Genomic DNA, 57671 nt, shown 5'->3' with positions numbered 1-57671 from the left:
TGACGTGGTTAAATCAAGTGCAGTGCTTCTATCAAAGTTTGTGCTTGGTTGACAGTGACGTTCTCCGAAATCCCCCACTGCGGCAAGCGGCAAAACGTTAGCAGTAATGGTATGAAAGACATTAACGACATATTATATAGTGAAAAATGGGAATTAGTTCTTGCTGAAATTAAGAACAATAGAAACCTTATTCACAAACTTGACAAAGTTGACTTAGCTACAAATAGATACTATTATCAGCTAAATGAAAATCAAAAAGGTGAATATGGAAAACGACTTGGAAAACTTCCTGACCTGATAAAACTTATTGACTATTGTAAAGCAAACGGAATGGTTGGAGAGACAATACCCCAGGCAACAGCCTTTCAACAATTCGACCAAATAAAACATTTACTTTTAAACGGTCACAATATTGACGAAGAAGATTTTGGAGAAACAACTGGGCTTTTGATTGCAGCAGCACTCAACGATATTAATCTTGTCCAATTTTTTTTAAATAATGGAGCGTTTGTTTCGTACTTTAACCAAGACAATTATGAAGCAATAGACCTAACTTCTTCAAATGAAATTATTGAATTATTAGCGGCTCATGGCGGAAGAACGAAAGAACAAAGACGACAAGATTATTATGAGTATTGTGATGCAAGAGAGAAACTGAACATACTTAGAGAAATTAATCTATCATTTATGAAAGCAGCAGAGAAAGGGGACATAATTAAAATGGAAGAAGCTTTGAAGAAAAGTTCAATGGATTTTATGACTTTGAATTTTGCTTATCCAATTAATGGTTGGACTGCTTTACATTATGCTGCAAAAAATAATGACAAAAAAACTTTTGATTTTTTTAGTAAGCAAAGGTATAGACACGACAAAGAAAAATATTGACGGCTTGATTGCAAAAGAATTAGCAAAATCATTAGGACACAATGAAATTTGAAATAACAACGACAGACAGAACCACTACTGCTAACAGCCGTTTTGCAAAAGCGGGGGTTTCGTGCTTCTATGAAAGTGAAGTGCTAAATTCAAGCTTTGTGCATCTAGTGAAGTTTAGTGCTGAAAATCCCCGCCTTCGCAAAGCGGCAAAACGTTATAGCCAATGCCACGAACGACCGTACAAAAATTGAAAAGTTATGAACGAAAGACCGAAAATTAAATTAGAACTTACGACAACCGACAAGACATTTGAAATCCTTGGTTGGATTTCTATTCTTGCAATTTGGATTTTGACAATTACAAACTATACAAACTTGCCCGACAGAATTCCTATTCATTACAATGGTGCAGGACAAGCAGACGGTTTTGGCGGAAAAGATAACATTTTGACTTTGCCATTAATTGCGACAGTTCTTTTTGTAGGGCTGACAATCCTAAACAAATATCCACACGTTTTTAATTATCCGACCAACATAACCACAGACAACGCACTACGACAATATACAAATGCGACAAAAATGATAAGATATTTAAAGTTCATTATTGTTGTAATCTTCGGACTAATTTCGTTACAGACAATCAGAAATGCAAACGGACAAACAAGCGGACTTGGTGTTTGGTTTTTACCATTGACATTAGGACTGATTTTTATACCGATGACCTACTTTTTAATAAAATCATTTAAGACGACAAAGCAATGACGACAAAAGGCACTGGCTATAACAAGGTATTGCCAAAAGCGGGGCTGAACGGCTTCGATTGGACTTATGTGCAAGGTTCAGCTTTTGTTCTTCGATTAAACTTTTGTGCTAAAAGTCCCCGCCTTCGGCAATACCCTGCCCGTTATGGGCAAGTTTATTAAAAGACAACCAAACGAAAACCGACAGACAAGAGAACCACCAAGGGACAACTTTGATAGTTCTTAAAAATTATTTTGTAAAATTGATAAACAAAAGTGGAGACCAGAAACCACTTAAAAAACGGGGCGAAACCGAAAAGCCAGACGAGTAGGAAAACTAAATAAAGGCAAAATTATGAATTGGTATTTAAAATGTTTAAAACAGTACGCTGATTTTAGCGGAAGAGCAAGAAGAAAAGAATATTGGATGTTTGTTCTATTCAATATGATTTTCGCAATTGTCGCAATGATTATTGACAATGTTGTCGGAACTGCAAGTCCAGAATTGGGTTATGGAGTGTTTTATGGTTTGTATGTTCTTGCAGTATTTATTCCAGGATTAGCGGTTGCAGTTAGACGATTACACGATGTTGGAAAAAGTGGATGGATGTTCTTTATTGTCCTAATACCGTTAGTCGGAGCAATTTGGTTATTAGTTTTAATGGTGACAGACAGTCAACAAGGAACTAACAAATGGGGCGAAAATCCAAAAGAGATTACAGCATAAAATAATGAAAACCAGCCCATAACAGCGTGTATGTGACAATAGCGGGTGAAGTGGTAAATCGAAGGTCTGTGCTTCTAAGAAACTTTGTGCTAAACGGACAGGAAAGTGCTTCTAATCCGCTACTGCACATACACGCAAACCGTTATATGCCATTTTAGAACGACCTAACAATAATGACAGAATTAGAAAAATACATACAGACCTATTTTGGTGTTAACAAAGACGACTTGACTAAGATAAGTTCGTTTTCAAACCTGTGACTTTAAAAAAAGGGCGACTATTTTCTCAAAAAGGGCAGACATTCGGACAGACTTGGTTTCGTTCAGACAGGTATCTTAAGAGAATTTGTGTTTATTGACAACAAGGAAGTAACTAAATGGATTTCAACAAAAGGCTATTTTGTAGTTGATTTATTAAGTTTTATGTTTGAGCAACCAGCTCGTTGGAATATTCAGGCTTTAACCGATTGTGAACTCTATGTTATTGACAAAAATGACCATCAAAAAAATTGCACAAATTATTCCATATTGGTCTGAGTTAGAAAAATTTTTCATAGGTAAATGCTTTACAGTTTTAGAAGACAGGGTTTTGCAACACATTTCAATGACAGCAGAGGAAAGATACAATCAACTTTTCAATTTCAATAAAGAATTGTTTAACCAAGTGCCATTACAATATTTAGCTTCAATGCTTGGTATGGCGCCTGAAACATTAAGCAGACTAAGAAAAAAAAAACGGCTGGCAGAACTTCTTGATTTTTATCAAGAGTAAGGCTTGATTTTGTGCATACTTTGCATCGTTAAATACTAACATCAATGTCCACAAAATCAAATTTACTAACCGTAATTGGCTTCATAATTTCAGTGAGTTCATTTGCACAAAGCAATTCACACATGAAAAGTATCCATGACCACGCACCAGTAAAGTGCAGCAAGACCATCACTATCAACGCAAGTAGTGAAAAAAGTTTGGGCAGTATTGACCAATATTGACAATTGGGCAACTTGGCAGGCTGATATCAGTAAATCAAAATTGAATGGAGAATTAAAACCAGAAACTACATTTGATTGGAAAACTGGTGGAGCAAAAATTCATTCAACTTCTTCACACCGTTGAGCCGTATAAAAACTTCGGCTGGACAGGAAAATCTTTTGGTATGTTTGCTATTCACAACTGGACATTAGCAGAAACTAACTGGACAAACCAAAGTTTCAGTTGACGAAAGTATGGAAGGCTTCCTGCAAAACTTTTTGAAAAAGTCATTTAATAAGAACTTAGAAAAAGGTATGCAAAAGTGGCTTGATCTTTAAAACAAGAATGTGAAAAAGAAACGCGACAGAAAGAAAACGGCATATAACAAGGGTTTTGCGTCAGGCGGGGTGACGTGCAAACTTGGAGCTTTGTGCTTCTATTTAAGTTCAATGCTGGTTGACAGTTTTTCGCTCTGAAACCCGCCCGAACGCAAAGCCCGAAAACGTTATATGCCATTTTAGAACGACCTAACAATAATGACAGAATTAGAAAAATACATACAGACCTATTTTGGTGTTAACAAAGACGACTTGACTAAGATAAGTTCGTTTTTCAAACCTGTGACTTTAAAAAAGGGCGACTATTTTCTCAAAAAGGGCAGACATTCGGACAGACTTGGTTTCGTTCAGACAGGTATCTTAAGAGAATTTGTGTTTATTGGACAACAAGGAAGTAACTAAATGGATTTCAACAAAAGGCTATTTTGTAGTTGATTTATTAAGTTTTATGTTTGAGCAACCAGCTCGTTGGAATATTCAGGCTTTAACCGATTGTGAACTCTATGTTATTGACAAAATGACCATCAAAAATTGCACAAATTATTCCATATTGGTCTGAGTTAGAAAAATTTTCATCAGGTAAATGCTTTACAGTTTTAGAAGACAGGGTTTTGCAACACATTTCAATGACAGCAGAGGAAAGATACAATCAACTTTTCAATTTCAATAAAGAATTGTTTAACCAAGTGCCATTACAATATTTAGCTTCAATGCTTGGTATGGCGCCTGAAACATTAAGCAGACTAAGAAAAAAAAAAACGGCTGGCAGAACTTCTTGATTTTTATCAAGAGTAAGGCTTGATTTTGTGCATACCTTTGCATCGTTAAATACTAACATCATTGAACCACAAAATCAAATTTACTAACCGTAATTGGCTTCATAATTTCAGTGAGTTCATTTGCACAAAGCAATTCAAAATGAAAAGTATCAATGACAACGCACCAGTAAAGTGCAGCAAGACAATCACTATCAACGCAAGTAGTGAAAAGTTTGGGCAGTATTGACCAATATTGACAATTGGGCAACTTGGCAGGCTGATATCAGTAAATCAAAATTGAATGGAGAATTAAAACCAGAAACTACATTTGATTGGAAAACTGGTGGAGCAAAAAATTCATTCAACTCTTCACACCGTTGAGCCGTATAAAAACTTCGGCTGGACAGGAAAATCTTTTGGTATGTTTGCTATTCACAACTGGACATTAGCAGAAACTAACGGACAAACCAAAGTTTCAGTTGACGAAAGTATGGAAGGCTTCCTTGCAAAACTTTTGAAAAAGTCATTTAATAAGAACTTAGAAAAAGGTATGCAAAAGTGGCTTGATCTTTTAAAACAAGAATGTGAAAAGAAACGCGACAGAAAGAAAAACGGCATATAACAAGGGTTTTGCGTCAGGCGGGGTGACGTGCAAAACTTGGAGCTTAGGCTTCTATTTAAGTTCAATGCTGGTTGACAGTTTTTCGCTCTGAAACCCGCCCGAACGCAAAGCCCGAAAACGTTAGCAGTAATGGTAGGACGCACCAGCCGACAACAATAGACAATGAGGAAAACGACATTTAAAATATCAAAAATGGACTGCCCATCCGAAGAACAAATGATACGGATGAAACTTGCCGACTTGACAAACATCAACTCGTTAGAATTTGACATTGCAAACAGACAACTGACCGTTTTTCACACAGGCAATCACGACCAAATTTTTCAGCGACTTGATAACTTAAAACTTGACACTTCACTTATTGACAGCGTTTCGGCAGACAATTACACAGCAACGACAGACAACACTAACCGAGAAAGAAAATTGCTTTGGCAAGTTTTAGCTATCAACTTTTTCTTTTTTGCTCTTGAAGTGACAACAGGTTTTATTTCAAACTCAATGGGACTTGTGGCGGACAGCTTGGATATGCTTGCCGATAGCATAGTTTACGGACTTGCACTTTTTGCAGTTGGTGGGACAATGACACGAAAAAAGAACATCGCAAAATCAGCAGGTTATTTTCAGTTGACACTTGCCGTTTTCGGTTTCATTGAAGTAATCAGACGATTTGTAGGCAGTGAAACAATTCCTGCATTTCAGACAATGATAATTATTTCAATTCTTGCACTTATCGGCAACGGACTTTGTTTGTATTTACTGCAAAAAAGTAAAAGCAAAGACGCACATATGCAAGCAAGTATGATTTTTACATCCAATGACGTAATTGTAAATCTTGGAGTAATTATAGCAGGCGGACTTGTTTACTTGACAAACTCAAAATATCCTGACCTTATCGTTGGGACAATTGTATTTTTCATTGTTGGACAAGGAGCATTTAAAATTTTAAAACTATCAAAATGACGGACGAACAAAGAACCACTACTGCTAACAGCGGTTTGGCAAAAGGCGGGGTTTCGTGCTTCGTAGAAACATTTTTGCAAGGTTCAACATTTGTGCTTCGAATGAACATTTGCGCTAAAAATCCCGCCCTTCGCCAAGCCGCAAACCGTTATCGGCAACCCTAACCGACCACCGTGCAGACATCAACCGACCGACCAAAACCCGACAACACACCGACCGACATTTCCGACACGACAACCGACACTTTTGTATTTTTATTTTTCCCAACGCACAAAAAAAATGAAGTTTTAAGCCAACGCACATTGGCACATTTGCAAACCGCACCAAGCCCACCCACCACCCAAAGTTTGCAAAAGAGCCAATCCCAACGCAACTTTTACGGACATTCTAAATTTCTTCAAAATTCAAATTGTAAATTTGGCGAATGAAAATCTTGATTGTAGAAGATGAAAAAGAACTTGCACAGGACATTGTAAAATACTTGTCGGGACAAAACTATGTGTGTGAAGTTGCTGAAAACTACAATCAAGCAACTGATAAAATTGCTGTTTATCAATACGACTGTATTTTATTGGATTTAATGCTTCCTGACGGAAACGGACTTGCTTTGTTAGAACAGTTAAAACGAGAAAACAAGCAAGACGGAGTAATTATTATTTCCGCAAAAAATTCTATTGAGGACAAAGTAAAAGGTTTACAAATTGGTGCGGACGATTATTTGGCAAAGCCTTTTCATCATTCGGAACTTTCGGCAAGAATACATTCTCTTATTCGCAGGAAACAATTCAACAGTTCAAACATTGTTCAACAAAACGAAATAACGATTGACTTGTTAGGCAAGACCGTAAAAGTGAATGACATTGAAATTTCATTGACAAAAAAGGAAATTGATTTATTGCTTTTTTTCATCGGAAACAAAAATCGTGTTATTTCAAAAAGTGCATTGGCAGAGCATTTGTCGGGCGACATTGCCGATATGTTTGACAATCACGATTTCGTTTATGCTCACGTTAAAAACCTGAAAAAGAAATTGACAGAAGCGGGTTACAACAACTACATAAAAACAATTTACGGAACAGGTTACAAATGGGAAATATGAGCAAGCTGTTACACAAACCATTCAAAGCATTTACGATTTATGCCTTAATTATTTTAGCGTGTAGCATACCTGTTTATTATTTGGTAGTAGATTTTATTTGGCTTGATGAATTGGACGAACACAACCAAATTGTTAAGGAACGAATTGAAAACAGTTTTAATAATACTCAAATAGAAGAAAGCGAATTGAATAGTTTGATTAAAAATTGGGACAAGTTACAACCCAGCACCATACTAACACCAATCGATTTATCCGTTCCAAAGCCTGACAGCACCTATACTATTACAAAACAAAACAGATATGTTGAACATAACGAGATTGACCGTTTTAGGGTGCTTTCATCTTACATCAACATTAACGGAAAACTATATCATTTACAAATTGAAACCAATGTAGAAGAAACAGACGAAACAATGTTTGCGATTGCGGTTGTAACACTTTTATTTTTTGCATTGTTGGTTATCGGTTTTATACTTCTAAACAGACAGATAGCCAAACAAATTTGGCGACCTTTCCGCAACACACTTGAAAAATTAAAATCGTTTGATTTGACTACACAGCAAACCGTTTCATTTGACAAGACAGATATTGAAGAATTTGCGGAACTCAATCAGTCGTTGCAAAAATTGATTGATAAAAACATTTCTGTTTACAGCCAACAAAAAACATTTATTGAAAATGCTTCTCACGAATTACAAACACCTTTGGCAGTTCTAAAATCAAAGTTGAATTTGTTGTTGCAAAACAAAAACATTACAAGCGAACAAGCGGAATTATTGACTGCGATTGATTTACCGCTTTCCCGAATGACAAGAATAAATAAAAACTTGTTGCTGTTGGCAAAAATTGAAAACAACCAATTTGCAGAAATTGAGACCATTGAATTGACCGAAATAATAAACGAAACGCTTGAATTGTTGATTGATTACACCACAACAAAACAAATTACCATTGATAAAAACCTTTCCGAAAAACTAACCCTTACTTGCAACAAAACTTTGCTTGAAATTCTTGTCAATAATTTGCTTATCAATGCTATTATTCACAACACCGAACAAGGAAAAATACAAATCAGTTTTTCGGACAAAACACTAACCGTTTCCAACACAGGAAAAACACCATTGAACAACGAAAAACTATTTGAACGCTTTGCTGTTTCATCTTCACAAACCACCAACAGCGGTTTAGGTTTAGCAATCGTAAAAGAAATTTGCAACCGCTATCAATGGAAAATAAATTACGCTTTTGAAAACAATTTTCATTCGTTTGCTGTAAAATTCTAATTTTCTTCTAATTCGGTTTTCACCTTTGCCCTTGTAAATTTTAAAATACAAAAGCAATGAAGAAATCAGCAATCTTGTTAGGTGCAATGTTCGCAGTATCATTCGCCAACGCACAAAAAGTTTCGGACAAAGAAGTTCCGACAGTTGTAAAAAACACTTTGCAAAAAAGTTATCCTAACGCAAAAGAAATTAAGTGGGAAAAAGAAAAAGCCAACTACGAAGCGGAATTTGAAGTTAATGAAACGGATTATTCACTTTTGATTGACGTTTCGGGAAACATTCTTGAAACAGAAGTGGAAATCAAAATTGATGAACTTCCTGCAAAAGCGAAAGAGTATGTTTCTAAAAACTATGCAGGGCAAAAAATCAAAGAAACTGCAAAAATTACCGACAGCAAAGGCGTTGTTACTTACGAAGCAGAAATCAAAGGCAAAGACCTGATTTTTGACAGCAACGGAAATTTCATTAAAGAAGTAAAAGAGTAATGACTAATAATTTTTTAAGAGCAACGCTTTTAATCAAAGCGTTGCTCTTACTTTCAATCAGCGTTTCTTTTGCTCAAACATCATCGGTTACACTTTCGGGCATTGTAAAAGACAAGAAAGACAAATCGGCTTTGCCGTTTGTAAATATTGTTTTGAAAACAGAAAAAGACAGTGCATTTGTAACAGGAACGGTTACAGATGATGAGGGAAGATTTACGCTTGCGGGCATTAAACCCAACAATTATTTTTTGGAAATTTCTTACATCGGTTACGTTACAAAAAAGCAAACACTTTTTGTTGGTAATCTTTCAGAATTTCTGAATGTGGCAACTATTGAATTGGAAGAGGAAACACAAACACTGAACGAAGTTGTGGTTACTGCAAAAGTTGATAATGTAAGTGGAAAAATGGATAAAAAAACGTATTCCGTTGAAGACAATATTAGTCAAGGCGGAGGCTCTGTTTTGCAAACAATGCAAAACCTGCCCGGTGTTACGGTGCAGGATAATAAAGTGCAACTTCGTGGCAACGATAAAGTAACTATACTGATTGACGGCAAACAAACGGCAATGACAGGTTTCGGCAATCAAACAGGTTTAGACAACATTCCTGCATCTTCTATTGAACGCATTGAAATCATAAATAATCCGTCCTCAAAATACGATGCTAACGGCAACGCAGGAATTATCAATATCATAATGAAGAAAAACAAACAAGAGGGATTTAACGGAAAGGTTAGTTTTACAACAGGTTTAGGGGCTTTGTGGGTGCGTAAAGAAAATTTGCCTACGATAAGACCGCAATACACTTTTACGCCAAAAGTCAATCCGTCCATTTCTTTCAATTACAGAAAAGGAAAAGTAAATGCGTTTTTTCAAGCCGATAATTTATACAAACACACACTTGACAAAAACGAATTTGTAACCCGAACTTACGATGACGGAACTATTATCAGACAACAATTAAAGCGAAACCGCAACACCAATTATTTCACTTCAAAAGCGGGAATTGATTGGTATATTAATGAAAAAAATACATTAACCGTTTCGGGTTTATTCGGAAGCGAAAAAATAATTGACAGAGGCGACCAACCTTTTTTCAATTCGGATTTATCAACCCGACTTCGTTTGTGGCAGTTTTTGGAAGACGAATTGAAAACAACGGCAATGGCTTCGGCAATGTATCAGCACAAATTCAAGCAAGCAGGACATTTGTTGAATGTTGGTTTCAATTATACATTTCACAGAGAAGATGAAAAATATTTTTACGATAATTATTTGCCGACTTCAACAGGAACGGACGCTTTTAAATTGTTGTCAGACGAACAGGTTTATGATTTCAATGTTGATTACATCAAACCTTTGAAATACGGGCGAATTGAAACAGGCGTGAAATTCCGATACAGAAACATTCCAACGAATATGGATTTTCAAGCAGGTGCAAATTCGGTGTTAGACACCAATGCAGGCGGCTGGGCAACTTACAACGAAGTTATTCCTGCATTATACGGAAACTACGTTTTTGAAAATGAAAAGTGGGAAGCCGAATTAGGTTTGCGAGTAGAATATGTAAAAATAGATTACAAAGTAAATCCAAATCACAACACTTACACAAGTGACGGATATGATTACATACAACCGTTTCCAAATTTTCGTTTGGCTTACAAAATCAATGACAGAAATAAATTGTCATTGTTTTACAACCGCAGAGTGGACAGACCAAACGAAGTGGACATTCGCATTTTCCCGAAATACGATGATGCAGAAATTATTAAAGTCGGCAACCCTGCATTGCGACCACAGTTTACAAACTCATTTGAATTAGGTTACAAAACAAGTTGGAAAAGCGGTTATTTTTATTCGGCAGCCTATTATCGTTTTGCAAATGCAACAATCACACGAATTTCAACCATTGTGCCTAATAGCAATTTGATTTACGCCATATTTCAAAATGCAGGTAAAAGCCACAATACAGGTTTGGAAATTGTGTTGAATCAAGACATAGCAAAATGGTATTCGTTCAACATCAACGCAAATGCTTATTACAATCAAATTGATGCTTTCACGGTTGAAAATTTGTATCCTGTTCCGCATACTTTTTCGGCAAACAAGCAAACCATTTTTTCGGGCAACGTAAAACTGAACAACAATTTTCATCTGCCGAAAAACTTTGAATTGCAAGTAACGGCAGTTTATTTAGCACCCGACATTATTCCGCAAGGAAAAATCGGACAGCGTTTTTCGTTGGATTTAGGACTTAAAAAATCTATACAAAAAGGAAAAGGCGAATTGTTTTTAAACGCCAACGACCTGTTAAATACAATGGTTATCAAAAAAGAAATTCAAGGCAACGGATTTTCTTATACAAGTGCCGACTATTACGAAACACAAGTAATCCGTTTGGGTTACAGCTATAAATTTTAAAACTATGTGGTGGATTTACGCAATACTATCAGCTTTGTTTGCTTCGCTTACAGCGATATTCGGGAAATTAGGCGTGGCAAATATCAATTCAAACCTTGCAACAGGCATAAGAACAGTTGTAATTTTGGTAATGATTTGGACAATTATTTTGACGAGAGGCGAAGCGAAAGGAATTAACACGTTGTCAAAACAAAACATCATTTTTCTTGTTATTTCGGGCATTGCGACAGGTTTGTCGTGGTTGTTTTATTTCAAAGCATTGCAGTTAGGAAACGTATCACAAGTTGCACCCATTGACAAACTAAGCGTAGCTTTGACAATCATTTTGGCAATGATTTTTTTAGGCGAAACATTGACATTGAAAACCGCCATTGGTGCAGGTTTGATTATTGCAGGAACTTTGGTAATGATTGTAAAATAACCATCACACAGGCAAGCACATTTGCAAGTCGCACAAAGCCGACACTCAAACCCAAACTTGCAAAAGAGCTTGCCCTTTCCCGACTGATTAAAACTTCATTTTTTTTCTTCCCCTCTTTTTGAAAAAATAAAAATACACCGACCGCACAACCGACACGACAACTCACGGCAGACACCCGACCACGACAGACAGAAGGGCAGCCGATAACAAGGGTTTGGCGAAATGCGGGGTGAAGTGCTTCGTATGAACATTTGTGCTAAATTTGAACTTTGGTGCTTCGATTGAAGTGTAGTGCTAAAAATCCCGCACTTCGCCAAGCCCCAAAACGTTGTGCGTCAGTGTAATAAGACAGCCGACCCGCAAATGGCACATTTGGTTTTTGCCGACACACAGCCCAACGCTCAAAAAAACAAAAGAGCCATTTTTTGCCAACGCTCGGACAAACCAACCGACAAAAAAAGTAAATTTGACGATTGAATAATTTGAAAGAAGATAAATGAAATTATACGAAACATTGGAGAGGCAACTCAAAAAAGAACCCAACTTCGTGACGGACAACGGAGAACTGAAAAAATGGGTAGTCATTGACCGAGCAAGAAACTTTGATGAAGAACTGATAGAACTACTTTTACAAAACGAGGTTCTGAAAGAAAAGTTTTTTGTTAAAGTAAAAGATGTCTTAGTCTTTAAACAAGAATTGTTTATCAGCTTTTTAGAACAGAAAAACTACCTGAACGACAGCTATACGAAATACAAAAACAAAGTTGGATTAACCATTGACGGCAAATACCTGAAACAACGCAACGAAGTGGCTTTGGTGTGGCCATTTAAGGACTGCATATTGGAAGGCGGACAAAGCCGTGAAGAAGACACACGAGAAGAAATATTCTTCAATGAAATTTTAGCACAAGACGAAATTACCCAACTCTTAGAGCCAAAAGTTTTGACCAATGCAAAACGCATTGACAAAAACGGAGAACACCCTTTTTACGGATTTGAACGGGATGCCGAAATAAACAAGAAAAGAGGATTACCCGAAGACACCATAACCGACAACCTGATTATAAAAGGTAACAACCTTTTAGCTTTGCATTCTTTGAAAAAAGAATTTGCAGGAAGAGTAAAGCTGATTTACATAGACCCGCCTTATAATACAGGTGGTGATTCATTTAACTATAACGATAAATTTAATCATTCAACTTGGTTAACTTTTATGAAAAATCGGTTACAAGTTGCAAAGGATTTATTATCAGAAAATGGTAGTATATTAGTTCAAGCTGACTGGAATGAAATACACTACTTGAAGGTATTGTTAGATTCAATTTTTGAAAGACAAAATTTTAGGAATGAAATAATTTGGGCTTATCACGGACCTGGTTCGCCTAAAATGAAACAATATAACAGAAAGCACGATAATATTTTATGGTACTCTAAATCCGATACAAATTGGATTTTTAATGGTGACGATGTTAGAATGACTTCTGAAGTTCACGTTGGTGGTTTTAATAATGAAATGAGTGCTGATGTGAGTAGCGATTATACCGAAAAAGGGAAAATACCGGAAGACTGGTGGGAAACGGGCAGAGATAAAGAAGAATTTGTTGAGGAAATGTCAAATTTATTTGACGAGTATCAAAAAATAAAAAATAAAGATTGGTGGAAAATGGCTGTTGCAGCTAGAATTAGAGTTGACGGAAAAAAAAGAACAGGATATTTGACTGAAAAGCCATACAAATTGATTGAGCGAATTATAAAAGCACACTCTAATAAAAATGATGTTATTTTAGATTTTTTTGCAGGTAGTGGTACAACAGGTTTTGTTTCAAATTATCTAGAAAGACAATTTATTTTAATTGAGCAACTTGAAAATACTCATTCAATAATAAAAGACAGGTTTAATCAAATAGATTATAGTTACTTTGAACTCAAGGAATATAACAATACTTTTATAAATCTAATACAAGAAGCAAAAAACACCGAAACACTTCTGCAAATTTGGGAACAGATGAAAGCCAAAAGTTTCTTGAATTACAATGTGGACATAAAGAAGCAAGAAGAGCATATAGAAGAATTTAAAGCCCTGAGCCTTGCCCAACAGAAACAACACCTTTGTGAAATATTAGACAAAAACCAACTGTATGTCAATCTTTCTTCGCTTAATGATGCCGACTTTGCCTGCACCGAAGAAGAAAAGAAAGTAACCCAAGATTTTTACCAAATTAAGAAGTAAGCAAATGCTTCCTAAAAAATCAAATAGTGAAATATTGCTTTATCTATCAGAAGATGGGCAATTGAAGATTCAGGTACGTTTGGAGAATGAAACCGTGTGGCTAACCCAAGCCGATATGGTGGAGTTGTTTCAGTCTTCAAAATCCAATATCAGCGAGCATATCAAGCATATTTTTGAGGAAGGAGAATTACAACCCGATTCATCTGTTCGGAAATTCCGAACAGTTCGATTGGAAGGAAATCGTCAGGTAGAACGTGAAATAGAACACTACAATTTAGATGTAATCATTTCCGTGGGCTACCGGGTAAAATCACTACGCGGTACGCAGTTTCGTATTTGGGCAACCGAACGCCTTCGGGAATACCTCATCAAAGGCTTTACGATGAACGATGACCTGCTCAAACAAGGCGGTGGCTATTTTGAAGAATTGCTCGACCGTATTAGGGACATTCGGTCATCTGAAAAACTTTTTTACCGAAAAGTACTTGAGATTTATGCTACAAGCATTGATTATGATGCTCGTGCAAGCATTACACAACAATTTTTCCAAACAGTGCAAAACAAACTTCATTGGGCAGCACACGGTCATACAGCAGCCGAAATTATTTTTCAAAGAGCCAATGCAGCATTGCCTTTTATGGGCTTGACAACGTTCAAAGGCAAAAAACCTACTAAACAAGAAATAGGAGTAGCCAAAAACTATCTTTCAGAAGAAGAATTAGCAGTTTTAAATAGATTAGTTTCCGCTTATTTAGACATAGCAGAAATCAATGCTATGCAGCGAAAACCAATGTATATGAAAGATTGGATTGAAGTTTTAGATGGATTTATTCAAATGAGCCGACAAGATGTATTGACCAATGCAGGCAAAATTTCGGCAGAGTTGGCTCAACGCAAAGCATTAGCAGAATACGAAACGTATAAGAGTAAATCTGAAAATGAGTTATCGGAAGTCGAAAAGCAATTTATTGCCAGCATAGAGCAGGCTAATAAGAAACTCAAAGCCTTAAAACCAAAAAAATAAAAAGAAAGAATAATGGCATTTTTATACGAAATATTCAATAATTCTTATGTCAAAAAAAGTTTGACACGAATTGCTATGCCCGGTTGGATAAGCGATAACTTAAAGTTTGCACAACGCCCTTATCAGATTGAAGCATTTAAGCGATACATTTTTTTAGATGAAGAAGATTTAGAAGAAAAACCCAAAAGACCTTACCACTTGCTTTACAATATGGCAACAGGAAGCGGAAAGACGTTGATAATGGCAGGTTTGATGTTGCACCTTTACCAAAAAGGCTATCGCAACTTTTTGTTTTTTGTAAACAGCAACAATATCATTCAGAAAACCAAAGACAATTTTCTGAATCCACAGGCTTCAAAATACTTGTTCAACAACAAAATTGTGATTGAAGGAAAAGAAGTTTTGATTAAAGAAGTAGAAAATTTTGAAGAATCAGATAATCAAAATATTAACATAAAATTTACCACCATTCAACAGCTTCATATTGACCTGAACAACACCAAAGAAAACAGCGTAACCTACGAAGATTTTAAAGACAAAAAATTGGTTTTGATTGCTGACGAAGCTCACCACTTGGTGGCAGGAACAAAATCGGGCAATATGTTCGGTAGTTGGGAAGACACCGTAAAGAAAATTCACGATTCCAATTTTGAAAATATCTTGTTGGAGTTTACGGCTACCATAGACACCGAAACAGCAGAATTGGTAAAACATTATCAAGACAAGGTAATTTTCAAATACGACCTTGCCGAGTTTCGTAAAGACAAGTATTCCAAAGAAATCAACCTAATTCGTTCATTGTATGACGAGCAAGAAAGAATCATTCAGGCTTTGATTTTGAATTTATATCGTCAGGAATTGGCAACTTCAAACAATATCAATTTGAAGCCTGTAATTCTGTTTAAAGCCAAAAAGACAATCAAAGAATCAGAACAGAACAAAGAGAACTTTCACAAACTGATTGATGATTTTTCGGTGGCAATGGTAGAGAAAATTCAAAAGACTTCTACCGTTCCAATCGTTCAAAAGGCTTTCCGATTTTTTGAAGCCAAAGGCATTTCAGCAAACGAAATAGTAAAACGCATTCAAGCCAATTTCAGAGTTGAAAATTGCCTAAGTGCCAACAATGACACAGAAGCCGAGCAAAACCAAATATTGCTCAACACCTTGGAAGATGAAAACAATCCAATCCGTGCGGTTTTTGCCGTTCAAAAGCTGAATGAAGGTTGGGACGTTTTGAATTTGTTTGACATTGTTCGTCTTTACGAAGACCGAGACGGCAAAGACGGAAAGCCAGGAAAAACCACACTTTCAGAAGCCCAGTTAATTGGTCGTGGTGCAAGATATTATCCGTTTGCTTTAGAAGAAGGGCAAGACAAGTTTACCCGAAAATTTGATGATGATATTTCCAATGATTTAAAGACGTTGGAAGAATTGTATTATCACACCAAAGAAGATAGCAGATACATTTCAGAATTGAAAAAAGCTCTTGTTGATTCGGGTATTTATGAAGATGATGCTAATTTGGTTCAACTCAATTTGTTTTTAAAACCTGAATTTAAGAAAACAGATTTTTACAGAGATGGACACGTTTTCTTCAATAAGAAAATTCCAAAGAGTTTTGATAACATAAAATCGTTTGCTGATTTAGGAGTAAAGAAAACAAACTACCGACACACTTTATCTTCGGGAGTTGGCAGAATGTCAAGTGCATTTTTTGAAATGGAGCCGACACAATCCAATGATGTAGTAATTAAAACCAAAGATGTTAAACTGACTGAAATTCCGAAAAACACAATCCGTTTTGCATTAAGCCAAAACCCGTTTTTCTACTTCGACAGTTTATCACATTACTTTCCGAGTGTTGGTTCACTTTCAAATTTCATTGACAGCACAGACTTCTTAGCAGGTTTAGAAATCACCTTTATCGGAACAACCGACCGACTAAAAGAAATTAGTCATTTCGACTATTTGCAAGCCTTAAACGGACTACTGCAAAACATTGAAGCAGACATAAAAAGTAACTCGACAGAATATGAAGGCTCAGACTATATCAAAGAACCCATTCATAAAGTTTTCAAAGACAAAGAAATCAAGGTTTACAAAGACAGTGAAAGAGCAGACGGACAAGAAACTTTAGTAGCCAACGAACCTTGGTATGTTTACAACGCCAACTACGGAACAAGTGAAGAAAAGAAATTTGTAGAATTGTTTTCAAGACGATTTGAAGGCATAAATCAAAAGTTTGAGAACATTTACCTAATCCGTAACGAAAGAGAAATTAAAATCTTCGACAAACTCGGACGAGCATTTGAGCCGGACTTTTTATTGTTCTGCAAACAACGTGACGGAGAACAAATGACTTTTCAGGTTTTCATAGAACCTAAAGGAGAGCATTTAAAAGGACACGACAAATGGAAAGAAGACTTTTTGAAAGAAATAAGAACTGAACAAAAGACAATTAAAATTCACACGGATACCTATTTGATAACAGCCGTTCCTTTCTACTATTACAACAACGAAAATGAATTTAAGACGACATTAGAAAACACATTAAACGAATAGAAATGCCAACGCTCAACAGCCACACACATTGCCAAGTCGCACAAGCCCACACTCAAGCCAAAACTTGGCAAAGAGTGTGTCTGTCCCAACCCACAACCGACAGATAATCAGGACGAAAGAAGAACACCGAACGCACAACAGCGGTTTGGCGTAATGGCGGGTTCAGTGCTTTGTATGACAGTTTTGTGGTAGGTTCAAGAGCAGTTCTACGATTGAACTTTTGTGCTAAAAATCCGCCACTGCGCCAAGCGCCAAACAGTTACATGCCATTTTAAAGAAACAACCAAAAAACAAAAAGAAATATGCAAAGAAGAAAATTTATAAAAGACACACTAACAGGACTTCCTTTAATTCTACTGACACCGACTTTATTGGCTTCTTGCGGTAAAGACGATGACGACATTAAGCCCAACGGAAAAACAGTAATTGTAATCGGTGCAGGTATATCAGGTCTTGCAGCAGCTAAAAAATTAAAGCAGAGAGGCTTTACAGTTATCGTTTTAGAAGCACAAGAAAAAGTGGGCGGACGACTCCGAACCGACAGAAGTCTTGGGGTTGCTTTTGATGAAGGAGCCAGTTGGATACACGGACCAAACGGAAACCCTATAACCAATCTGGCATCTCAATCAGGAGCAAACACCTTTTTGACTGATGATGACAATGTTTCAGTGTTTGATGTTAATGGTTCAGCTTATTCTGACAGCACTCTGACGAGTTCTGAAAACCAATTCAACAACGCTTTGAATGCTGTTAGAAATGCAGGAAATCAAAATCAAAGTTTTGAGACTGTATTTAATTCTTTATACCCAACGCAAGCTAATAATAGACTTTGGAAATATATGCTTTCGGCATTTTTAGAATTCAATACAGGTGGCGACATTTCAAAACTTTCCTCAAAATATTTCTACGATGACGAAGAATTCGGTGGCAGTGATGTAATCATCACCAACGGCTACGACAAGGTAACAGATTTTTTGGCTCAGGGACTTGATATAAGACTAAACACAAGAGTTACTGCAATAGACCACGGAAGCCAAAAAGTAAAGGTTACAACAAATGGCGACACAATTGAAGGTGATTACGTAATTGTATCTGTGCCGTTAGGGGTGTTAAAAAACAATGCAATCACTTTTAATCCAGCTTTACCGACCGACAAAGCGACAGCAATTACCAAAACCAATATGGGAAATGTGAATAAATTCCTTTATGTTTGGAATACACCGTTTTGGGACATTTCTCTACAATATATTGGCTACACACCGGAAACAAAGGGAAAATTCAACTACTTTTTAAACGTAAAGAAATTTACCAGTGCCAATGCTTTAATGACTTTTGCTTTTGGTGACTATGCCACTGTAACCGAAAGTATGTCGGACAGTGACATCATAAATGAAGTAATGTTGCATCTGAAAGCTATATATGGCAACAACATACCAAATCCGACCAATATGTTGCGGACAAAATGGGGACAAAATATCAATTCGTATGGTGCATATTCTTATGCAACGAATGGCACAACCACTGCCGACTTTGACACACTTGCAAAAACGATAAACAAAAAATTATTTTTTGCAGGAGAACACACAAGTAGAGATTACAGAGGAACTGTTCACGGAGCATATCTTAGCGGAATTAGAGAAGCCGACAAAATCATTGACCTATGAGAGTGGAAAGAAAAACGGCATATATCAGGCATTTGGCTCAATGGCAGGTAATAGTGGTTAATCGAACACCTGCCTGCCGGCTGGCAGGTTCTGCCTCGCATCAATCCGCCTGAGGCGGAAGCTCCGAAATCCGCCACTGCGCCAGGCGGCAAAACGTTAAAATCCACCAGATACAAAACTTCAACTACAACCATGGCACAACCATCCTGCTCCATGGGTTGGACTTGCTAAACATAGTTAAGCTCGCCCAATCATCGAGTGTCCTTCCGGAACGACCGACTAATCAGGTGCGCATACTTGTTCCGGCGCAAAACCCGTATTAGTGGGCAATACGCCTAAGGCTGGTTGATTTGTTACTCTTTACACCTTTAAAAAGAATCGAGGATTATGCGGGCTTTTTATCATCGGGATGCTCCACACCAAACTCCTGCATCAGTTGCAGCCCGTAATTCCTGATAAATTCGATGACCGCGATGGCATCCTGGCCCCGTTTTGTCAGCGAATATTCAACTTTGGGCGGAACAACAGGATAAACCTCTCTGTGCACAAAACCCTCCTCCTCCAACTCCCTGAGCTGGGTGGTAAGCATCTTGTGTGTAATCCTCGGAAGGTCCTTTTTTAGCTCGCTGTAGCGCATCACGCGGTTGCGCAAGCGCCACAAAATCGGCATTTTCCAGGTACCTCCAATCCGGTCCATGGCAAACTCTACCGGATTGTAGTACAATTTGTTGTTGTAAATAAAATCTGGCATTGGTTATCTTTTTGACTTTCAATTACTATCTTCTTTGATAGTATCTTTATAAATGTATAGTATATGCGCTGCAAAGATATATCATATCATCTTTGCCATACCAACAAAAATAAATCATATGACAGCAATTCAGGAAAAAAGTGCTTACGTACATCCACACGGTGCTCCGTCGAGGGGCAAGATTCTTATGGTAGCCAGCTCACCTTCGGTGTCGGCTCAGACAGGCTGGCCCATCGGCTTTTGGGCTGCCGAACTCACCCATCCGCTTTATGTATTCCAGGAAGCCGGTTATGAGGTTGAACTGGTCTCGACCCAGGGCGGCAAGCTCGAGATGGACGGTTATTCCAATCCTACCGACCCCAGCGGTTATTCGGCACACGACATCATTACCTTAGGTTATATGCAAAAGGCTAAGTTTAACCAGATGCTGGAAAACACCAAAAAACTCACGGAGGTGAACCCTGCCGGTTACGATGCCATCTTTCTGGTTGGCGGACAAGGCCCCATGTACACATTCCGTGGAAACAAGGAACTCGAAAAACTCTTTGTGAGCTTCTACGAAGCCGGCAAACCAGCAGCTGCCGTGTGCCACTCCACTACTTTGCTGCTCGAAGCCCGCACTTCGGATGGTCAACTGCTGGTTAAAGGCAAAACCTGGACAGGATTTGCCGATGCCGAAGAGGAATATGCCGACCAGGCTGTAGGCATGAAGATTCAGCCTTACCGCATTGAGACAGAGGCACGCAAAATTGAGGGAACCCATTTCAAGGTAGCCGCTCCCTTTGCTTCGTTCGCAATAAAAGATGGCAATCTGATCACGGGCCAGCAACAAAATTCGGGTGCTGCTGCAGCCCGTATGGTAGTTGAGATGCTCGAAGAAAAAGCCTGACACAGTTCACCGGAATGGAAAAGGCAAAGACATTCGGATGCGTGATCCTTCTCGCATTTGCTTTGCTCTCCCCAAACCTCAGGGCGCAGCTCAACGAGAGCGACACCCTGAGGTTTCAGCTCCGGTGGGGAGCCGGTGGCAGCCATCAAACAGGTAATGTGGAGTTTTTCACCCTGCGGAGCCGTGCCGAGCTGGTTTTTGCCATTAGCCCTGAGCTCAGGATAAAATCGCAGAACAACTCCCTTTATCAGGCTTTTGGGAGCCGCAGGGCCGATAACGATCTGAGCAGCCGCAATTTCCTGTACTTCAGACCCGAAGCAAAGGTTTATCCATTTGCCATGGTGTTTGTCCAGCGCAATTTCCGCCGAAAGATAGACCAACGCTTGTTTGCCGGGGCAGGCTTCACCTGGCAGGCCATACGCAATCCGAAAGGGTATCTGAAGTTTTCGGCCAGCCTGGTAGGCGAAGAAACCCTTTTTGCAGATACGCGCTTCTCCGATTCGCGCTACGACGGAAGCAGAAAGATCAGTGTCTGGCGTCCCACCCTGTACGCCACGACCAGCACCGCCAATGCTGACCAAAAATTCAGGCTGCATGGAACTGCTTACTGGCAACCTGGCCTGGACAAAGTTCCAAACAATCGCATTTCGCTGGAGCTTGGTGCTGATGTATCGGTTTGGAAAGGACTAATGTGCAACCTGTTATATGTATATGGTTTTGAGCAGGTTGTGCCTGTCGCTGTCAGGCAGCGCGACGGGTTGCTCACCTTTGGTTTCAGTTACCAGATAAAATCCACGACAAGACCATGATTATCAAGAAAAACTTCAATCCGGTAAAGGTGTTGCAATATGTGCGCGCCGAACTTTTGTTTTCGGTGGCCATTGCCACACTTGTTTATATCATGCACAACCAGGGCATCAGTGCCATTGCGCTGCCTTTTAGTGTTTCGGCTATTCTTGGCAGTGCCCTGGCCATTTTTATTGCATTTCGCAACAACAGTGCGTATGGTCGCTGGTGGGAGGCCCGCAGTCTGTGGAGTGGCATCCTGAATTCGAGTCGGGTGCTGGCGCGCTTGGTCATCACTTTCACCGACAGCCATGCCCATCAGCAAAATTATGACCGGGAGCGAAGCGAAAAGTTTAAAAAAGCGATGATTTACAGAATTATCGCATGGGCACATGCCTTGCGCCTTCATCTGCGCCGCCAGGAAGACTGGAACACCATTAAACCCCTGTTGTCTGAGGAGGAATACAACGACATGCTCCAGTCGCACAACAAACCTAACTTTCTTCATCTGGCGATGGGCCGCGACATTTACAAGGCGATGGCCAATGGTACACTTGGAGGCTTCGACAGTTTTCAGATGGAAGGGCAATTGCTGGCATTGGCCAATTTTCAGGCCGGTAGCGAGCGCATCAAAAACACTCCTTTGCTCAGACAATACGACTATTTCACGAGGCTTTTCCTTTATGTGTTCATGTTTTTGCTGCCGTTTTCGCTCGTGAGGGACTTTACCACGATGGGCACGCCCTGGCTGATGATTCCGGTGAGTGTGGTCATCTGCTTTGTGTTTGCAATCATTGGCAAGGTGGGCGAGGTGAACGAAAATCCGTTCGAAAACAAAATCACCGATGTGCCGCTCACTTACATCTGCAACAACATCGAGCGCGACCTTCGCGAAATGCTTGGCGAACAAGACCTTCCTCCGAAGGTAGTCCCCGATAAAGGTTTTCTCTTCTAATGAAACCAGAAACAAAAATACCCGTCACACGCATCGAGGCATTCAGCGATGGCGTGATTGCCATCATCATCACGGTGATGGTTTTCGATTTAAAGCTGCCTGAAATTGCAGGAAGCCAACAGTTGATCCGGGAATTTACCGGCCTGTTGCCAAAATTGTTTTCCTACCTGCTCAGCTTTGTGTTTCTGTCGATTATGTGGATGAATCACCATCAGCTGTTTCATCATATTTCGCACAGCACCCGCACCCTCATCTGGTACAATATGTTCCTCCTTTTCGGGATGAGTCTTGTACCTTTCGGCACCAGTTTCGTGGGTACCAATCCCGGCATGTGGCAGGCCTACACACTTTACGGACTTATTTTTTCGATGTGCGTGCTGGCTTTTATTCTTCTACGCAAATATTTGATTAACAACGATCTGACAAAACATCCTCACAGCCGGATTCTTCATCTAAAGATAAACAGAAAGAATTATCTGGCCCTGAGTTTGTATCTAACTGCTTCAGCAGTAGCGTTTTTGTCCATCTATGCATCCCTGGTATTATTGCTTCTGGTGCCTGCAATGTATGTACTCAACAACGGCGGGGATAATTCAAAAAATGTTGCTCACTAAATGTATGATTTATTGAAAAGAAATCTCAAGCACTTTATCAGATGAAAACAAAACACCTCTTCATTTTCATGCTGCCGCTGATAATCAGCTGGCAGTGCAGTTCACCATCACAAAACACCAACAACAAGATGAACGGGAAGCATTTTGATCAAATCATCGTTTTTGGCGATGGCCTCAGCGATATGGGCCAGTGGGGTAAGCTCACGGATTATCGCTATCCACCATCTTCGGCTGGCTTTTTTGAAAGCCGCTGGACCAACGGACCTACCTGGGTGGAATATTTTGCAGCAGATCTTGGACTGAACCTCGGTATGGAAAACAATCTGGCACTGGGTGGGGCGACAACGGGGTTTTACAACATCAACGAGCCGATCAAGCCTTTGCTTGGCCTTGGTGCGGATGTTTCTTTGCCCGGTATGCTGGCGCAGGTGCAGCAATACCTGACAGACCATCCGGTTATCGGAACAAAAACACTTGTTGTGCTATGGGCAGGCGGACATGACATTGGGAGTTATCTCGATTTCGGACAGCCCGACCTCGGACAGTATCCTCCGGCAAATAATTTCCGCACAGCTGTTGAAATGCTGGCCAGGGCAGGCGCCAGGCACTTCTTTATTGGCACAATGCCCGATATGGGTTACACTCCGGTTTACTTTGGCACAAGCAAGCAGCAGGAGGCTTCGGCGCTTTGCAGGGCGCTCAATGAAGGGCTTGCAGCGCTTGCCGCTGAAGCCGAAGGCACCGAAACACACATTTACCTGTTTGATGGCGCCGGGGTTTTCGCAAAAATTGCCGCCATGCCTTCCGAATATGGCATCGAATACCTTGACGCTTACCTGCCATACGAGATTATCGACTTTAACAACCCGCTCGCTGAGCCCACAGTCAGGATACCCAACAAAGAAAAAGGCCTTGATCCGGACTTGTTCATGAACTGGTGGGCTGTGTCGGCAAGCAGGAAAGTTCACAAAATCATCGCGGATGAGGCTATTGACTTTTTAAACACTAAATTGCAGTAAAATGAATAAACTAATCGTGATCATCGGTGCCGGGCCGGGAATTAGCATGGCCACGGCAGAAAAGTTTGCAAGCGAAGGCTTTAAGGTGGCTCTCCTTGCTCGCAACCCATCCAGACTGGAGGAAATGAAAGCGCAGCTTTCGTCAAAAGGCTATGATGTGGTCACCGCGCAGGCAGATGCCGCCGATCAGGAAAGCCTCAGGAATGCGCTCCATGAAATCAGAAACAACCACGGCCATGCGGAGGTCATTCTTTACAACGCTGCGGCAGTGTCGGTGATGGACATCCTTGAACAGAGCTGGGATCGCATCAAATCAGATCTTGACATCAACGCCGGTGGATTATTCCACCTGATGAAAATTGTGCTACCCTATTGCATTCAGCAAAACAAAGGAAAGATCTTTGTGACCGGTGGCGGCTTTGCCCTTGCAGGAGACGACACATGGATTTCGCTAAGTGTAGGCAAGGCCGCACTGCGAAATCTTGTGCAGGCATTTCAGAAAAAGGTAGCCGGCAGCAACATTCATATTGCGCAGCTGACGGTATGTGGCTATGTAAATCCATCTGATCCAAAGTATAATCCAGCATCAATAGCCGATCAATACTGGAAACTTTATCTGCAGCAGCCAGATGAATTTGAAAACGAAATAATTTACTGATCAATACCTTGAAAAAATGAAGATTGCAATTATCGGAACAGGAAATGTGGGCAGTGCACTGGCAGCGAAATGGGCAGCAAAAGGCCATGAGATCCGCCTTGGGGTGCGCGACCAGCACGATTTTAAGGGCAAAGAACTCTTGTCGCTGCCTAATACCAGCGTCCACAGCGTTGCGGAAGCTGTGCAGCTTTCGGATGTAGTGCTGCTCTCGACACCTGCAACCGCAGCTGTTGAAGTGGCAAAAAGCCTGGGCGACACCTCTGGCAAAATCATCATCGACGCCATGAATATCGTCATGGGAAGGGGGCCTTTGGGATTCGACAACACCACCGATGCGGTATTGGCGCATACTGCCTCGCGCGATGTGGTAAAATGCTTCAACACCACAGGTGCAAACAACATGCAAAATCCGGTTTATGGCGAGTTTAGCCTGGACATGTTTGTGGCCGGCGACAGCCAGAAAGCAAAAAAAGTAGCTATTGAGCTTGCCACAGATGCCGGATTTGCAGCGTGCTATGATGTGGGTGGCAACAGTATGTTCCGCCTGATGGAACAGTTTGCATTCTTTTGGATCAACCTGGCCATGTTTCAGGGCCTGGGCCGTGAAATCGGGTTTAAGCTTTTGCGGAGGTAGAGGCTGGCATAAAAAAATCATCTGCCACAGCGGGTGGCAGATGATTTTTTACAAGATAGCTTCGGTATTACCAGGCAAAAAGCGGGAAGTCGGCCATCATGCGGTTGACCTCGGTTTTGACCTGTTGAATTTTGGCTTCGTTGCTAATGTTGGTGAGCACTTCGTCGATCAGAGCCACAATAGGTTCCATGTGCTGTTCTTTCAAACCGCGGGTAGTGATGGCAGGGGTGCCTACCCGGATACCAGAGGTCTGGAAAGGCGAACGGCTGTCGAAGGGCACCATATTTTTATTGAGGGTGATGTCGGCTTTGACCAGGGCATTTTCGGCAGCTTTACCGGTGATTTCCGGGAATTTCGACCTGAGGTCGATGAGCATCAGGTGGTTGTCGGTTCCACCCGAAACCACATGATAGCCGCGGCCGACGAAGGCTTTTGCCATGACATCGGCATTTTTCTTCACCTGGAGGATGTATTCGAAGTATTCGTCGGTGAGGGCTTCGCCGAAAGCCACTGCTTTGCTGGCAATCACATGTTCGAGCGGGCCGCCCTGAATGCCGGGGAAAACCGCCGAATTGAGCAGTGCCGACATCATCTTGATCTCGCCTTTGGGCGTGGTAAGTCCCCACGGATTTTCGAAATCTTCGCCCATCAGGATGAGACCGCCGCGCGGGCCGCGTAGGGTTTTGTGGGTGGTGGTGGTTACGATGTGGCAGTATTCGATGGGGTCTTCGAGCAGGCCACGGGCAATGAGGCCCGAAGGATGCGAGATGTCGGCCATGAGTATGGCGCCCACCTGGTCGGCAATTTCGCGCATGCGCTCATAGTCCCAGTCGCGTGAGTAGGCCGAGGCGCCGGCGATGATCAGTTTTGGTTTTTCTTTCAATGCCAGCGCTTCCATCTTGTCGTAGTCGATCAGGCCGGTATTTTCGTCCAGTGTATAGGCCACCGGACGGTAAAGAATACCGCTTGAATTGACCGGCGATCCGTGCGAGAGGTGGCCGCCATGCGAAAGGTCCAGCCCCATGAAGGTATCGCCTGGTTGCAGGCAGGCAAGAAATACCGCCATATTGGCCTGTGCACCGGAGTGCGGCTGAACATTGGCATATTCGGCATCAAACAGTTCGCAGGCACGGTCGATGGCCAGCTGCTCGGTCTGATCCACAATTTCGCAGCCTCCGTAGTAGCGCTTGCCAGGATAACCCTCGGCATATTTGTTGGTGAGCACCGAGCCCATGGCTTCGAGCACCTGGTCGCTCACAAAATTTTCCGATGCAATCAGCTCGATGCCATGCATCTGACGCTCCCTCTCCTGCCGGATCAGGTCGAAAATTTTTTCGTCACGTTTCATAAAATTACAAGTCTTTTCCTTTGAACCTGGATTTGTTTCGTGTGACAAAGGTAGGCAAAATACTTATGGCGCAGGGGCAGAAAGCCGTTCACTTATCTAACTTGACGACAACCGTTTGCAAGCACGAAAGGCCGCATCCGAACGCCTGAAAAAAGATACTTTGCCCGGGAGGTTTATCTTTGTGCGCCTAATTGAAACGCATGCTTGCATTCGAGACCCACACATTGCCGAACGGCCTGCAGTTGGTGGCGCATTACGACCCCCATAGTCCGCTGTTTTCGATGAACATCATCTACCGTGTTGGTTCGCGCGATGAAGACCCCGAGCGCACAGGATTTGCGCATTTGTTTGAGCACCTGATGTTTGGAGGCTCGCTGCACATCCCACGTTACGACGAACCCCTTCAGATGGCCGGAGGCACCAACAATGCCTTCACCAACAGCGACTTCACCTCCTATTATCTTACCCTGCCTGCAGCCAATGCCGAAACGGCTTTCTGGCTCGAATCGGACCGCATGCTCGGGCTGGCTTTCTCCGAAAAAAGCCTGGAAGTGCAGCGCAATGTGGTGGTGGAAGAGTTCCGTCAGAATTACCTGAACCAACCCTATGGTGATATCTGGCTGCTAATCAGGCCCCTGGCCTACAAGGTGCATCCTTACCGCTGGCCCACCATCGGCATGCACCCCGCGCACATCGAGGGTGCAAGCCTGGAAGATGTCAAATCTTTCTTCGCTAAACATTACCACCCTGCCAATGCAGTTATGGCTACTGCAGGAAACCTGAAACCCGATCAGGTTTTTGCTTTGGCCGAAAAATGGTTTGGCCCCATTCCTGCAGCTCCGGTACCCGATCGCTCGCTGCCGGCCGAACCCCCGCAACAGGAAGCACGTCATCTTTGGCATCAGGCCAAGGTGCCCGACAAGGTCATCTACAAAGCCTGGCACATGCCCGCACGCTATACGAAAGATTATTTTGCCGGCGACCTGTTGTCGGACCTGCTGGGTTCGGGCTTCTCCTCCAGATTGTTTCACAAGCTGGTCAGAAAAAAAATGCTTTTCAGCGAAGTTAATGCCTTTGTCAGCGGCGACGAGCATCCCGGCCTGTTTATCGTCAGCGGCAAAATCAGACCGGGCGTTAGCATGGAGGCTGCAGAACAGGCTATTGTAAGCGAGGTGGAACAACTCGGCAACGAAGCTCCCAAAAGCGAAGAATTTCTGAAGATAAGAAACAGGTTCATCACCCAACATGCCTTTGCCATGCAGGGCGTGGCCGAAAAAGCCCAGAACCTTGCCGAAAGCACCTATTTCGGAAATACAAACCTGGTCAACGAGCTGGACCATCACTACCTTCAGGTAAAAGCCAGGATGCTCAGCGACTTTGTCGTGCGTTACCTCAATCCCAACAACTGCAACACACTTTACTATGTTCCAAAGCAGTGAGACCCTCGAACGCAGCCGCCAGCCGGAAATAAGGCAAGCCGCCATGCCCCGATTTCCGGATTATCCGCTGGTGAATATGAACTGTGGCGCAAGGGCAGTCATCCTGAACGATCCGGAAGCCGATGGCGTAAGGCTTGAGTTTGTGCTTCCGGCCGGAAGTTCCCGGGAAGCGCAACCCCTTGCTGCGCAGTTCACCATTGCCCTGCTTCGCGAAGGAACCCAGGCGCATCCGGGAACCAGGCTGATCAAAAAGCTTGACAGGCATGGCGCTTTCGTCGAGCTGCAAGCTTCGGCCGATTATGCCTGGCTGACTGCCTACGCCCACAAACGGAATGTTGCCTCCATCCTGCCCCTGCTGGGCGAGATGCTAACCAGCCCGGAGCTGAAAGAAAAACCGTTTCAACTGTACCGGAAAAGACAGCTCACACGCTTCCGTACCGAAATGTTGCGCACGCGCACCCTGGCCTCACGCAGCTTCCGCAAACTGCTCTATGCAGATAGTTGTTACAGCAATGTGCCGGAAGAATCTGATTATCTGACACTAAAGCCCGACGACATTCGTGAATTCTACCACACACGCTACGGCGCCCGGGGCATGTGGGTGATTGCCGCCGGCAACATCGGTGAGCAATGGTTGCACACCCTCGACAATCAGCTGGCGGGTTTTGTGGGTCAAGGGCCGGACTTTGTCCTTACGCCGCCTGGCACCAATGCAGCCACAGGTCAGCATTACGTGCAAAAAGCCGACGCCCTGCAGTCGAGTATCGTCATGGGCCGGCTGGTGGTCGATCGCCGGCATCCTGATTTTGCAGCACTCAGCCTCACAAATACCATCCTGGGGGGGTATTTTGGGTCGAGGCTGATGAGCAACCTGCGCGAAGACAAGGGGTACACTTACGGCATCTACAGCCAGATCCAGTCGCAGGAGCTGGCCACGCAGCTCACCATCAGCGCCGATGTAGGCGCCGAAGTCACAGCACAAGCCCTCGACCAGATCAGATTCGAGCTACGCAGGTTGCAACACGAAGCCGTGCCAGACCAGGAGCTTGAACTCGTAAAAAACTATCTTTCAGGATCTTACGCACAAGCACTGGATGGCGTCTTCAACCAGGCACTCAGGCTGCGCGGCCTCCTGCCTGTGGGTCTCGGACTGAACTACTACGAAAACCTCATGCATGAAATACAGCAAACCGATGCAGCCAAAGTGATGGAAATTGCCCGGAAATACCTCGATCCGGATCAAATGCTATGTGTGGTTGCAGGAAACCAGGCTGTCGATAATTAACTTACTGAAATCATAACACCATGGATATCAACATACTGATTTCAAATCTGACCAACCCTCCCCTGCTCTACTTCGTACTGGGTGCCATTGCGGTATTAGTAAAAAGCGACCTGGCCATACCCGAAAACTCGGTGAAGTTCATCTCGTTGTACCTGTTGTTTGCCATCGGTTTTAAGGGTGGACAGGAGCTGGCGATCAGCGGCATTGACAATGAAGTGCTTGGCGGCCTGATTTTCGGTCTGTTACTCTCGGCTGCCATTCCGGTTTATGTGTTTTTCCTGCTCAGGCGGAGGCTTTCGGCCGAAGATGCCGGAGCAGTTGCAGCATGCTATGGTTCGGTGAGTGCCGTAACTTTTGTAACTGCTGTTTCGTTTCTCGAGGCGCTTGAGATCAGTTTTGGCGGACACATGGTGGCGGTCATGGCGTTGATGGAATCGCCGGCCATCATCACAGGTGTGGTGCTGATGCGGCTCTACAGCAGCGAGGCGCAAAAGTCGGAAAGCTTGGGCAGCATCGTCAAACACTCCTTTACCAACGGCAGTGTGCTCATGATTCTGGGCAGTCTCGTCATCGGCTTTCTTTCCGACCCGAGCCAGGCACAAGGCATCAAGCCCTTTACCACCGATATATTCAAGGGGTTCCTTGCCATCTTCCTGCTCGAAATGGGCATGGTCACCGCCCGCCGGCTGGGGTCGTTCCGCCGCTATGGATTTTATCTGACTGCTTTGGCCGTTGTGTTGCCCTTGTTCAATGGGATGCTCATAGCTTTCCTCAGCGGTTTTGTTACCCCATCGGAAGGCGACAGGCTGATGTTTGCCGTCCTGGCAGCCAGTGCCTCCTATATTGCCGTGCCGGCAGCCATGAAGATTGCTGCACCAACCGCCGATCCCGGCTTGTATATCCCCATGTCGCTGGGCATCACCTTCCCGGTGAATATCACCATTGGTCTGCCCCTCTACCTGACCGTGGTGATGAATACCTGATACGTGTTCGCCTGTGGCTCAGCAGGTTTTGACGTATCATCCTGCCTTTCGCAGCCGCAAACTTTCCTAAAACTTAATGGGCAAAACGATTGTTTTGCTTGAGTGTATTTTGGCACCTTGTTTTCTTAACCATTCAACCATGATGAAATCAACCAGAACTTTGCTGCTGGCATGCCTGACCCTGGGTATGCTTTTACAGGTTTGGGCTCAACGGAGGCCACAAACCGGCCAAACTCAGGCCCCGGTCGGCCCTGAGATTCTCAACGGATTCAAATTCAGGAGTATAGGCCCCGCATTGATGTCGGGACGCATAGCCGATATTGCCATCGATCCCCAAAATCACCACGTATGGTATGTGGCAGTGGGGTCGGGTGGGATTTGGAAAACTGAAAACTCGGGCACTACCTGGGAGCCTGTATTCGACAATTATGGCAGTTACTCCATTGGCTGCCTCACCATCGATCCGAGCAACAACAAGCGCATCTGGGCCGGTACGGGCGAGAATGTCGGCGGCAGGCATGTGGGTTATGGCGATGGCATCTACCTGAGCGAAGATGCCGGCAAGACCTGGGCCAACAAAGGGCTTAAAAACTCTGAACACATTTCGAAAATCATTGTCCACCCCACCGATCCGAATACTGTCTGGGTTGCTGCCCAGGGGCCATTGTGGAGCAAAGGTGGCGAGCGGGGCGTATATAAGACTACCGACGGGGGCAGCACCTGGAAACGTGTGCTGGGCGACGAGGAGTGGACCGGAGCCACCGACCTGCTTATCGACCCGCGCAACCCGAACCGCTTGTATGCAGCCACCTGGCAGCGGCACCGCACTGTAGCAGCCTATATGGGTGGCGGTCCGGGCACTGCCATCTACCGCTCCGAAGATGGGGGCGAAACCTGGCAGAAACTCACCAAAGGCCTGCCAAACCAGGATATGGGCAAAATTGGCCTGGCCATCTCGCCCCAGCGACCTGATGTGATTTATGCCGCCATAGAGCTCGAACGACGCACCGGCGCCGTTTACAAAAGCACCGACCGTGGCGCAAGCTGGGAAAAACAATCCAACACCGTGGCCGGTGGCACCGGACCGCATTACTACCAGGAACTGGTGGCTTGTCCGCACAACTTCGACCGCATCTACCTGATGGATGTGGTTACCCAGGTGTCCGACGATGGTGGAAAGACCTTCCGCCGGCAAAACACCCGTTTCAAGCACGTGGATAACCACGCCCTTGCTTTCCGCCCCTCCGACCCGCTGTACATGCTCTCGGGCAATGACGGCGGCCTCTACGAAACCTTCGACGAAGGCAAGACATGGAAATTTGTGGCCAACCTGCCTGTCACCCAGTTTTATAAGGTGGCCGTTGACGACGATTTCCCCTTCTACAACGTGTATGGTGGCACACAGGACAACAACACCCAGGGTGGCCCCAGCCGCACCGGCAATGTGCATGGCATACGCAATGCCGACTGGTTTGTGACCCTCTTTGGCGACGGCCACCAGCCGGCCACCGAACCAGGCAATCCCGACATCGTTTATTCGCAATGGCAGCAAGGCAACCTGACCCGTTGGGACCGCAAAAGCGGCGAAATGGTGTATATCAAACCCCAGCCGGGAAAAGACGAAGGTACGGAACGTTTCAACTGGGATGCGCCCATTCTGGTCAGCCCGCACAAGCCCACCAGGTTGTATCACGCTTCGCAACGGGTGTGGCGCTCCGAAGACCGGGGCGACAGCTGGACGCCCATCTCGGGCGACCTGACCCGCAACCGCCAACGCATCAACGAACGGCTTATGGGCAAACTCTGGAGCTGGGACAGCCCCTGGGACCTGTATGCCATGTCGGATTACAGCACCATCACCTCAATATCGGAATCACCTGTAAAAGAGGGCCTTATATGGGCAGGAACTGATGACGGACTGCTTCAGGTTACCGAAGATGGAGGCAAAAACTGGAAAACCATCCCCGTGAATAGCCTTCCGGGCTGCCCAGAAACAGCTTTTGTGAACGACATCAAAGCCGACCTCTTCGATCAAAATACTGTTTATGTGGTGCTCGACAACCATAAGTTCGGCGACTTTGAGCCATACATCTACAAAAGCACCGACCTGGGCAAAACATGGACAAGCCTTAAATCCAACCTTCCTTCGCGCACCCTGCTCTGGCGGGTGGTACAAGACCATGTGAAACCTGAGCTGATGTTTCTGGGCACAGAGTTTGGCGTGTGGTGCACCCTCGACGGCGGTAAAAGATGGATGCTGCTCAAAAATGGCCTACCGGTGATAGCCGTACGCGACCTGGCCATCCAAAAACGCGAAAACGACCTGGTGGCTGCCACCTTTGGCCGCGGTTTTTACATCCTCGACGATTACAGCCCACTGCGCCAGCTCGATCCGCAGGCCCTGCAACAACCGGCTGCCATCTTCGATACCCGGCCCGCACTTTGGTATATCCCACGCCAGGTGCTGGGAAGTGATACCAAAGCCAGCAAAGGCGACGCCTATTTTGTGGCCGAAAACCCACCCTTTGGAGCTGTGTTCACCTACTACCTGAAAGAAGGTCTGCAAAGCCCAACCCAGGTGCGACAGGAAACGGAAAAAGAAGCCCGCAAAGCTGGGGAAGACATCCCTTTTCCAGGCTGGGAAAGCATTGAAAACGAACGCCGTACGCCCGAACCTGCCATCTGGCTGGTGATCACCGACCAGGAAGGCAATTACGTGAACCGGGTGAAAGGACCACGCAGCAAAGGTCTGCACCGTGTGAGCTGGAACCTCGGATTGCCCTCAAAAGCAGCCATGCGCGAACAGGCCGGCGAATGGGAACCCAGAGGCCCGATGGCTGCACCCGGAACATACTACGTGAGCCTCTACAAACAAACGGCCGGAAATTTTGAGCTGCTGGCCGGACCGGCCCCCTTCGAAGTGCGTGCTCTAAACCTGAACAGCCTTAAGGGCGCCGAACCCCAGCAGGTGGTGGCCTTCTGGAAAGAAGTGCAACAGGCCAGAGGCCGCATCTCGGCAGCAAATACCCTGCTGCAAAGCCTCATCAGCAAAACCGACCTGCTCGAACGTGCACTCGGCCGCACCGACACCCATCCCATTGAACTCTCGGCTGCCATCAACAATCTGAAACAGGAATTGCTGCAGTTGGACGAACAAATGAACGGAAACCGAAGCAAGCAACAAGTCGGAGAAGACGGTCCGCCAACCCCCAACAGCCGACTCAGCTTTGTGACCACAGGTACAGCCAACGCCACCTACGGACCTACAGCTTCGCACAGGGAACAACTGCAGCTCGCCCTGCAACAACTCGAACCCATACGAAACCGGCTCGAACAAATCCGAAGCACCGATCTTCCTGCTTTGGAAAAAGCGCTGCAACAAGCCGGTGCACCCTGGTTCGAAGGCCTCGAACTTCCTGAATAACAGAATTATAACTATATCAACCATCTGAGTCCGCACCTTCCCGGGTGCGGACTTTTTTGCTTTTGTTTACTATATTGGGTTTCGTGGAGCATACAAGCTTATGCCAGGGGTGTAATAAATACCAATGGCCTACGTTTATTAGCCTGAACTATTAGCGGGAGAATGCGAAAATTACTATCAGCCCTGCTTGTTGTGCTGCTGGCAGGGAATCTGGCGGCCCAGCGCCGCACGGTGGTCAACCTGCCGAAATTCGATCTCGAACCCTACCATTTTGGCTTCATCCTGGCTGCCAACCAGATGCAGCTTACATGGAAACCTGTGGATGGATATCAGGATATGGTATGGGATAAAAGTTCCGAGGCACCTGATATAGACTATAGTGCTACAACCCTTAAAATCAACGAGATACAGACTAAACCAGTTCCAGGATTCTCTGTGGGCATCGTCGGAAACCTTCGGCTTGGCCAATTTTTCGATCTTCGTTTCATCCCAACGCTTGCCCTGGGCGACCGCAGTATTTCTTACTTTATTGAACCTGTTGACGATAAAAAAAGCATCTTCGAGATCCAAAAAACCATGCCTTCCACCAGCGTGGACTTCCCGCTGCACCTAAAATGGCGCTCCAGCAGGCACAACAATTTTGCTGCCTATGTACTTTGCGGAGGCAAATACAGCATCGAAATGGCTTCGACAAAAAAGATCCAAAGTTCGAATAATGATGTGCCCGTTAAGATTGATCGCCACGATTTGGCTGCAGAAGCCGGGGCCGGGGTTGATTTTTACACCCCTTACTTCAAATTCGGCATAGAAGCAAAGATGAGCTATGGTTTGCTGGACATTCTGGTCAAGGACCAATATATGTACAGCCAGGCACTTGCGAGGCTGAATAACAAAGTGTTTCAGCTTTCGTTCACTTTCGAGTAGGCTCGCTTAGTTCCGGGCAAACATTTTCAGCATCCGCTTAAACTCGAGCGCCGAGCTCACGGTGCGCACATTGTCCGGCAGTTCGAATTTGATGCCGGCAGCCTGGATTCCACTGATAAGTATTTGCTGATCAGCATAGTAATCGGACAAGCTCCTGATGTAGTCCTCCATCTCGGTTTGTGTAATGGCCGAGACAAAATAGGTGGCCAATACGTCGGGCCTGGCCGTCTGGGTCACCGAAAACAAATCGTGAAGCGGCACATTCTGTCCGAGATAGATGGCCCGGTAACCGTTTTTGCGCGACAGATAATAATAGGTGAGCAAACCAATCTCGTGCAGCTCCCATTCGGGTAGAAAGAGCACAATGGTCCGCGCATTGGTGTCGTACACCCGTGGCAGGCTGTCGATGGCCACAAAGAGCTTCATTCTGATCAGGTTGCTGATAAAGTGCTCCTGGGCAGGATTGATGGTGCCCGTTTGCCATAGCACACCTACCTTTTCGAAAAAAGGATAGACCACATGATACAGGCTTTCCTCGAAACCAATTTTGATGATACTCTGATTGAGAATGCGTTCGAAACGTTCCTCGTTGAGCTCAATCATGGCCACCACCATGCCTTCGATCTGGCTCAGGTAGTCCGATTCGGGCTTGATGACTTCAAGGATTTTTTGGTTGATTTCCTGATTGCTCATGCGGGCAATCTTCGAAATCTTGATGCCATGGCGGTTGAGGATGCTCACATTGAGCAGTTTCTTCAGGTCTTCGTCGGTATAATAGCGGATGTTGGTGTCGGAACGCGGAGGTTCAACAATCCCATACCTCTTCTCCCAAATACGCAAGGTGTGTGCCTTGATATTTGTTAATCGCTCCAGATCCTTTATGGAATATGTTGACATAAAATAATTCTAATACCCTGCTAAACACACAGGAAACCAAATTGTTTGATTACCCGTGCACAATAGCGATTGTTCAGTTACCCGGGGTTCAGCCCAAAAAATTGTAATTTCGTGCAAAAATATGAATTGCAGTCAATTGGCCCTATGCAGGCAGTAATCCTCGGAACGGGAAAAGTGGCCAAAGCTTTAGGTGTTGCGCTCCTGCGGAATGGCGTAGCCATTGATGCAGTTTGGGGCAGAAACCATAGCAAAGCGGCCGAGCTTGCACAATTGTTGGAAACCCATTGGGTTGAACAGCCTGAGCAGCTCCCCCGGTCGGCGGGGGTATATTTTATTGCCGTATCCGACGATGCAGTGACTGAAGTTTCTGCACGGCTGGGCACAGTTTCCGGTATTGTGGTGCACGTGGCAGGCAGTCTTCCGGGCCATCTGCTGTCGGCGCAGCACGATCGTCACGGCGTGTTTTATCCGCTTCAGACCTTTTCGGACAACAGGGAAGTGTCGCTCAAAAACGTGCCAATCTTTGTGCAGGCCAACAAAACAGCTGACCTGCAAACACTTAAAGAAATAGCTTCCGGACTCAGCTCGAATGTAATCGAATCTACCGACGCCATGCGAAAGCGCCTGCATCTGGCTGCCGTTTTTGCCTGCAATTTTGTCAATGCACTCTACGCCATAAGCGCCGGACTATTGGAGAAAGACGGACTGTACTTCAGCCTTTTACATCCGCTCATTCTCGAAACTGCCCAAAAAGCTACCAACATGCCTCCATCCAAGGCCCAGACAGGTCCGGCCCGGCGCGGCGACCTGCAGGCCATACAAAACCACTTGAATCAACTCGATGCACTCCCCCGCGAAAAAGCCATTTATCATCTGATCACCCAATATATTCTGGAAACCTACCATCCCGACAACGCATGAGCAACTACAAATCCCTGCTACGAAACATCAACACCTTTGTTTTCGATTACGACGGCGTGATGACCGATGGGGTGATTGTTCTCAACAACGACGGAGAACCCCTGCGCACAGCCAACGTGAAAGACGGGTATGCCCTACAGCTGATCCGCAAACTGGGCTACCACATCGCCATCATCTCCGGAGGCTACTCGCCCTCCATGCTTCGCCGCTTCGAGTCGCTGAACATCGAAAACGTTTTTCTGGGCGTGAGCAACAAACTCGAAGTTTTTGAACAGTTTTTGCAGCAACACCATATCCAACCTGAACAAGTGGTCTATATGGGCGACGACATCCCCGATTACAGGCCGATGAAACTGGCCGGCGTGCCGGTTTGTCCCTCCGATGCTGCCGAAGAAATAAAACGCATCAGCGTGTATATCAGCCGATATCCCGGTGGCCATGGATGTGTGCGCGATATCATCGAACAGGTGCTCAAAGTGCAGGGCCGCTGGATGACCGACGAAGCCCACCATTGGTAATCTATTGATTATGAAATACCTGCAACTGATACGCTGGCCCAACCTGCTCATCATGCTCCTTGCCATGATGCTGCTGCGCCATATGGTAATTGTCCCCCGGCTAGCCATGGCCGGTATTGCGCCAACCGATACCGGTATCCTTTTCCTGCTGTGTGCCATTGCCACCCTGCTCATCGCCTCAGGGGGCTATATCATCAACGACATCATGGATATCGACGTGGACCGGCTGAACAAACCGGACAAAATGATTGTGACCCGCACCCTCAGCATGTCGATGGCCTACAAACTTTATTACGGTACCACTGCGACAGGCAGCCTGATCGGGCTCTACATCGGTTGGAAAATCGGCAGCTTGCCCACCGGGGCCATATTTCCGGTGATGGCCGGCGCGTTGTGGTTCTATTCAAAACGCTACAAACGCATGGTGCTCGTTGGCAACCTGGTTGTTTCGTTTGCCACTGCCTTTGTGCTTGCCATGGTCTGGATCGTTGAATTTTTTGCTTTATCGCAACAACCTGAAAAGTTTGCCCAAGCCATAGATGTTATGCCCGAGATCACCGGCTTTGTGATGGCTTACACCATGTTTGCCCTGCTCGCAAGCATGCTCCGCGAAGTCATCAAAGACATCGAAGACCTGGAAGGCGATGCCAAAGGCGGATGCCGCACCTTTCCGGTGGTTTACGGCATTTTGCCGGCCAAAAACCTGAGCATCGCGTTGCTGACCACACTCATCTTCATGATTGGATTCTGGCAGTATATCCTTTACATCCAGCACTATACGCAAGCCATGATCTTTTTGTTCCTGGCGCTGGCCATTGCTTTGCTGCTGCTGGCCCGCCTGGCACTAGCCAACCTGCCCGTGCATTACAGCCAGGCCTCCTTCTTGTCGAAAATACTGATGGTTGCCGGGCTGCTTTCTTTATTATTTGTGCTTCCTCATGCTTGATCACCTTAAAAATTACCGCATCATACTGGCCTCCAAATCGCCCAGGCGACAACAGCTTCTTGGCGGCATGGATATTGATTTCGAGGTATTTACAAACGATTGCGACGAAAGTTTCCCCTCGGATATGCCTCCTGTGGAAGTGGCGCCTTACCTCAGCCGGAAAAAATCGCTTGCTTACCCGGACAACGAATTGCCCAAAGATTTCCTGCTCATCACAGCGGATACGGTAGTGATTGTGGATGGACAGATCCTGAACAAACCCGGCGACACGGCACATGCCCGGCAAATGCTCAATATGCTGCAAGGGCGCAGGCACCTGGTGGTCACAGGTTTTACTTTGCGCAGTGCCACGAAAATACTCACCGAAAGCGATGTTTCGGAAGTGGAGTTCATGCCGCTCGACAAGGATGAAATAGACTATTACGTGCATGCCTACAAGCCATTCGACAAAGCCGGCGCCTACGGCATTCAGGAATGGATTGGTTATGTGGGCATTGCATCCGTGGCGGGCTCATTTTTTAATGTGATGGGCCTGCCTACACATAAGCTTTACCAGGCATTGAAACATTTCGGATAATACAGCAACAAAATAAAACCCAGGCAAATGAAACGCAGTCTCTCGCGCAGGTTAATGAACTATTTCTTTCAAGGCCTCCTTTATGTGGCCCCGGTCACCCTGACGGTGTGGGGTCTCAAAGCCACTTTCAACTGGATCGACGGCCTGCTGATCGGCCTGCTCGACGACCTCCTCAAGGTGCATATCCCGGGACTGGGTGTGTTGGCCCTTATCATTACAGTAACCCTGGCCGGGTTTCTGGGCACAACCATCCTTTTCAAGCCCCTCTTGCAACAACTCGACAAATTCCTCTCGACCACGCCCCTGATCAAAATTATTTACACCGCATTCAAAGACCTCATTGAGGCCTTTGTGGGACAGAAAAAACGCTTCAACGAACCCGTGCTGGTCAAAGTGGGCAAAGGCTATGAGCTCGAAAAGATAGGCTTCATCACGAACAAAGATTTAGCATTTCTTGGCATTCCCGACCACATGGTAGCCGTATATTTGCCCCACTCTTACGCCTGGTCGGGCAATTTGTTCATTGTGCCAGCTGAAAACGTCAGACCGCTGGATGCCCCGGCCACCGAAGTGATGAAGTTCATCATCTCGGCCGGCGTAACCCAACTCGAAAGCCAAAACGACAATGCAAACAACAAATAGCAAAAAACCTACCATACTGGTAACCAACGACGACGGCTATTTTGCTCCCGGACTTCGCAAACTTATCGAACTGATGAAGCCCCTGGGGCGGCTGGTGGTTGTGGCCGGTGAGCAGCCCATGTCGGGCATGGGACACGCCATCACCATCACCACCCCGCTCAGAATCAAGACAGTAACAAAAAGCCCTGATTACGAAGAATACATCTGCAACGGCACCCCCGTGGACTGTGTAAAACTCGGCGAACAGGTGGTGCTACGCGGCAAACCCGACCTGGTGGTCTCGGGCATCAATCACGGCTCGAATGCATCCATCAACGTCATCTACTCGGGCACCATGGCGGCTGTGATCGAAGCCTGCATCGACGATATCCCGGCCATTGGATACAGCCTGGCCGACTGGAGCCACACTGCCGATATGAGCCATGTGGATGAATTTGTGCAGGTGATTGCACGACAGGTGCTCGAAAAAGGATTACCCCAAGGTATCTGCCTCAATGTGAACATTCCTCCGGCCAGCACCGTCCCCCCTAAAGGCATCCGGATATGCCGACAGTCGCACGCCCGCTGGGTGGAAGAATTCGACTCGCGCCAAGATCCCCGCGGCGCGGAATACCACTGGCTTACAGGACGTTTCGAAAACGACGACAAAGCCGAGGATACCGACCAGTGGGCCCTCGAAAACAATTACATCTCGGTGGTACCTGTACAATACGACCTTACTGCTTTCAAAGCAATCGACATGCTCAAGGCATGGGATCTCAATGAGTTGTTCTTGCAAAAGCCCAATTCATGAAAACATTATTCACCGGAGATAGCTTCGTGAACGGGCTGGTCCTGGGCCTGGTGTTTATCGCTTTAACCTCAGGCATATTACTGGCACTCAGATCGTTGATGGAGCACATCCCCTACTGGCTGAACTCCGATCGCTCCATCCTGCTGCTATCGCTGGTTCCTGGTGTCATTGCCATGCGTATTTTTTTCCTCAACCGCAAAGCCGATCGCACAGGGCGGGGCATTTTGCTGGTAACCTTCCTTACCATGCTTGCTGCATTCCTGTTGCTCAAATAGCATATTTCAGCCCGCAAAGCCTATGAAATACTACATCATCGCCGGAGAAGCTTCGGGCGACCTGCACGCCTCGAACCTGATAAAAGCCATCAAGGCTATTGACCCACAGGCACGTATTAGGGCATGGGGCGGCGACCTGATGGAGGCTCAAGGCGCCGAACTTGTGAAACATTACCGCGACCTGGCATTTATGGGATTTATTGAAGTGGCCCGAAATATCCGTACCATCTGGAAAAACATCCAGCTGGCTAAGCGGGAAATCCTGAGCTTTCAACCAGATGCACTGATTCTTGTGGATTATCCCGGCTTCAATTTGCATACAGCCCGCTTTGCCCACAGCCACGGCATCCGCGTTATCTATTACATCTCGCCTCAGGTGTGGGCATGGAAACAGTCGCGCGTGCACACCATTCGCCGCGTGGTCAGCCAGATGCTGGTCATCCTGCCGTTTGAACAGGATTTTTACAAGCAGTTTGGTGTGAATGTGGAATTTGTTGGTCACCCCCTGCTTGATGCATTGAACGGATTTGTGCCCGACATCAACTTTATTGACAACAACAAACTGGGGCAGAAACCCATCGTGGCGCTGCTGCCCGGCAGCCGCAAGCAGGAAATAAAAACCAAACTGCCGGTGATGCTCAAGGTGAGCGAGCAATTTCCTGAATACCAGTTTGTGGTGGCAGGTGCACCTGGCATGAGCGCCGACTTTTATCAAAATCTCCTGAAAGGTAGCCTGGTCGGTCTGGTCTTCGGTCAGACCTATCAGCTGCTGGCCCACGCCAGGGCTGCGCTGGTGACCAGTGGCACAGCCACCCTCGAAACAGCCCTGTTCAATGTACCACAGGTGGTGTGCTACATGGCCAATCCCATATCGTACGCAATCGCACGCCGGCTGGTCAAGGTGAAATTTATCTCACTGGTCAACCTGATCATGGGACGCGAGATTGTGAAGGAACTCATTCAAGATGAGCTCAATCCCCAGAATCTGGCAGCCGAACTCACGCAAATCCTCGATGGCCCGCACCGGAATGAAATGCTCAACAACTACGCGGAACTGCGCCAAAAACTGGGTGGCCCTGGCGCCTCAGCCCGGGCGGCAAGGCTCATACACGAAGGGCTTGTTGAGGCAAAATAGCAGACCGGCTTCTTCCCGCATGTGGATCTTTGTGCCTTAATGCAGCAAACTTATATCAGACAACTAAGCGAATATCCCACGGATGACTCCTCCCCTGGATGGGTTGACCCATCAAGCATTTCAGGAAATTCTTACTGATTCCAGACCTACGCCACCGTCTGCAACAAAACGTTTTGCAGCTACCCGCAGGTGGCGATTTCGAAGCAATTCACTGTCAACCAAGCACAAACTTTGATAGAAGCTCTATACTTGATTTAACCACTTCACTGCCACTTGCGGGTAGGTGCTGTTATGCACAGGGCTTAATTGTTGTCTGTGTCTTGCGTTTCTTGAAGTATTCTAAGATTTCTTCTTTTGTCATCTTAGATAACATCTCGCTCAATTTGTCTCTTTGTTGACGCATAAATTTTACTGCGTCAAATGTTTTTTCAGTCGTCTTCATATTTTTCAAATTCTCTTGGTGAACGTATTTCTAATTGCTTGTAGCCGTTCTTAATGTTGATTGAGTTGTAACCCTTTATTCTTTCAATGTTAACTATGTGTTTGAAGTTCCAACTTACTAAAAAGTCAGCATGGTTTATCGTAGCTAAGGCTATGTGCAAGCAGTCGGCATAACTAGTTTGTCCCACAACTTTTTCAGTAATGTATTCAGTCGCCAAATCAATTGCTTCCTCTGTTATTTCAAGAAACTCTGTCAAGTCAACTCTTAGACTTTCTACAAGTTCTTTTACATTTTCAGGTGCGTTTTCAAGTTCTACTTGTGTAACTATCGAGTATAGAATTATAAATTCTGCTCTTTTGATTCTGTCAAACAGAGGAATAGTATGCATTTGAACTCTTCGTCAAAGTGCCCCCCGAATACTGATGTGTCTATGTATAATCTTTGTTTCACTTTTGCTGTTGTCTTATTGTTCTCAATAATACGATTTTAATGTGTTCAGTCGGTCGATGGCTTGACTGGACGCTGTCTTTTCAGCCTTGTGCATAACATCTGAACATCAACTGCCGGGTCTCATTCCCTGTCGCTTTTCTTTCCCCGCACTTCGAGATAATTGTAGATACTGATCTGCGAGCGTACAGGAGCTTCGTTTTCAGCTGGCTTGCGATACATGTTCACTTCTTCACCATTGATAAGCCGTGCTTTTTGGTTGTCGCTGAGCTGGATGCGGAGCATATCGATGAGTTCTTCTTTAAGCCCGGGATCTTCCACCGGACAAACCACTTCGAAGCGGTGATCGAGGTTGCGCACCATCCAGTCGGCCGACGAAATGAACACCTGCGGCTGGTTGTTGTTGCCAAACACATACACCCTGCTGTGCTCCAGAAAACGGTCCACAATGCTGATAACCTCGATGTTTTCGCTCAGCCCTGGCAATCCGGGAACCAAAACGCAAATGCCGCGGCAGATTAGCTGGATTTTGACACCTTCCTGCGATGCCTGGTAAAGCTTTTCCACCAGCTTGTTGTCCACCAGGCTGTTCATTTTCAAGATGGCCCAGGCTGGTTTGCCGGCGCGGGCGTTGCGGATTTCCTGATTGAGCAGCTTGAGAAAGAATTTGCGGGTCTGGTAAGGCGAGATGATGAGCTTATTGAGCTGAGGTGGGGTGTATGGCGCTTCGAAGAGCTTGAACATCTGCCCCACATCGTAACCTATCTGGGGATTGCATGTGAGCAGGCTGTCGTCGGCATAAATCTTTGCGGTTGATTCGTTGTAATTGCCCGTGCTGATGTTCGAATACCACACATCGCCCCCCTCCTCGCGCCTGCGGATCAGCAGAAGTTTGCTGTGCACCTTGAGTCCGGGTATGGTCTTGATGACTTTGACGCCTTCTTCAAGCAGTTTTTCTGACCACTGGATGTTGGCCTTTTCGTCGAAGCGGGCCTGGATCTCAAGAAACACGGTCACCGATTTGCCATTGCGGGCAGCATTCACCAGGGCATTGATCACATTCGAGTCGCGCGCAGCCCTGTATAGTGTCATCTTGATGCTGCGTACCTTGGGATCGATAGAGGCTTCGCGCAGCAGGTCGATGATGTGCATGAAGGTCTGATAAGGGAAATGCAACATGATGTCCTTCTGCCGGATGACACTGAAAATGGACTTGTAGGGCGGAAGGTCAGGATGCCTCAGGGGGGTCATGGGGATATCCCAGAGCTTTTCGGGACCAATGCGCGGAAACGACATGAAATCGCGGAAGTTGTGATATTTCCAGCCGGGAATCAGGATGTCTTTTTTGTTGATCTTAAACTTGCGCAACACCATGTCGAGCAGCTCGGCAGGCATATTGCGGTCGTAGATGAAACGCACCGGAACGCCGCGCTTTCTCTGTTTCAGGCTCTCGGCCATGATTTCGATAAAGCTCTTCGAAACATCGTTTTCCATATCGAGCTCGGCATCCCGGGTAAACTTGGTGGAGTATGCCTGGAAAGTGTCGTATCCGAAAGGCAGGAAGATCTCGCCCAGGTTGTAACGGATCACATCGTCGAGCAACACCACATGGTATTGATCGCCTTCGGGAATGATAAAAAAACGGCTCAGGCGGGAAGTGGGCACCTTGACCAGGGCATAATCGACGGGCATTATCCCTTTGGAACTTGATAACCTCACTACAAGGTAGATTGAACTATCCCTGAGACCCTCGACGCTCTTGAGCCCGCTGATCATAATCGGGAAAAGGTTGGGCCGCACCACCTCGGCAAAATAATCCTTCACCTTGGCAACCAGCCGCTCATCAAGCTCACCATATTCGGTAATAAAGATGCCGTGATTTCGCAGTTGTTCCCTGATTTTCAGGTAAGTGCTCATGTAAGCACTTTCCTGCTCATCGATAATGCGGCGTATTTGTTTGAGCACCCTGCCAGGGTCGAAATCAAGGCCTTCGCCACCTTTCTTCTGAAGCTCCTTGAGACGTCGCAGGGTGGCCACCCTTACCCGGAAAAACTCATCCCGGTTGTTCGAATAAATGCCAATGAAACGCAGGCGCTCGAACAAGGGGTTGCCCTCGTCCATAGCTTCCTGAAGCACACGGGCGTTGAAATGCAGCCAGCTTACCTCGCGGTTGATTGTAGGTATGTCTTTCACAACAGGTGTTTTGAGCAATGGGTTGGTGTTGAGGCTTCCTGAAAAAAATCAGACCAGCTTGGGGAAAATCACAAAACGAACCGAGCGGGGCGCCGTGCGTATCTCATCCCAATGCTCGGTGTCGAATTGCAATGCCACTACGCCCGAAGTGGGCAGCCAGTCGATAGGAGGCACCAGGAAAAAATTGACGAAATTGGTCAGGGCTGGGTTATGACCCACAAGCATCACCGAGTTGAACGTATCCGAAAGGTCGTCGAACTGCGCCAGAAGCTGCTCTGCATCGGCATGATACAATGCCGGGTCAACCTTCATCAAACCTTTGTCCAAACCAAGTCCGATGGCGATGTAGTTGGCCGTTTCGCGCGCCCTGAGCGCCGAACTTGTCAGGATAAAATCAGGCTTTACCCCCTGCTCTTGTAAGTAGTTGATTATCTTTCGGGTACGCTTCTTACCCTTTTCGAGCAACGGGCGCTCATGGTCGGCCAGGCCGGCATGTTCCCACGACGACTTGGCATGCCTGACCACTATCAGTTCTTTCATCGTTCTGATATTCAATTTGATGTCAAAAATAGTTAAGTTTTTGCTAAGCATTGGTTGCGGCACCTTTAAAAAATGGTAAAGCCTGAAGCAAATCACATCTAAAACTATTGACAAAAAGATGATATTATTATATCTTTGTGACATCATTTTAATATCAAATCAAATGGAAAAAGAATTCAAACCTTATTCGGGTTATCTGTTTTTGCTTCTGGCCTTGGCGCTGGTCGTAGGCGCAATTGTCATGCTGGTGCGCACCTCCAATCCCTGGTGGGTAATCGGCATAGCGGCAGGCATTTTCATCAGCATCGGCCTTCAGGTGGTCAATCCCAACCAATCGTGTGTGCTTACGCTTTTCGGAAAGTATGCAGGCACCATCCGAACCAATGGTTTTTTCTGGTTCAACCCATTCTTCATGCGCAAACTTATTTCGCTCCGGGCAAGAAACTTCGACGGCGAAGCCATCAAGGTGAACGACAAAATCGGCAATCCGATCATGATCGGCTTGGTGTTGGTCTGGCGGGTGCACGACACGTTCAAGGCGGCCTTTGCGGTTGACGATTACGAACATTTTGTGGTGGTTCAGAGCGAAGCTGCACTGCGCAAGCTGGCCGGATTGTATCCCTACGATAATTTTGAGAACGAGGATGCCGAGATCACCCTGCGGGCAGGCGGGCAGGAAGTAAATCATCAGTTGGAGAACGAAATAGCCGAGCGTCTGCATCTTGCCGGGGTTGAGGTCATCGAGGCACGCATCAACTACATCGCCTACGCACAGGAAATTGCCCAGGCCATGCTTAAGCGCCAGCAGGCCACGGCTATCATTGCCGCCAGGTATAAAATTGTGGAGGGTGCGGTAAGCATGGTCGAAATGGCCCTCGAGCAGCTGTCGGACAAAAAGATCGTTGAACTTGACGAAGACAAAAAAGCCACCATGGTCAGCAACCTGATGGTGGTGCTTTGCAGCGATAAAGAAGCCACACCGGTGTTGAACACGGGTTCAATCTATCAGTAAACCATGGCCCGCAAAGCATTTGTGCTTCGTATTGACGAAAAACTGCTTGCCGCAGTGGAGAAATGGGCTGCCGACGAGTTCCGCAGCACCAACGGTCAGCTCGAGTGGATAGTTGCCCGCGCACTGCAACAGGCCGGAAGATTGAGAAACGACGCACCCGATGAACAACCGAACACCTCCAATCCAGAATCATGAAAACAATAAGATTCACCTGCCCGAAATGCGGACACAACCAGCATGAGCTGGGCGAAATTTACGCCGCTGGCAGCATGCTCACCAAGATTTTCAACATTCAGAACCGGAAGTTTACCAGCATAAGCTGCAAAAGATGCACCTACACGGAGCTTTACAAAACTGAAATGAAGAAAATCAGCAATGTCTTCGACTTTCTGGTGGGTTAACACCCTGTCTGCAATCATCAAAAGCCGCCCTCCAGCGGCTTTTGTGTTTTTGGAAAAAACTTCTGACTAATTTCATACATTTGCTGCAATAGTGTTTGTATCCGGAACGCCCGGGCTGATTGATCATTAAAAACCAAATACCAGCATGAAAGAAAAGAACAACAGTATGGCCATTGGTCTGACCGCCTTTGGGGCCATTTTTTTCATTTTTGGATTTGCAACCACATTTATCGTTACACTGAGTGCCCCTGTAAAGGAAATCTTCAAACTCAGCGAGTTTGCTGCCCAGCTCCTCACCTCTGCATTTTTTCTGGCATACCTGATTATGTCCATTCCCACAGGGAAGATCATCGACCGTATCGGATACAAAGGCACTGTGATTGCAGGCCTGGTGCTGATGTCGCTGGGAAGTTTTATTTACATTCCTGCCTCGAGCCTGCCCTCTTTTGGTTTGTTTCTGGCTGCCACCTTCATTCTGGCAGTCGGTGTCGTATTTCTTCAGGTAGCTGCCAATCCGTATGTGATTGCCCTCGGGCCTGAATCCACGGCTTCGGGAAGGCTCAACCTCACCCAGGCGCTCAACTCCATTGCCACCATGATTGCCCCCTGGCTCATTGCCGTGGCCATCTTCAAAGGTCTGCAGTTTCCTGAGGATGCAACTGTGGCTGCCCAGCGTGTACCCATGCCTTTTATCATCATGGGTGCCCTTGTGATGCTTGTGGCTGTGGTCATCTTTGCGCTGAAACTACCTGCAATCGTGGTCGAGAAAACCGAGAAAAAGAGTGTGTGGCAATATCCTCATGTTGTGCTCGGAGCCATCGCCATCTTTGTGTACGTCGGGGCTGAGGTAGGCAATGCCGGCCTTATTGTCAACTATCTTAAAAACAGCGCAGGTTTCACGGCCGAAGAAGCCTCAACCTATGCCGCCATCTATTGGGGTGGGGCCATGATTGGCAGGTTCTTTGGTTCGTTCATGTTTTCCGACATGCACATCAGCAAAAAACTGTCGTATGCAGTGCCTGTACTCATCCTGGCGCTCATCTCCGGATCGTTTGTCACCAACTGGAGCTGGAATATCGGACTCATTTTTGCCCTGATTGCCCTGGTCAACTTCGGCATCATGCAGATTGGCAAGGGTCAGGCTGCACGCACCCTGGCCATTTTCGCACTCATGGCAGCTTTGCTCGACATCTCCACCAGCCTCTCCACAGGTCATGTAGCGCTTTGGTCCGTAATTTCTATCGGACTGTTCAATTCCATCATGTTCCCCAACATCTTTTCGCTTGCAGTGAGCAACCTCAGCAAAGCTGAACTTAGCGGCGCCTCGGGACTGATCAACACCCTCATTTTCGGGGGTGCTATCATTCCGCCCATCATGGGAGCCATTGCCGACAGTGCAGGTTACACCTGGGCTTTTCTTGTGCCGGCCTTGTGCTACCTGTACATATTCTACTACGCAGTAAAAGGACACAAAGTGAGATCATAAAATATTATCAGAGCCATGAAAACGGTAGCCATTGGTATTGACATAGGCGGCACAAACACCGCTATAGGGGTGGTGGATCGCGACGGCAAAGTACTGGTCAAAGAGACCATTCCCACGCCCGGACACGGAAACGTAAATATGTTTATCGATGATATGGTGGGTTCGATCCGGCAGTTGCTCAATGCCGTGGAAGGCCTGAACCCCTCCATCGAAGTGCTGGGCATTGGCATAGGCGCCCCAAACGCCAACTATTACACGGGTAACATCGAACAGGCCCCTAACCTCTCATTCAAGGGGGTAGTGCCCATGGTAAAGCTGATTGAGGAACGTCTGCCCGAGATGAAAGCCATCGCCATCACCAACGATGCCAATGCTGCCGCGATTGGCGAGATGATCTACGGCGGAGCCAAAGGCATGAAAGATTTTGTAGTGTACACCCTGGGCACGGGCGTTGGTAGCGGCGTGGTCGTAAACGGCGACCTGGTCTATGGGCACGACGGATTTGCCGGCGAATGCGGCCACATGACCATCATTCCCGGCGGCAGGCTCTGCGGCTGTGGAGGTTATGGCCACCTCGAAGCCTATTGCTCAGCCCCCGGCATGAAACGCACTGCTCTCGAACTGCTGGCCAAATACAATGCCACCAACAGTCCGCTGGCCAATTTTTCCTTTAACGAACTCAGCTCGAAATTCATCTTCGAATCGGCCGAAAAAGGCGACAAGGTGGCACAGGAAGTTTTCGAGCTCACCGGGCAATGGCTGGGTCAGGGACTGGCCATCACCGCACATCATACCAGCCCTGAGGCCATTTTCCTTTTCGGCGGCCCAACTGCTGCAGGAGCCTACATTTTCAGGCCTGCCATCGACAGCATGGAAAAACACCTTCTGCCCACATTTAAAAACAAAATCAAGGTATTGCCTTCCCAACTCAAGCCGGGCGATGCAGCCATTGTTGGCGCAAGCGCCCTGGTGTACAAAGAACTTGAAAAACGACTTTAACAAAAAAAGCTGCCCCCTTCGGGCAGCTTTTTTTGTGCCCTCAGGATTGCCACTACTTCGCTATCCGTTTCATCCTGGCCACCACCGGAAGATGATCCGAAAGATAGCTCCCGCCATGGTTCACCGGTTGCACCTGGTAAGCCAATGCACAGTAATGTGCTGAATGAAAGATGAAATCGATGAGTGCATCATTGGCTGGGTCGTCATCAAATCCGGTGTAAGTGGCCTGCATAGCCTCCTGCTGACCGGCCACCTGCCTGGCATCTTCCAGACCGGCGCCCATAAATACCTGATATGCAGGGTTTTGTATATCTGAGTTTATGTCCCCCATTATGACAGCCGGACCTTTGCCGGCAAGTTGCTGCCAAAATGACATCAGCAACAAAGCGCTTTGCTCACGCGCTTTCTGACCGACATGGTCGAAATGGGTGTTCATCACCATCAAGGTGTCGCCCGAAAGCCTGTCAACCAGCCGGGCATATGTGACAATGCGTTCAAGGGCAGCATCCCAGCCAACCGATCCCGGCTGGTCGGGCGCAGGAGAAAGCCATTTGGTTCCGCTTTCAATACAATCAAACCTTTCCGCGCGGTAAAACAAGGGCGAATACTCCCCGGCGGTTTTGCCATCCGTGCGGCCCACACCCACAAAATTGTAACCATTCAGACAAGCTTTCAAATCAAGCAGCTGGTTGTGCAGCACTTCCTGAAAACCATATACATCTGCATCCACCGCTTTGAGGTGATTGCAAAAACCTTCCTTCCTGTACGCCCATGCATTGGCCCCATCGTAGGGAGTATCGAGCCGGATGTTCCAGCTCAAAGCAACGAATTCCTGTGGTTTCTGCGCCTGCAGTGAAATCGCAAGCACAAGAAAGACAAAGCTGATTATTAATACGTTACGCATTTGATGTTGAAAAACGCAATTTACCCAAAAAATGATTTTGCAAACCTTTGACTTGATAAGATGTTTATCTTCACTGCAGAAAGAATACTTTTGAAAAAAAGCGGATTATGAAACAGTTTATCATCTTGGCACTGATGTTCTGGCTGAGTGCCTGTGCCGAGCAAAAGGGCAGCAACCGGCCTGTTTCACCGGAGGCCACGCACAAAATAACCCCTGAAATCCTGGCCGAAGGGCTGGAGAATCCCTGGAGCATGGCCTTTCTGCCCGATGGCCGGATATTAATCGCTGAGCGACCCGGCAGGTTGCGTGTTTTTCAGGATGGCAGACTGCTGCCCGAACCCATCAGTGGATTGCCGCGCATCTGGGCACATGGTCAGGGCGGACTTTTGGACGTGGTACTGCATCCTTCGTACGGAGAAAACGGATGGATTTATCTCGCTTATTCCACCAACGAAGGCAATGTGGGAAATACGGCCATTGCCCGTGCCCGGCTCGATGGCAACAGGCTGACCGACCTGCAGGAGCTCTTCCGGGGCAGCCCGCTCACCTCGTTGCAGTTCCATTTTGGCTGCAGAATAGTTTTCGAAAACGACGACCTTTTCTATTTCCCGATAGGCGACCGGGGCGAGATGGACAATGCACAGCGGCTTGATAACCACAATGGCAAAGTGATGCGCCTGCATGCCGACGGCAGCATCCCGGCCGACAACCCTTTTGTTGGGGTAGAAAATGCCAAACCTGAGATCTGGACCTATGGCCACCGCAATATCCAGGGGATGCAATTGCACCCTGTCACCGGACAACTCTGGACACATGAACACGGCCCGCGTGGTGGTGACGAAGTTAACATTGAACAAAAGGGCGCCAACTATGGCTGGCCCAAAGCCACTTTCGGCATCAATTACAACGGCACCATAATCAGCAACGACACCAGCCTGCCCGGCATGGTTGACCCTACCCACTATTGGGTGCCATCCATCGCGCCATGTGGCATGACCTTCGTTACCAGCGATTTATATCCGAACTGGAAGCACAACCTGCTCGTGGGTGCTTTGGCAGGAATGCACATCCAAAGGCTTGTTTTTGAAAACAATAAGGCAATCCATCACGAGAAAATCCTGGAGGGATTCGCCCGTTTCCGCGACATCCGTCAGGGACCGGATGGGTATCTGTATGCCCTCACCGAAGGTCCGGGCCTGTTTTTGCGTTTGCGGCCGGAGTAAGGCGCTATTCTGCTTTTGACCTTACCAGCCCGATACCCAGGGCAATAAGTGAGGTTACGAGGACAGCCATACCCAGATAGAGGATGACCACAAAATCGTTGGGTTCGGTCCGCGCATTGCCGGCTGCAGCCGCAAAAAAACCGCCACTGACCAGGATGGCCGCCGTCGGGAAGCCAACCCTGACAATCCAGCGCCAACGATTCGACAAATCGGTCTGGTCAACAAAGTACTGAGCCATGAGCGAAAGAATGACCAGTACCCCGGCATGACCATGGCCTGCGCGGAACATAGCCTGTTGAAAATCGGTGAGTTCCAGCTCGGGATATCCGCCCGATAACAAACCCAGCAGAAAGTTGCCGCCAAAAATTATGGTCGGAACAGTGAGCAGTATGGTGCCGCTCATCAGACGCGATTCTTTTGTCATATTGTTTTTTTCAATTGGTTTTCATCATCTTAACCAGTGCCAGTTGACCTCGCCACGGCTGTTGAATTCCAGGGCCGGCGCTGGCAGCTTAAACACATTGAGCACCTGAAACAAGGTTTTCAATTCGGGCGAGTTTGTCGGAATGCGCGTGAAATCAATATCGGGCGAAAGATAAAACTGGCGGGTGCGCTGCACGTGACTGTAATCGTGTTGTTGTCCGTTTTTATCGGTCCAGATGTTGGAGTAACCGCCATACACATTATCGATAGAATAGCCAGCGGCCAGGTTGAGCCATCCCAGCTTTCCCATATTCATCCCGAAGGATGCCGGATTCACGCTGAGCCAGATGTTAATGGAATTATAATCCTTGATGGCCCGCTGTATGAAAGAAGTGCCATAAAGGTGTCGGGCACGGTCGTGAAGCGGCCCGGGCGGATAGTCAACAAACGAGAAGCTGAGCTTGAGTGCAATTCGCTGTTCCTGCCACAACAGTTCCTGGGCGGTCATCAAACCGGCGCCGGTAAAATTGGCCACAATATCCCAGGCCGAGGCGCCCCATTGGGCCGAAAATCCGTCGAAAACTTCAATCGTGTTCGAAGCCATGAACATCGAAATACCCGCATAAAGTGCGGCTTTACGCGGTTCAACGCCTGCCCAGCGCAATGCACCGGCATACAGCCGCGAGGTTTGATAAGGCGTAATGGCATGGCCGGCCTTGTCGAGCTGCAGCCATTCGCCCCCATCGTTGATCCAGCGAAACGAACTGCGCGGATACCCCTTGTACCACAATTCATTAAGCCCGTAAAAAACTCCGGTGTAGGCTACCGCCGTGGCTCCGACAATAAACCTGAGCCTGGGTTTATGAAGTGTGTCCGAAGGGGTGAGCCAGTGCCTTTTACCGGTTTCAGCCTGCTGTGCCCGGCCTGAGAGATTCAGACACAGACAAAAAACAATTACCGGTAGTAACAAGCCTCTGATCATACATTTATGGCTTTCAACTGGTTCGCCACCAAATGTATGACAAAAAGCCATCCGATGGCATAAACTTTTCGTTAAAGCCCCGCACTGTCCAAATGCTTATTTTTGCGCCAAAATTGGTGCTATGGATTTGAGTAAGATTGTTTCGATTGCCGGCAAACCCGGCCTCTATAAAGTGATTGGCAGTGGCAAGAACAGTATTCTGGTAGAGTCGCTTATCGATGGCAAAAGATTTCCAGCATTCACACACCAACGCATCAGCGCCCTGGAAGAAATAGCCGTGTTCACTACAAGCGACGACCGCCCGCTCAAGGAGGTTTTCAGGGCAATGCACGATCAGTTTGGCTTGCAACCCGATTTCGACTACAAAAAGCTCAGCCCTGACCAAATGGCCGAAAAATTTGCCCAGGCCGTGCCCGATTACGACACCGAAAGGGTTTATCCGAATGACATCAAGAAAGCTTTCAGCTGGTATGTCCTTCTGGCTGAAAAAGGATTGCTCGACTTCAAGGAAGATACTGCTCACGAAGAAAACAACAATACAGAACCGGCTGCCGAATAGCCCAAAACACAAGTACAGGTGATCTACACCAGAATCATCAGGCCGCTGCTTTTTGCCATCGAACCCGAGCGGGTGCACCATTTGGTAGTTGGACTGATGAAATTCTTCTTTGGTTTCAACCCCATCAGAAAAACCGTCCGAAACTGTTACCGGGTGGATCATCCTGTGCTTCGCCGCAGGGTTTTTGGCCTGGATTTCGACAATCCGGTGGGTATTGCTGCCGGTTTCGATAAAAATGCAGAGGTGTTTGGTGCGCTTTCGGCTTTCGGATTCAGCCATGTGGAAATCGGCACCGTGGTTCCCCTGCCACAGCCCGGCAATCCCAAACCACGCTTGTTTCGCCTGCGCAGGGACAAAGGCCTGATCAACCGCATGGGCTTCAATCACAAAGGCCTGGAGTATGTGAAAAAACAACTCGCCAACCGCCCCCCAGGCCTGATTGTGGGCGGAAACATCGGAAAAAACACCCTCACACCCAACGAGCAGGCCGCGCAGGATTACCTGACCTGCTTCGAAGGACTGTTCGACCTGGTGGATTATTTTGTGGTCAACGTAAGTTGCCCCAATATCACCAATATGAAAGCCCTGCAGGACCAGGAGGCCTTGCTGGGAATTCTGAACACCATTCAGCAGAACAACAATGCCCGGCCAAAACGCAAACCGGTTTTGCTGAAAGTTTCGCCCGACCTGAACGAACAACAGCTCGACGAAGTGATCAGCATTGTGAAACAAACCGGCATCGACGGCGTGGTGGCCACCAATACCACCATCACCAGGCACACCATTACACATGATAAAGAAACCGCCATGCGCGCCGGTAACGGCGGTCTCAGCGGACTGCCATTGCAAAAGCGTTCCACCGAAGTGATCAGGTACCTGGCCGAAAAATCAGGCAAAGCTTTTCCCATCATCGGGGTGGGCGGCATCATGAATGCCGCCGATGCCCTCGAGAAGCTGGAGGCAGGCGCCGACCTTGTGCAGGTGTACACAGGTTTTATCTATTCCGGCCCATCCATTGCCCGCAAGATAAACAAAGCGCTGCTAAAGAGACAGTCCGATTAATGCTCCGAGGCCAGCATGCTGTGCACTTCAACCGCAACCTGCCTGTTGAAGTTAAACGCAAGACTCTGATAATTAACCACATCAACTATGGTGCCCACAAGGCACAAACCGGCTGTCAGCAGATATAAAATGCCCATGCCTATCTGGTTCATCATAAAACGGTGAATTCCGGCAAACCCAAGAAAACCAATCAGACACAAGAGCAGGATCAGCATGGGGTCGCGACGACGGGCACGGTAGATGGTAGAAAACTTCCTCAATTTTTCGTCGGAATATTCCTGGGTCAGTTTTTGAAGAAACAACATTTCTTCGCCCTGAATATCGGGCATGTAGTCATAGATTTTCGACATAAGATTTTGGTTTTAAGGTTCTTATCGCTTTTATATTAAACCAGCTCAGCCGGATGATGCGCCAGACAATCACCAGCACGGCAAACATGCCAAGCGGATGACGGTTGAAGGATTCGGCAAGATGTCCTTTGAACAATTCAGCTATAGAGTGGCCCATACCGCAGCCCGGACAGGCTTCCAGCCCGGCATGATGCCATACGCAAAAGGTCTGCTGAGTTTCCGTCGGTGGCACAAATGCCAGCAACAGCAGAGCTGTCAGCCAGACGAACACCTCGGCCCAGGTCAAAAACAAACTCCGCAGTGTTTTATATACTGAACGTATCACCCGCTGGATTTTTTTATAAAGAAAGTACATTTCCTTATTCGACGGGTTGCAATAAGGCCGCTCGGAATCGAAAAATTTGAACAGGAAAGTGGTGAATCAGCGAATGATATTCACCTCGGGCTCGAGGGTGATTCCAAACATGGATTTCACCGATTGCTGAATCTCAAGCGCCAACTCCCAGATGTCGGCTCCGGTGGCATTGCCATAATTAACCAGCACCAGGGCCTGGCGTTCGTACACTCCGGCATCGCCTTTACGGTAGCCTTTCCAGCCTGCCTTTTCGATGAGCCAGCCTGCCGGAAGCTTGATGTTTCCATCCTCGGAGGCATAGGAAGGAATGCCGGGAAACTCCGCCCTGATCATTTCGAACATGGCCGGGTGCACCACCGGGTTTTTGAAAAAACTTCCGGCATTGCCAATCAGCTCCGGATCGGGCAGCTTTGCGCTGCGAATTTTTGCCACAGCTCTGCTTACATCCTGAATATCAGGACGCTGTATTCCATCCTCGCGCAATTGCTGACGGATACTTCCATATTCAAGCTGAAGTTGCGGGTGCTTTTTCAGCCGCAGATCAATGCCAAGAATAACAAAACGATTGCGGTAGAGGGTTTTGAATACACTGGTCCGGTAACCAAACTCACAATCCTCCGGCAAAAACTCCACCACTTCGCCCGTGAGCGTATCGAAGGCCTGCAAGCTGTGAAACACATCCCTGAGCTCCACCCCATAAGCACCAATATTCTGCATCGGTGCGGCTCCGGCCTTACCCGGTATGAGTGTAAGATTTTCCACCCCACCCAAACCGGCTTTCACCATCTGTTCCACGAATCCCGACCAGTCTTCACCGGCGGCCACACTCACCACCACCTCGTCGCCCAGATCGCTGCTCAAGGTAATGCCCTTGTTTTCAACGATCAACACCAGGCCATCGTAAAAGTCCTCGAGAAACAGCACATTGCTGCCCCCGCCAAGCACGAGCCAGCGCTCGTTCCTGAAATACCCCTCGCGAAACAGCTCCTCGAGCCTCGACTGATCAAGCACTTTGGTGGCAAAACTGCACATCACGTCCAGCCCGAAAGTGTTGTGCCTGCGCAGGTTGTAATTGCGAAGCATTACCGCATTTTTTCACAAAGGTAGCCACCAAAAGCTTATTCGTCAAATATCATCATATACCATTGTAAAACAGCTACTTAACAGTATTCGACCGGAATGGTTGCACCTGACCGAATTATGTTGGATCAACTTAAAACAAAGGTTTGTCCGAAAGGATGTAATAACTGATGCAACTGTGCAGTTTGTTATGACGTCAGGAAAATAATAAGCCGACGCTGCCTTGAAAAAAGCCATAGTTCTTGTAACAAACGATCTTGTTACCGACCAGCGCGTACACAAATCCTGCCTGGCTTTGATCAAAGCAGGTTTCGCTCCCTGTCTTTGGGGGCGCCGGCGGAGCGGGTCGCCCCCCATGGATCAGCGTGCCTATGAATCGAAGCGTTTCAGGCTGTGGTTCGAAAAAGGACCGCTGTTTTATGCGTCCATCAACCTGTTATTTTTCCGCAAGCTGTTGTTTGCCAAAACAAACCTGATTGTGGCCAACGACCTCGACACCCTGCTTCCTGCCTATCTGGTCAGCAGGTTGCGGGGTATTCCTCTGGTGTTCGACAGCCACGAATATTACACCGGCACCCCGGAGCTGGCCAACCGTCCGCTCATCCGGTCCATCTGGAAAAGCATCGAAAGCGCCATTGTACCCCGCCTGCCCGAGATGATCACGGTAAATGAATCCATTGCCGAACTTTTCAGGCAGGAGTACAATATTCCGGTGCGTGTGGTGCGAAACATTCCAGCCAGATACCAGCCTGATGGCGAGGTGACAAGAAAATCAATCGGCCTGCCCGAACATATTCCGATACTGATCCTGCAAGGGTCGGGCATCAACATACAACGGGGAGCCGAAGAAATGGTGCTGGCCATGAAATATCTGCCCGGCATGCATTTGCTTATTGTTGGCGGAGGCGATGTGCTGCCCGAACTCAAAACATTGGCAGATAAGAACAATCTTACCGACAGGGTGCGTTTCCTCCCCCGCATGCCATATGCACAGATGATGCAATACACCCGTTGCGCCAGCCTGGGCCTGACCCTCGACAAAGACACCAACATCAACTACCGGTTCAGCCTGCCCAACAAACTCTTCGATTACATACAAGCCGGAATTCCCGTGCTGGCCAGCAATCTGCCCGAAGTGGCTAACATCGTCGAAACATATGATGTCGGTCTGTGCATCCAAAGCCACAAGCCAGAAGAAATTGCCCTGGCAGTAAACGAAATATTTGGCGACGAACAACGTTTGGAACGTTGGAAGCTTAATGCTGCCAAAGCGGCACTGGAGCTTTGCTGGGAAAACGAAGAGCCAATTCTGATTGCCTGTTATGAGCAGTACCTCTGACAATCACCTCCATGTTGTATCGTTCGACGTACCCTGGCCAGCCAATTACGGTGGTGTCATTGATGTGTACTACAAAATCAGGTCACTGCATCACAAAGGCATCAAAGTGCATCTTCATGCTTTTGAATACGGTCGCGGACACCAGAAAGAGCTGGAAAGTGTCTGTGCTTCTGTAAGTTATTATAAACGCGACCTGGCGAAAACCAATCTTTTCCGAAACCTGCCCTATATTGTCTGCTCACGCACTTCGGAAGAGCTCAACCAAAAGTTGCTGG

At 46.4% G+C, this 57671-nt stretch carries 54 protein-coding genes and 5 pseudogenes (1 of these 59 running past the window's edge); 47 read left to right on the top strand and 12 right to left on the bottom strand.

What is annotated here, in order from left to right:
• Positions 1-111 precede the first annotated feature (111 nt).
• The 17 genes and pseudogenes from IPM52_12775 to IPM52_12695 all read left to right on the top strand — a co-directional run bounded on the left by IPM52_12775 (position 112) and on the right by IPM52_12695 (position 19186).
• Positions 112-885, top strand: a complete 774-nt coding sequence (locus IPM52_12775) for a hypothetical protein (protein MBK9292479.1) — start codon at positions 112-114, stop codon at positions 883-885.
• Positions 886-1133: 248 nt separating this feature from the next.
• Positions 1134-1637, top strand: a complete 504-nt coding sequence (locus tag IPM52_12770) for a DUF1648 domain-containing protein (protein ID MBK9292478.1) — start codon at positions 1134-1136, stop codon at positions 1635-1637.
• Positions 1638-1970: 333 nt separating this feature from the next.
• Entirely contained in the window at positions 1971-2342 is a 372-nt protein-coding gene (locus IPM52_12765) for a DUF805 domain-containing protein (protein MBK9292477.1), read from the top strand.
• A gap of 173 nt (positions 2343-2515) precedes the next feature.
• Positions 2516-3113 (top strand): annotated as a pseudogene (locus tag IPM52_12760) (Crp/Fnr family transcriptional regulator).
• A 122-nt stretch (positions 3114-3235) separates the two neighbouring features.
• Positions 3236-3652, top strand: a pseudogene (locus IPM52_12755) (SRPBCC family protein).
• A gap of 198 nt (positions 3653-3850) precedes the next feature.
• Positions 3851-4431, top strand: a pseudogene (locus IPM52_12750) (Crp/Fnr family transcriptional regulator).
• A gap of 139 nt (positions 4432-4570) precedes the next feature.
• A pseudogene (locus IPM52_12745) lies at positions 4571-5032 on the top strand (SRPBCC family protein).
• Between the two features lie 162 nt (positions 5033-5194).
• A complete protein-coding gene (locus IPM52_12740; GenBank protein ID MBK9292476.1) occupies positions 5195-5992 on the top strand; it encodes a cation transporter in 798 nt (265 codons plus the stop codon).
• A 424-nt stretch (positions 5993-6416) separates the two neighbouring features.
• On the top strand, positions 6417-7091 hold the full coding sequence (locus tag IPM52_12735; protein MBK9292475.1) for a response regulator transcription factor: 675 nt from the start codon (positions 6417-6419) through the stop codon (positions 7089-7091).
• Entirely contained in the window at positions 7088-8374 is a 1287-nt protein-coding gene (locus IPM52_12730) for a HAMP domain-containing histidine kinase (protein ID MBK9292474.1), read from the top strand. Before IPM52_12735 ends, IPM52_12730 begins: the two co-directional genes overlap by 4 nt.
• A gap of 56 nt (positions 8375-8430) precedes the next feature.
• The gene (locus IPM52_12725; GenBank protein ID MBK9292473.1) at positions 8431-8859 is read left to right on the top strand and encodes a PepSY-like domain-containing protein; all 429 of its coding nucleotides are present in this window, start codon (positions 8431-8433) and stop codon (positions 8857-8859) included.
• Positions 8859-11282 (top strand): TonB-dependent receptor, encoded by a 2424-nt coding sequence (locus IPM52_12720; protein ID MBK9292472.1) that lies wholly within the window; start codon positions 8859-8861, stop codon positions 11280-11282. The genes IPM52_12725 and IPM52_12720 overlap by 1 nt, the downstream gene beginning before the upstream one ends.
• Before the next feature lie 4 nt (positions 11283-11286).
• Positions 11287-11703, top strand: coding sequence for an EamA family transporter (locus tag IPM52_12715; protein ID MBK9292471.1), 417 nt, complete (start codon positions 11287-11289; stop codon positions 11701-11703).
• A 496-nt stretch (positions 11704-12199) separates the two neighbouring features.
• Positions 12200-13933: a hypothetical protein gene (locus tag IPM52_12710; protein MBK9292470.1), complete on the top strand. Its 1734-nt coding sequence runs from the start codon at positions 12200-12202 to the stop codon at positions 13931-13933.
• Between the two features lie 4 nt (positions 13934-13937).
• Positions 13938-14957, top strand: coding sequence for a virulence RhuM family protein (locus IPM52_12705; protein ID MBK9292469.1), 1020 nt, complete (start codon positions 13938-13940; stop codon positions 14955-14957).
• Positions 14958-14969: 12 nt separating this feature from the next.
• Positions 14970-17522, top strand: a complete 2553-nt coding sequence (locus IPM52_12700; protein MBK9292468.1) for a DEAD/DEAH box helicase family protein — start codon at positions 14970-14972, stop codon at positions 17520-17522.
• 302 nt (positions 17523-17824) lie between these two features.
• Entirely contained in the window at positions 17825-19186 is a 1362-nt protein-coding gene (locus IPM52_12695; protein MBK9292467.1) for an FAD-dependent oxidoreductase, read from the top strand.
• Positions 19187-19571: 385 nt separating this feature from the next.
• Here the strand turns inward: IPM52_12695 and IPM52_12690 are convergent, their stop codons facing one another.
• The gene (locus IPM52_12690) at positions 19572-19937 is read right to left on the bottom strand and encodes a helix-turn-helix transcriptional regulator (protein MBK9292466.1); all 366 of its coding nucleotides are present in this window, start codon (positions 19935-19937) and stop codon (positions 19572-19574) included.
• Between the two features lie 118 nt (positions 19938-20055).
• Between IPM52_12690 and IPM52_12685 the strand changes: the two genes are divergently transcribed.
• The 7 genes from IPM52_12685 to IPM52_12655 are packed head-to-tail and all read left to right on the top strand — an operon-like array spanning position 20056 to position 25492.
• Entirely contained in the window at positions 20056-20826 is a 771-nt protein-coding gene (locus tag IPM52_12685) for a type 1 glutamine amidotransferase domain-containing protein (protein ID MBK9292465.1), read from the top strand.
• Between the two features lie 14 nt (positions 20827-20840).
• Entirely contained in the window at positions 20841-21635 is a 795-nt protein-coding gene (locus IPM52_12680) for a DUF481 domain-containing protein (protein MBK9292464.1), read from the top strand.
• Positions 21632-22567 (top strand): hydrogenase, encoded by a 936-nt coding sequence (locus tag IPM52_12675; protein ID MBK9292463.1) that lies wholly within the window; start codon positions 21632-21634, stop codon positions 22565-22567. Before IPM52_12680 ends, IPM52_12675 begins: the two co-directional genes overlap by 4 nt.
• A complete protein-coding gene (locus tag IPM52_12670; protein ID MBK9292462.1) occupies positions 22567-23181 on the top strand; it encodes a DUF1211 domain-containing protein in 615 nt (204 codons plus the stop codon). The genes IPM52_12675 and IPM52_12670 overlap by 1 nt, the downstream gene beginning before the upstream one ends.
• Positions 23182-23222: 41 nt before the next feature.
• A complete protein-coding gene (locus IPM52_12665) occupies positions 23223-24200 on the top strand; it encodes an SGNH/GDSL hydrolase family protein (protein ID MBK9292461.1) in 978 nt (325 codons plus the stop codon).
• A gap of 1 nt (position 24201) precedes the next feature.
• Complete coding sequence (locus tag IPM52_12660) at positions 24202-24858, top strand: SDR family NAD(P)-dependent oxidoreductase (protein ID MBK9292460.1); 657 nt, start codon at positions 24202-24204, stop codon at positions 24856-24858.
• 16 nt (positions 24859-24874) lie between these two features.
• The gene (locus IPM52_12655; GenBank protein MBK9292459.1) at positions 24875-25492 is read left to right on the top strand and encodes an NAD(P)-binding domain-containing protein; all 618 of its coding nucleotides are present in this window, start codon (positions 24875-24877) and stop codon (positions 25490-25492) included.
• Positions 25493-25559: 67 nt separating this feature from the next.
• On the opposite strand, the gene IPM52_12650 is transcribed toward IPM52_12655, so the two are convergent.
• Entirely contained in the window at positions 25560-26840 is a 1281-nt protein-coding gene (locus IPM52_12650) for a serine hydroxymethyltransferase (protein MBK9292458.1), read from the bottom strand.
• Positions 26841-27040: 200 nt separating this feature from the next.
• On the opposite strand from IPM52_12650, the gene IPM52_12645 reads away from it, so the two are divergent.
• The 5 genes from IPM52_12645 to IPM52_12625 all read left to right on the top strand — a co-directional run bounded on the left by IPM52_12645 (position 27041) and on the right by IPM52_12625 (position 34895).
• Entirely contained in the window at positions 27041-28279 is a 1239-nt protein-coding gene (locus tag IPM52_12645) for an insulinase family protein (protein MBK9292457.1), read from the top strand.
• A complete protein-coding gene (locus IPM52_12640; protein MBK9292456.1) occupies positions 28263-29564 on the top strand; it encodes an insulinase family protein in 1302 nt (433 codons plus the stop codon). The genes IPM52_12645 and IPM52_12640 overlap by 17 nt, the downstream gene beginning before the upstream one ends.
• A 20-nt stretch (positions 29565-29584) precedes the next feature.
• A complete protein-coding gene (locus IPM52_12635) occupies positions 29585-30547 on the top strand; it encodes a sodium-dependent bicarbonate transport family permease (GenBank protein MBK9292455.1) in 963 nt (320 codons plus the stop codon).
• A 139-nt stretch (positions 30548-30686) separates the two neighbouring features.
• Positions 30687-33971 carry a glycosyl hydrolase gene (locus tag IPM52_12630; GenBank protein ID MBK9292454.1) on the top strand — a complete coding sequence of 1095 codons (3285 nt, stop codon included), beginning with the start codon at positions 30687-30689 and terminating at the stop codon, positions 33969-33971.
• A 162-nt stretch (positions 33972-34133) separates the two neighbouring features.
• Positions 34134-34895, top strand: a complete 762-nt coding sequence (locus tag IPM52_12625) for an outer membrane beta-barrel protein (protein ID MBK9292453.1) — start codon at positions 34134-34136, stop codon at positions 34893-34895.
• Positions 34896-34901: 6 nt separating this feature from the next.
• Here the strand turns inward: IPM52_12625 and IPM52_12620 are convergent, their stop codons facing one another.
• A complete protein-coding gene (locus IPM52_12620) occupies positions 34902-35792 on the bottom strand; it encodes a MerR family transcriptional regulator (protein MBK9292452.1) in 891 nt (296 codons plus the stop codon).
• Positions 35793-35936: 144 nt separating this feature from the next.
• Here IPM52_12620 and IPM52_12615 point away from each other — a divergent pair, with 144 nt between their 5' ends.
• Genes IPM52_12615 through lpxB form a run of 8 tightly spaced genes read left to right on the top strand, consistent with a single transcriptional unit; the run spans position 35937 to position 41599 of the window.
• Entirely contained in the window at positions 35937-36713 is a 777-nt protein-coding gene (locus IPM52_12615; GenBank protein ID MBK9292451.1) for a DUF2520 domain-containing protein, read from the top strand.
• Positions 36710-37231: an HAD-IIIA family hydrolase gene (locus tag IPM52_12610; GenBank protein ID MBK9292450.1), complete on the top strand. Its 522-nt coding sequence runs from the start codon at positions 36710-36712 to the stop codon at positions 37229-37231. Before IPM52_12615 ends, IPM52_12610 begins: the two co-directional genes overlap by 4 nt.
• 10 nt (positions 37232-37241) lie before the next feature.
• Complete coding sequence (locus tag IPM52_12605) at positions 37242-38177, top strand: geranylgeranylglycerol-phosphate geranylgeranyltransferase (protein ID MBK9292449.1); 936 nt, start codon at positions 37242-37244, stop codon at positions 38175-38177.
• Positions 38170-38754 (top strand): septum formation protein Maf, encoded by a 585-nt coding sequence (gene maf, locus IPM52_12600; protein ID MBK9292448.1) that lies wholly within the window; start codon positions 38170-38172, stop codon positions 38752-38754. The genes IPM52_12605 and maf overlap by 8 nt, the downstream gene beginning before the upstream one ends.
• A gap of 27 nt (positions 38755-38781) precedes the next feature.
• On the top strand, positions 38782-39396 hold the full coding sequence (locus IPM52_12595; protein MBK9292447.1) for a DUF502 domain-containing protein: 615 nt from the start codon (positions 38782-38784) through the stop codon (positions 39394-39396).
• Positions 39380-40189, top strand: a complete 810-nt coding sequence (surE, locus tag IPM52_12590; protein ID MBK9292446.1) for a 5'/3'-nucleotidase SurE — start codon at positions 39380-39382, stop codon at positions 40187-40189. The genes IPM52_12595 and surE overlap by 17 nt, the downstream gene beginning before the upstream one ends.
• A complete protein-coding gene (locus IPM52_12585; GenBank protein ID MBK9292445.1) occupies positions 40186-40464 on the top strand; it encodes a hypothetical protein in 279 nt (92 codons plus the stop codon). The genes surE and IPM52_12585 overlap by 4 nt, the downstream gene beginning before the upstream one ends.
• 22 nt (positions 40465-40486) lie before the next feature.
• Positions 40487-41599 (top strand): lipid-A-disaccharide synthase, encoded by a 1113-nt coding sequence (gene lpxB / locus IPM52_12580; protein MBK9292444.1) that lies wholly within the window; start codon positions 40487-40489, stop codon positions 41597-41599.
• Between the two features lie 428 nt (positions 41600-42027).
• On the opposite strand, the pseudogene IPM52_12575 reads toward lpxB, so the two are convergent.
• From IPM52_12575 to IPM52_12565, 3 genes and pseudogenes are all read right to left on the bottom strand, one after another.
• A pseudogene (locus tag IPM52_12575) lies at positions 42028-42491 on the bottom strand (PIN domain-containing protein).
• Between the two features lie 120 nt (positions 42492-42611).
• Positions 42612-44681, bottom strand: a complete 2070-nt coding sequence (gene ppk1, locus IPM52_12570) for a polyphosphate kinase 1 (GenBank protein MBK9292443.1) — start codon at positions 44679-44681, stop codon at positions 42612-42614.
• 48 nt (positions 44682-44729) lie between these two features.
• Positions 44730-45221 carry a histidine phosphatase family protein gene (locus IPM52_12565; GenBank protein ID MBK9292442.1) on the bottom strand — a complete coding sequence of 164 codons (492 nt, stop codon included), beginning with the start codon at positions 45219-45221 and terminating at the stop codon, positions 44730-44732.
• 163 nt (positions 45222-45384) lie between these two features.
• Between IPM52_12565 and IPM52_12560 the strand changes: the two genes are divergently transcribed.
• The 5 genes from IPM52_12560 to IPM52_12540 all read left to right on the top strand — a co-directional run bounded on the left by IPM52_12560 (position 45385) and on the right by IPM52_12540 (position 49119).
• Positions 45385-46233 carry an SPFH domain-containing protein gene (locus tag IPM52_12560; GenBank protein ID MBK9292441.1) on the top strand — a complete coding sequence of 283 codons (849 nt, stop codon included), beginning with the start codon at positions 45385-45387 and terminating at the stop codon, positions 46231-46233.
• Between the two features lie 3 nt (positions 46234-46236).
• Positions 46237-46428 (top strand): Arc family DNA binding domain-containing protein, encoded by a 192-nt coding sequence (locus IPM52_12555; GenBank protein ID MBK9292440.1) that lies wholly within the window; start codon positions 46237-46239, stop codon positions 46426-46428.
• Positions 46425-46634: a zinc ribbon domain-containing protein gene (locus tag IPM52_12550; protein MBK9292439.1), complete on the top strand. Its 210-nt coding sequence runs from the start codon at positions 46425-46427 to the stop codon at positions 46632-46634. Before IPM52_12555 ends, IPM52_12550 begins: the two co-directional genes overlap by 4 nt.
• Positions 46635-46779: 145 nt before the next feature.
• Positions 46780-48120, top strand: coding sequence for an MFS transporter (locus tag IPM52_12545; protein MBK9292438.1), 1341 nt, complete (start codon positions 46780-46782; stop codon positions 48118-48120).
• Positions 48121-48135: 15 nt separating this feature from the next.
• Complete coding sequence (locus IPM52_12540) at positions 48136-49119, top strand: ROK family protein (protein MBK9292437.1); 984 nt, start codon at positions 48136-48138, stop codon at positions 49117-49119.
• A gap of 52 nt (positions 49120-49171) precedes the next feature.
• On the opposite strand, the gene IPM52_12535 is transcribed toward IPM52_12540, so the two are convergent.
• Entirely contained in the window at positions 49172-50023 is an 852-nt protein-coding gene (locus tag IPM52_12535; GenBank protein ID MBK9292436.1) for an endonuclease/exonuclease/phosphatase family protein, read from the bottom strand.
• Positions 50024-50130: 107 nt separating this feature from the next.
• Between IPM52_12535 and IPM52_12530 the strand changes: the two genes are divergently transcribed.
• Complete coding sequence (locus IPM52_12530) at positions 50131-51246, top strand: PQQ-dependent sugar dehydrogenase (GenBank protein MBK9292435.1); 1116 nt, start codon at positions 50131-50133, stop codon at positions 51244-51246.
• A 4-nt stretch (positions 51247-51250) separates the two neighbouring features.
• Here IPM52_12530 and IPM52_12525 read toward each other — a convergent pair whose 3' ends face one another.
• Entirely contained in the window at positions 51251-51670 is a 420-nt protein-coding gene (locus IPM52_12525; protein ID MBK9292434.1) for a hypothetical protein, read from the bottom strand.
• A 24-nt stretch (positions 51671-51694) separates the two neighbouring features.
• A complete protein-coding gene (locus IPM52_12520; GenBank protein ID MBK9292433.1) occupies positions 51695-52651 on the bottom strand; it encodes a DUF2279 domain-containing protein in 957 nt (318 codons plus the stop codon).
• 121 nt (positions 52652-52772) lie between these two features.
• Here IPM52_12520 and IPM52_12515 point away from each other — a divergent pair, with 121 nt between their 5' ends.
• Both IPM52_12515 and IPM52_12510 read left to right on the top strand, forming a co-directional pair.
• Positions 52773-53210: a DUF5606 domain-containing protein gene (locus tag IPM52_12515; GenBank protein ID MBK9292432.1), complete on the top strand. Its 438-nt coding sequence runs from the start codon at positions 52773-52775 to the stop codon at positions 53208-53210.
• A gap of 21 nt (positions 53211-53231) precedes the next feature.
• Positions 53232-54272: a quinone-dependent dihydroorotate dehydrogenase gene (locus IPM52_12510; protein ID MBK9292431.1), complete on the top strand. Its 1041-nt coding sequence runs from the start codon at positions 53232-53234 to the stop codon at positions 54270-54272.
• Here IPM52_12510 and IPM52_12505 read toward each other — a convergent pair.
• The 3 genes from IPM52_12505 to murB all read right to left on the bottom strand — a co-directional run bounded on the left by IPM52_12505 (position 54269) and on the right by murB (position 56060).
• Positions 54269-54622, bottom strand: a complete 354-nt coding sequence (locus IPM52_12505; GenBank protein ID MBK9292430.1) for a TM2 domain-containing protein — start codon at positions 54620-54622, stop codon at positions 54269-54271. The genes IPM52_12510 and IPM52_12505 overlap by 4 nt on opposite strands.
• Entirely contained in the window at positions 54606-54977 is a 372-nt protein-coding gene (locus IPM52_12500; protein MBK9292429.1) for a DUF2752 domain-containing protein, read from the bottom strand. The genes IPM52_12505 and IPM52_12500 overlap by 17 nt, the downstream gene beginning before the upstream one ends.
• 66 nt (positions 54978-55043) lie before the next feature.
• Entirely contained in the window at positions 55044-56060 is a 1017-nt protein-coding gene (gene murB / locus IPM52_12495) for a UDP-N-acetylmuramate dehydrogenase (protein MBK9292428.1), read from the bottom strand.
• Between the two features lie 220 nt (positions 56061-56280).
• On the opposite strand from murB, the gene IPM52_12490 reads away from it, so the two are divergent.
• Both IPM52_12490 and IPM52_12485 read left to right on the top strand, forming a co-directional pair.
• Complete coding sequence (locus tag IPM52_12490; GenBank protein MBK9292427.1) at positions 56281-57396, top strand: glycosyltransferase; 1116 nt, start codon at positions 56281-56283, stop codon at positions 57394-57396.
• Positions 57380-57671, top strand: the 5' portion of a protein-coding gene (locus IPM52_12485) for a glycosyltransferase family 1 protein (protein MBK9292426.1). It continues 845 nt past the right edge of the window; only the first 292 of its 1137 coding nucleotides appear in the window; its start codon is at positions 57380-57382; its stop codon lies off the right edge, out of view. The genes IPM52_12490 and IPM52_12485 overlap by 17 nt, the downstream gene beginning before the upstream one ends.

It is taken from the genome of Bacteroidota bacterium (assembly GCA_016715945.1).
Classification (GTDB): domain Bacteria; phylum Bacteroidota; class Bacteroidia; order Bacteroidales; family F082; genus JALNZU01.
Note: the sequence above shows the minus strand (reverse complement) of the source record. Positions and strands in the feature narration are given on the sequence as shown.

Excerpts from the sequence above, each read along its gene's own strand:
- IPM52_12775 (MBK9292479.1), top strand. The coding sequence starts at position 112 with ATGAAAGACATTAACGACATATTATATAGTGAAAAATGGGAATTAGTT.
- IPM52_12770 (MBK9292478.1), top strand. The coding sequence starts at position 1,134 with ATGAACGAAAGACCGAAAATTAAATTAGAACTTACGACAACCGACAAG.
- IPM52_12765 (MBK9292477.1), top strand. The coding sequence starts at position 1,971 with ATGAATTGGTATTTAAAATGTTTAAAACAGTACGCTGATTTTAGCGGA.
- IPM52_12740 (MBK9292476.1), top strand. The coding sequence starts at position 5,195 with ATGAGGAAAACGACATTTAAAATATCAAAAATGGACTGCCCATCCGAA.
- IPM52_12735 (MBK9292475.1), top strand. The coding sequence starts at position 6,417 with ATGAAAATCTTGATTGTAGAAGATGAAAAAGAACTTGCACAGGACATT.
- IPM52_12730 (MBK9292474.1), top strand. The coding sequence starts at position 7,088 with ATGAGCAAGCTGTTACACAAACCATTCAAAGCATTTACGATTTATGCC.
- IPM52_12725 (MBK9292473.1), top strand. The coding sequence starts at position 8,431 with ATGAAGAAATCAGCAATCTTGTTAGGTGCAATGTTCGCAGTATCATTC.
- IPM52_12720 (MBK9292472.1), top strand. The coding sequence starts at position 8,859 with ATGACTAATAATTTTTTAAGAGCAACGCTTTTAATCAAAGCGTTGCTC.
- IPM52_12715 (MBK9292471.1), top strand. The coding sequence starts at position 11,287 with ATGTGGTGGATTTACGCAATACTATCAGCTTTGTTTGCTTCGCTTACA.
- IPM52_12710 (MBK9292470.1), top strand. The coding sequence starts at position 12,200 with ATGAAATTATACGAAACATTGGAGAGGCAACTCAAAAAAGAACCCAAC.
- IPM52_12705 (MBK9292469.1), top strand. The coding sequence starts at position 13,938 with ATGCTTCCTAAAAAATCAAATAGTGAAATATTGCTTTATCTATCAGAA.
- IPM52_12700 (MBK9292468.1), top strand. The coding sequence starts at position 14,970 with ATGGCATTTTTATACGAAATATTCAATAATTCTTATGTCAAAAAAAGT.
- IPM52_12695 (MBK9292467.1), top strand. The coding sequence starts at position 17,825 with ATGCAAAGAAGAAAATTTATAAAAGACACACTAACAGGACTTCCTTTA.
- IPM52_12690 (MBK9292466.1), bottom strand. The coding sequence starts at position 19,937 with ATGCCAGATTTTATTTACAACAACAAATTGTACTACAATCCGGTAGAG.
- IPM52_12685 (MBK9292465.1), top strand. The coding sequence starts at position 20,056 with ATGACAGCAATTCAGGAAAAAAGTGCTTACGTACATCCACACGGTGCT.
- IPM52_12680 (MBK9292464.1), top strand. The coding sequence starts at position 20,841 with ATGGAAAAGGCAAAGACATTCGGATGCGTGATCCTTCTCGCATTTGCT.
- IPM52_12675 (MBK9292463.1), top strand. The coding sequence starts at position 21,632 with ATGATTATCAAGAAAAACTTCAATCCGGTAAAGGTGTTGCAATATGTG.
- IPM52_12670 (MBK9292462.1), top strand. The coding sequence starts at position 22,567 with ATGAAACCAGAAACAAAAATACCCGTCACACGCATCGAGGCATTCAGC.
- IPM52_12665 (MBK9292461.1), top strand. The coding sequence starts at position 23,223 with ATGAAAACAAAACACCTCTTCATTTTCATGCTGCCGCTGATAATCAGC.
- IPM52_12660 (MBK9292460.1), top strand. The coding sequence starts at position 24,202 with ATGAATAAACTAATCGTGATCATCGGTGCCGGGCCGGGAATTAGCATG.
- IPM52_12655 (MBK9292459.1), top strand. The coding sequence starts at position 24,875 with ATGAAGATTGCAATTATCGGAACAGGAAATGTGGGCAGTGCACTGGCA.
- IPM52_12650 (MBK9292458.1), bottom strand. The coding sequence starts at position 26,840 with ATGAAACGTGACGAAAAAATTTTCGACCTGATCCGGCAGGAGAGGGAG.
- IPM52_12645 (MBK9292457.1), top strand. The coding sequence starts at position 27,041 with ATGCTTGCATTCGAGACCCACACATTGCCGAACGGCCTGCAGTTGGTG.
- IPM52_12640 (MBK9292456.1), top strand. The coding sequence starts at position 28,263 with ATGTTCCAAAGCAGTGAGACCCTCGAACGCAGCCGCCAGCCGGAAATA.
- IPM52_12635 (MBK9292455.1), top strand. The coding sequence starts at position 29,585 with ATGGATATCAACATACTGATTTCAAATCTGACCAACCCTCCCCTGCTC.
- IPM52_12630 (MBK9292454.1), top strand. The coding sequence starts at position 30,687 with ATGATGAAATCAACCAGAACTTTGCTGCTGGCATGCCTGACCCTGGGT.
- IPM52_12625 (MBK9292453.1), top strand. The coding sequence starts at position 34,134 with ATGCGAAAATTACTATCAGCCCTGCTTGTTGTGCTGCTGGCAGGGAAT.
- IPM52_12620 (MBK9292452.1), bottom strand. The coding sequence starts at position 35,792 with ATGTCAACATATTCCATAAAGGATCTGGAGCGATTAACAAATATCAAG.
- IPM52_12615 (MBK9292451.1), top strand. The coding sequence starts at position 35,937 with ATGCAGGCAGTAATCCTCGGAACGGGAAAAGTGGCCAAAGCTTTAGGT.
- IPM52_12610 (MBK9292450.1), top strand. The coding sequence starts at position 36,710 with ATGAGCAACTACAAATCCCTGCTACGAAACATCAACACCTTTGTTTTC.
- IPM52_12605 (MBK9292449.1), top strand. The coding sequence starts at position 37,242 with ATGAAATACCTGCAACTGATACGCTGGCCCAACCTGCTCATCATGCTC.
- maf (MBK9292448.1), top strand. The coding sequence starts at position 38,170 with ATGCTTGATCACCTTAAAAATTACCGCATCATACTGGCCTCCAAATCG.
- IPM52_12595 (MBK9292447.1), top strand. The coding sequence starts at position 38,782 with ATGAAACGCAGTCTCTCGCGCAGGTTAATGAACTATTTCTTTCAAGGC.
- surE (MBK9292446.1), top strand. The coding sequence starts at position 39,380 with ATGCAAACAACAAATAGCAAAAAACCTACCATACTGGTAACCAACGAC.
- IPM52_12585 (MBK9292445.1), top strand. The coding sequence starts at position 40,186 with ATGAAAACATTATTCACCGGAGATAGCTTCGTGAACGGGCTGGTCCTG.
- lpxB (MBK9292444.1), top strand. The coding sequence starts at position 40,487 with ATGAAATACTACATCATCGCCGGAGAAGCTTCGGGCGACCTGCACGCC.
- IPM52_12565 (MBK9292442.1), bottom strand. The coding sequence starts at position 45,221 with ATGAAAGAACTGATAGTGGTCAGGCATGCCAAGTCGTCGTGGGAACAT.
- IPM52_12560 (MBK9292441.1), top strand. The coding sequence starts at position 45,385 with ATGGAAAAAGAATTCAAACCTTATTCGGGTTATCTGTTTTTGCTTCTG.
- IPM52_12555 (MBK9292440.1), top strand. The coding sequence starts at position 46,237 with ATGGCCCGCAAAGCATTTGTGCTTCGTATTGACGAAAAACTGCTTGCC.
- IPM52_12550 (MBK9292439.1), top strand. The coding sequence starts at position 46,425 with ATGAAAACAATAAGATTCACCTGCCCGAAATGCGGACACAACCAGCAT.
- IPM52_12545 (MBK9292438.1), top strand. The coding sequence starts at position 46,780 with ATGAAAGAAAAGAACAACAGTATGGCCATTGGTCTGACCGCCTTTGGG.
- IPM52_12540 (MBK9292437.1), top strand. The coding sequence starts at position 48,136 with ATGAAAACGGTAGCCATTGGTATTGACATAGGCGGCACAAACACCGCT.
- IPM52_12535 (MBK9292436.1), bottom strand. The coding sequence starts at position 50,023 with ATGCGTAACGTATTAATAATCAGCTTTGTCTTTCTTGTGCTTGCGATT.
- IPM52_12530 (MBK9292435.1), top strand. The coding sequence starts at position 50,131 with ATGAAACAGTTTATCATCTTGGCACTGATGTTCTGGCTGAGTGCCTGT.
- IPM52_12525 (MBK9292434.1), bottom strand. The coding sequence starts at position 51,670 with ATGACAAAAGAATCGCGTCTGATGAGCGGCACCATACTGCTCACTGTT.
- IPM52_12520 (MBK9292433.1), bottom strand. The coding sequence starts at position 52,651 with ATGATCAGAGGCTTGTTACTACCGGTAATTGTTTTTTGTCTGTGTCTG.
- IPM52_12515 (MBK9292432.1), top strand. The coding sequence starts at position 52,773 with ATGGATTTGAGTAAGATTGTTTCGATTGCCGGCAAACCCGGCCTCTAT.
- IPM52_12505 (MBK9292430.1), bottom strand. The coding sequence starts at position 54,622 with ATGTCGAAAATCTATGACTACATGCCCGATATTCAGGGCGAAGAAATG.
- IPM52_12500 (MBK9292429.1), bottom strand. The coding sequence starts at position 54,977 with ATGTACTTTCTTTATAAAAAAATCCAGCGGGTGATACGTTCAGTATAT.
- murB (MBK9292428.1), bottom strand. The coding sequence starts at position 56,060 with ATGCTTCGCAATTACAACCTGCGCAGGCACAACACTTTCGGGCTGGAC.